This window comes from Paraburkholderia sp. CNPSo 3076 (assembly GCF_026343935.1).
Taxonomy (GTDB): Bacteria; Pseudomonadota; Gammaproteobacteria; order Burkholderiales; family Burkholderiaceae; genus Paraburkholderia; species Paraburkholderia nodosa.
In genome coordinates, this window is record NZ_JAPMAL010000008.1 from 57,672 (window position 1) to 115,342 (window position 57,671).

General features: G+C 60.6%; 48 protein-coding genes and 4 pseudogenes (1 of these 52 only partly in view). 17 read left to right on the plus strand and 35 right to left on the minus strand.

The window, feature by feature from the left end:
• From M3A49_RS11070 to M3A49_RS11120, 11 genes are all read right to left on the minus strand, one after another.
• A protein-coding gene (locus M3A49_RS11070) for a response regulator transcription factor (protein WP_266228718.1) crosses the window boundary here: on the minus strand, positions 1 to 103 show its 5' portion. 302 nt of this gene lie to the left of the window's left edge; the window shows 103 of its 405 coding nt (coding positions 1–103); it begins with the start codon at positions 101 to 103; its stop codon lies beyond the left edge, outside the window.
• Positions 104 to 210: 107 nt separating this feature from the next.
• Complete coding sequence (locus M3A49_RS11075; protein WP_266228719.1) at positions 211 to 1,383, minus strand: D-alanyl-D-alanine carboxypeptidase family protein; 1,173 nt, start codon at positions 1,381 to 1,383, stop codon at positions 211 to 213.
• 518 nt (positions 1,384 to 1,901) lie between these two features.
• The gene (locus tag M3A49_RS11080; RefSeq protein ID WP_323183136.1) at positions 1,902 to 2,336 is read right to left on the minus strand and encodes a protein kinase; all 435 of its coding nucleotides are present in this window, start codon (positions 2,334 to 2,336) and stop codon (positions 1,902 to 1,904) included.
• Complete coding sequence (locus M3A49_RS11085) at positions 2,269 to 3,393, minus strand: dihydrolipoamide acetyltransferase family protein (RefSeq protein WP_266228721.1); 1,125 nt, start codon at positions 3,391 to 3,393, stop codon at positions 2,269 to 2,271. The genes M3A49_RS11080 and M3A49_RS11085 overlap by 68 nt, the downstream gene beginning before the upstream one ends.
• 4 nt (positions 3,394 to 3,397) lie before the next feature.
• Entirely contained in the window at positions 3,398 to 4,378 is a 981-nt protein-coding gene (locus M3A49_RS11090) for an alpha-ketoacid dehydrogenase subunit beta (protein WP_266228722.1), read from the minus strand.
• Positions 4,371 to 5,468 carry a pyruvate dehydrogenase (acetyl-transferring) E1 component subunit alpha gene (gene pdhA / locus M3A49_RS11095; protein WP_266228723.1) on the minus strand — a complete coding sequence of 366 codons (1,098 nt, stop codon included), beginning with the start codon at positions 5,466 to 5,468 and terminating at the stop codon, positions 4,371 to 4,373. The genes M3A49_RS11090 and pdhA overlap by 8 nt, the downstream gene beginning before the upstream one ends.
• 379 nt (positions 5,469 to 5,847) lie before the next feature.
• Positions 5,848 to 6,096, minus strand: coding sequence for a hypothetical protein (locus tag M3A49_RS11100; RefSeq protein ID WP_266228724.1), 249 nt, complete (start codon positions 6,094 to 6,096; stop codon positions 5,848 to 5,850).
• 358 nt (positions 6,097 to 6,454) lie between these two features.
• On the minus strand, positions 6,455 to 6,901 hold the full coding sequence (locus tag M3A49_RS11105) for a universal stress protein (RefSeq protein ID WP_266228725.1): 447 nt from the start codon (positions 6,899 to 6,901) through the stop codon (positions 6,455 to 6,457).
• A gap of 58 nt (positions 6,902 to 6,959) precedes the next feature.
• Positions 6,960 to 7,538 carry an elongation factor P gene (locus tag M3A49_RS11110; protein WP_266228726.1) on the minus strand — a complete coding sequence of 193 codons (579 nt, stop codon included), beginning with the start codon at positions 7,536 to 7,538 and terminating at the stop codon, positions 6,960 to 6,962.
• 146 nt (positions 7,539 to 7,684) lie between these two features.
• Entirely contained in the window at positions 7,685 to 7,972 is a 288-nt protein-coding gene (locus tag M3A49_RS11115; protein WP_266228727.1) for a GYD domain-containing protein, read from the minus strand.
• A 151-nt stretch (positions 7,973 to 8,123) separates the two neighbouring features.
• On the minus strand, positions 8,124 to 8,450 hold the full coding sequence (locus tag M3A49_RS11120; protein WP_266228880.1) for a hypothetical protein: 327 nt from the start codon (positions 8,448 to 8,450) through the stop codon (positions 8,124 to 8,126).
• Between the two features lie 471 nt (positions 8,451 to 8,921).
• On the opposite strand from M3A49_RS11120, the gene M3A49_RS11125 reads away from it, so the two are divergent.
• The gene (locus tag M3A49_RS11125) at positions 8,922 to 9,050 is read left to right on the plus strand and encodes a TraR/DksA family transcriptional regulator (protein ID WP_323183142.1); all 129 of its coding nucleotides are present in this window, start codon (positions 8,922 to 8,924) and stop codon (positions 9,048 to 9,050) included.
• Here the strand turns inward: M3A49_RS11125 and M3A49_RS11130 are convergent.
• From M3A49_RS11130 to M3A49_RS11165, 7 genes and pseudogenes are all read right to left on the minus strand, one after another.
• The gene (locus M3A49_RS11130) at positions 9,047 to 9,394 is read right to left on the minus strand and encodes an MTH938/NDUFAF3 family protein (protein ID WP_266228728.1); all 348 of its coding nucleotides are present in this window, start codon (positions 9,392 to 9,394) and stop codon (positions 9,047 to 9,049) included. The two genes, M3A49_RS11125 and M3A49_RS11130, sit on opposite strands and share 4 nt — an antisense overlap.
• Positions 9,395 to 9,940: 546 nt before the next feature.
• Positions 9,941 to 10,186 (minus strand): hypothetical protein, encoded by a 246-nt coding sequence (locus M3A49_RS11135; protein ID WP_266228729.1) that lies wholly within the window; start codon positions 10,184 to 10,186, stop codon positions 9,941 to 9,943.
• Positions 10,146 to 10,496, minus strand: coding sequence for a hypothetical protein (locus tag M3A49_RS11140; protein WP_416338945.1), 351 nt, complete (start codon positions 10,494 to 10,496; stop codon positions 10,146 to 10,148). Before M3A49_RS11140 ends, M3A49_RS11135 begins: the two co-directional genes overlap by 41 nt.
• A gap of 408 nt (positions 10,497 to 10,904) precedes the next feature.
• Positions 10,905 to 11,231, minus strand: a complete 327-nt coding sequence (locus M3A49_RS11145; RefSeq protein ID WP_254353378.1) for a hypothetical protein — start codon at positions 11,229 to 11,231, stop codon at positions 10,905 to 10,907.
• Positions 11,232 to 11,384: 153 nt separating this feature from the next.
• The gene (locus tag M3A49_RS11150) at positions 11,385 to 11,789 is read right to left on the minus strand and encodes a hypothetical protein (protein WP_266228730.1); all 405 of its coding nucleotides are present in this window, start codon (positions 11,787 to 11,789) and stop codon (positions 11,385 to 11,387) included.
• A gap of 569 nt (positions 11,790 to 12,358) precedes the next feature.
• Positions 12,359 to 13,989: pseudogene (gene glgP / locus M3A49_RS42675) on the minus strand (glycogen/starch/alpha-glucan family phosphorylase).
• Positions 13,990 to 14,104: 115 nt separating this feature from the next.
• Positions 14,105 to 14,986 (minus strand): annotated as a pseudogene (locus M3A49_RS11165) (IS701 family transposase); the annotation flags it as partial.
• A 2,654-nt stretch (positions 14,987 to 17,640) separates the two neighbouring features.
• Here M3A49_RS11165 and M3A49_RS11170 point away from each other — a divergent pair.
• Positions 17,641 to 18,069, plus strand: a complete 429-nt coding sequence (locus M3A49_RS11170; RefSeq protein ID WP_266228732.1) for a hypothetical protein — start codon at positions 17,641 to 17,643, stop codon at positions 18,067 to 18,069.
• 1,090 nt (positions 18,070 to 19,159) lie between these two features.
• Here M3A49_RS11170 and M3A49_RS11175 read toward each other — a convergent pair.
• Together M3A49_RS11175 and M3A49_RS11180 are read right to left on the minus strand one after the other, a co-directional pair.
• A complete protein-coding gene (locus tag M3A49_RS11175) occupies positions 19,160 to 20,140 on the minus strand; it encodes a ParB/RepB/Spo0J family partition protein (RefSeq protein WP_254353375.1) in 981 nt (326 codons plus the stop codon).
• Complete coding sequence (locus tag M3A49_RS11180; RefSeq protein WP_266228733.1) at positions 20,137 to 21,351, minus strand: ParA family protein; 1,215 nt, start codon at positions 21,349 to 21,351, stop codon at positions 20,137 to 20,139. The genes M3A49_RS11175 and M3A49_RS11180 overlap by 4 nt, the downstream gene beginning before the upstream one ends.
• 677 nt (positions 21,352 to 22,028) lie before the next feature.
• Here M3A49_RS11180 and M3A49_RS11185 point away from each other — a divergent pair.
• Positions 22,029 to 23,435 carry a replication initiation protein gene (locus tag M3A49_RS11185; protein ID WP_266228734.1) on the plus strand — a complete coding sequence of 469 codons (1,407 nt, stop codon included), beginning with the start codon at positions 22,029 to 22,031 and terminating at the stop codon, positions 23,433 to 23,435.
• A gap of 1,336 nt (positions 23,436 to 24,771) precedes the next feature.
• Here the strand turns inward: M3A49_RS11185 and M3A49_RS11190 are convergent.
• The 8 genes from M3A49_RS11190 to M3A49_RS11225 all read right to left on the minus strand — a co-directional run bounded on the left by M3A49_RS11190 (position 24,772) and on the right by M3A49_RS11225 (position 30,633).
• The gene (locus tag M3A49_RS11190) at positions 24,772 to 25,323 is read right to left on the minus strand and encodes a hypothetical protein (protein WP_266228735.1); all 552 of its coding nucleotides are present in this window, start codon (positions 25,321 to 25,323) and stop codon (positions 24,772 to 24,774) included.
• A gap of 8 nt (positions 25,324 to 25,331) precedes the next feature.
• Positions 25,332 to 25,718: an HIT family protein gene (locus M3A49_RS11195; protein ID WP_266228736.1), complete on the minus strand. Its 387-nt coding sequence runs from the start codon at positions 25,716 to 25,718 to the stop codon at positions 25,332 to 25,334.
• 853 nt (positions 25,719 to 26,571) lie between these two features.
• Positions 26,572 to 27,477, minus strand: coding sequence for a CopD family protein (locus M3A49_RS11200; protein ID WP_266228737.1), 906 nt, complete (start codon positions 27,475 to 27,477; stop codon positions 26,572 to 26,574).
• 2 nt (positions 27,478 to 27,479) lie between these two features.
• The gene (locus tag M3A49_RS11205) at positions 27,480 to 27,845 is read right to left on the minus strand and encodes a copper resistance CopC family protein (RefSeq protein WP_266228738.1); all 366 of its coding nucleotides are present in this window, start codon (positions 27,843 to 27,845) and stop codon (positions 27,480 to 27,482) included.
• Between the two features lie 18 nt (positions 27,846 to 27,863).
• A complete protein-coding gene (locus M3A49_RS11210; RefSeq protein ID WP_266228739.1) occupies positions 27,864 to 28,763 on the minus strand; it encodes a hypothetical protein in 900 nt (299 codons plus the stop codon).
• A 151-nt stretch (positions 28,764 to 28,914) separates the two neighbouring features.
• Positions 28,915 to 29,316 (minus strand): DUF2946 domain-containing protein, encoded by a 402-nt coding sequence (locus M3A49_RS11215; RefSeq protein ID WP_266228740.1) that lies wholly within the window; start codon positions 29,314 to 29,316, stop codon positions 28,915 to 28,917.
• Positions 29,317 to 29,753: 437 nt separating this feature from the next.
• The gene (locus M3A49_RS11220; protein WP_266228741.1) at positions 29,754 to 30,005 is read right to left on the minus strand and encodes a pentapeptide MXKDX repeat protein; all 252 of its coding nucleotides are present in this window, start codon (positions 30,003 to 30,005) and stop codon (positions 29,754 to 29,756) included.
• A gap of 133 nt (positions 30,006 to 30,138) precedes the next feature.
• Positions 30,139 to 30,633 (minus strand): hypothetical protein, encoded by a 495-nt coding sequence (locus M3A49_RS11225; protein ID WP_266228742.1) that lies wholly within the window; start codon positions 30,631 to 30,633, stop codon positions 30,139 to 30,141.
• Between the two features lie 569 nt (positions 30,634 to 31,202).
• On the opposite strand from M3A49_RS11225, the gene M3A49_RS11230 reads away from it, so the two are divergent.
• From M3A49_RS11230 to M3A49_RS11250, 5 genes are all read left to right on the plus strand, one after another.
• The gene (locus M3A49_RS11230) at positions 31,203 to 32,225 is read left to right on the plus strand and encodes a UPF0149 family protein (RefSeq protein ID WP_266228743.1); all 1,023 of its coding nucleotides are present in this window, start codon (positions 31,203 to 31,205) and stop codon (positions 32,223 to 32,225) included.
• A gap of 206 nt (positions 32,226 to 32,431) precedes the next feature.
• Entirely contained in the window at positions 32,432 to 35,110 is a 2,679-nt protein-coding gene (locus tag M3A49_RS11235; protein WP_266228744.1) for a DEAD/DEAH box helicase, read from the plus strand.
• A gap of 18 nt (positions 35,111 to 35,128) precedes the next feature.
• Entirely contained in the window at positions 35,129 to 36,130 is a 1,002-nt protein-coding gene (locus M3A49_RS11240) for a hypothetical protein (protein ID WP_266228745.1), read from the plus strand.
• Positions 36,131 to 36,380: 250 nt separating this feature from the next.
• Entirely contained in the window at positions 36,381 to 36,578 is a 198-nt protein-coding gene (locus M3A49_RS11245) for a hypothetical protein (RefSeq protein WP_266228746.1), read from the plus strand.
• 854 nt (positions 36,579 to 37,432) lie between these two features.
• The gene (locus M3A49_RS11250) at positions 37,433 to 38,701 is read left to right on the plus strand and encodes an acyl-CoA dehydrogenase family protein (protein WP_266228747.1); all 1,269 of its coding nucleotides are present in this window, start codon (positions 37,433 to 37,435) and stop codon (positions 38,699 to 38,701) included.
• A gap of 36 nt (positions 38,702 to 38,737) precedes the next feature.
• Here the strand turns inward: M3A49_RS11250 and M3A49_RS11255 are convergent, their stop codons facing one another.
• Complete coding sequence (locus tag M3A49_RS11255) at positions 38,738 to 39,838, minus strand: sigma-54 interaction domain-containing protein (RefSeq protein ID WP_323183137.1); 1,101 nt, start codon at positions 39,836 to 39,838, stop codon at positions 38,738 to 38,740.
• Positions 39,835 to 41,061, minus strand: coding sequence for an acyl-CoA dehydrogenase family protein (locus tag M3A49_RS11260; protein ID WP_266228748.1), 1,227 nt, complete (start codon positions 41,059 to 41,061; stop codon positions 39,835 to 39,837). The genes M3A49_RS11255 and M3A49_RS11260 overlap by 4 nt, the downstream gene beginning before the upstream one ends.
• A 436-nt stretch (positions 41,062 to 41,497) precedes the next feature.
• Between M3A49_RS11260 and msuE the strand changes: the two genes are divergently transcribed.
• The 8 genes and pseudogenes from msuE to M3A49_RS11300 form a co-directional block, all read left to right on the plus strand.
• Positions 41,498 to 42,067, plus strand: a complete 570-nt coding sequence (gene msuE, locus M3A49_RS11265) for an FMN reductase (RefSeq protein WP_266228749.1) — start codon at positions 41,498 to 41,500, stop codon at positions 42,065 to 42,067.
• Positions 42,068 to 42,093: 26 nt separating this feature from the next.
• Positions 42,094 to 43,197, plus strand: coding sequence for a dimethylsulfone monooxygenase SfnG (sfnG, locus tag M3A49_RS11270; RefSeq protein WP_266228750.1), 1,104 nt, complete (start codon positions 42,094 to 42,096; stop codon positions 43,195 to 43,197).
• Positions 43,198 to 43,296: 99 nt separating this feature from the next.
• Positions 43,297 to 44,076 (plus strand): ABC transporter ATP-binding protein, encoded by a 780-nt coding sequence (locus M3A49_RS11275; protein ID WP_266228751.1) that lies wholly within the window; start codon positions 43,297 to 43,299, stop codon positions 44,074 to 44,076.
• A 12-nt stretch (positions 44,077 to 44,088) separates the two neighbouring features.
• Positions 44,089 to 44,970 (plus strand): branched-chain amino acid ABC transporter permease, encoded by an 882-nt coding sequence (locus M3A49_RS11280; RefSeq protein WP_266228752.1) that lies wholly within the window; start codon positions 44,089 to 44,091, stop codon positions 44,968 to 44,970.
• A 10-nt stretch (positions 44,971 to 44,980) separates the two neighbouring features.
• Positions 44,981 to 46,015: a branched-chain amino acid ABC transporter permease gene (locus tag M3A49_RS11285; protein WP_266228753.1), complete on the plus strand. Its 1,035-nt coding sequence runs from the start codon at positions 44,981 to 44,983 to the stop codon at positions 46,013 to 46,015.
• A 54-nt stretch (positions 46,016 to 46,069) separates the two neighbouring features.
• The gene (locus tag M3A49_RS11290; protein WP_266228754.1) at positions 46,070 to 47,434 is read left to right on the plus strand and encodes an ABC transporter substrate-binding protein; all 1,365 of its coding nucleotides are present in this window, start codon (positions 46,070 to 46,072) and stop codon (positions 47,432 to 47,434) included.
• A 1-nt stretch (position 47,435) separates the two neighbouring features.
• Complete coding sequence (locus M3A49_RS11295; RefSeq protein ID WP_266228755.1) at positions 47,436 to 48,236, plus strand: ABC transporter ATP-binding protein; 801 nt, start codon at positions 47,436 to 47,438, stop codon at positions 48,234 to 48,236.
• 252 nt (positions 48,237 to 48,488) lie between these two features.
• Positions 48,489 to 48,850, plus strand: a pseudogene (locus M3A49_RS11300) (IS6 family transposase); the annotation flags it as partial.
• A gap of 241 nt (positions 48,851 to 49,091) precedes the next feature.
• Here M3A49_RS11300 and M3A49_RS11305 read toward each other — a convergent pair.
• From M3A49_RS11305 to M3A49_RS11320, 4 genes are all read right to left on the minus strand, one after another.
• Entirely contained in the window at positions 49,092 to 50,156 is a 1,065-nt protein-coding gene (locus M3A49_RS11305; RefSeq protein WP_266228883.1) for a porin, read from the minus strand.
• A 234-nt stretch (positions 50,157 to 50,390) separates the two neighbouring features.
• Positions 50,391 to 52,058 (minus strand): GMC oxidoreductase, encoded by a 1,668-nt coding sequence (locus tag M3A49_RS11310; RefSeq protein WP_266228756.1) that lies wholly within the window; start codon positions 52,056 to 52,058, stop codon positions 50,391 to 50,393.
• Positions 52,059 to 52,731: 673 nt separating this feature from the next.
• Positions 52,732 to 54,630: a propionate--CoA ligase gene (locus M3A49_RS11315; RefSeq protein WP_266228757.1), complete on the minus strand. Its 1,899-nt coding sequence runs from the start codon at positions 54,628 to 54,630 to the stop codon at positions 52,732 to 52,734.
• Positions 54,631 to 54,994: 364 nt separating this feature from the next.
• Entirely contained in the window at positions 54,995 to 55,852 is an 858-nt protein-coding gene (locus tag M3A49_RS11320) for an alpha/beta fold hydrolase (protein WP_266228758.1), read from the minus strand.
• A gap of 101 nt (positions 55,853 to 55,953) precedes the next feature.
• Between M3A49_RS11320 and M3A49_RS11325 the strand changes: the two genes are divergently transcribed.
• Positions 55,954 to 56,565: a TetR/AcrR family transcriptional regulator gene (locus tag M3A49_RS11325; protein WP_266228759.1), complete on the plus strand. Its 612-nt coding sequence runs from the start codon at positions 55,954 to 55,956 to the stop codon at positions 56,563 to 56,565.
• 63 nt (positions 56,566 to 56,628) lie between these two features.
• Here the strand turns inward: M3A49_RS11325 and M3A49_RS11330 are convergent.
• Positions 56,629 to 56,778: pseudogene (locus M3A49_RS11330) on the minus strand (IS30 family transposase); the annotation flags it as partial.
• Positions 56,779 to 57,671 lie beyond the last annotated feature (893 nt).

Sequence of the window (57,671 nt, forward strand, 5' to 3'; positions counted from 1 at the left end):
ACGGCTTTCGTCCGGCCAGCAGCCTTGCGAGGATGTCGGGCGACAGCACGAACAGGCTCGCGGCGACGGTTTCGATGGACGCGACGCTGCAACCGCGCTCCACTCTCGCATCGCGGGCTCGAGCCCTGCAACACGATGTCAGGCATTGGCGCGTCGCCGCAAGTCTCGGTTTAACGGCTTACGTGACTGGTCGCGCGGACGTCATTTGGCTCAGGCGGCAACAGGCGCTTGGTGTTGCCGCTTACCGGCATGGTGCACGGCGGTCTGCCGGTGCGCACCGGACGCCGAACCTGTGCGGTACGAGACGAATCGCACCTTGACGCGGTGCGAATGCGCGAGCATCGAATGGCGATGATGCAGCCGCGCACTTGCGTAATAGCGCGGCTCGACGACCGGCGTTTCGTCGCCGTTCAGCCACCGACGTATCGTGACGAGATCGGCAGAGCGCCCCCACGATGTTTGCGAGCCGAGCAGCGCAATCATCACCTGGCCATTGGGCATGTTGGCATCGACCACGATGCAGCGTCCCGCCTCGCGAATATAGCCGGTCTTCGCGACCACAACGTCCCAATCGGCTGAGCGGACTATCGGGTCGGTGTTGTGATAGAACCTCGTCCTCGTACCGATTTCCTCTTCGTAACGGGGAAGCGTCGTGTATTCGATGATCAATGGATAGTGCGCCGCGGCGGCCGCCATCTTCACGACGTCGCGTGCGGTAGAGAGATTGTCGGGCGAGAGCCCGGTCGGGTCGTCGAAGTGCGTATTGGACATGTGCAGCGCGCGCGCCTTTTCGTTCATCTTCCGGATGAACGCCGGCTGGCCGCCCGGGTACGCACGCGATAGCGCAGACGCCGCGCGGTTCTCCGACGACATGAGCGCAAGGCGCAGCATCTCTCCCCGTTCGAGCGACGCACCGATCGGGATACGGGACCCCGAGTGCTTGCGCCGATCAATGTCGTCATTGTCGACACTCACCATGGCGCCCAGCGACTGGGCGCTGTCCAGCACGACCATCGCTGTCATCAGCTTGGTGATCGACGCGACCGGCTGGACGTCATCGGCGTTCTTTTCCAGCAGAACTTCGCCGCGCCCGACGTCGTACACGATTGCGCTACGTGAATGGAGGAATGGCGTTTCGGCCCACGCCACGAACGGCGCAGAAGCGAGCAGTAGCGCGCTCAGGAAATGCTTCATGGCGTTCACACCTTGAGACAGCAACAGGCGATGGGGGGCCAACGTGCAGGATGATCCCCAACAACTAAACTGTAGTTGCTCATCGCTGGAATGAGTGTGTGAAAGAGAACAGAATTTTGTCCCCGGAGGTAAGCCCTCTTGAACGCAGGCCTCCAGGCGACGCTTACGGCTCGCGGATTCTTCAAACAAACTGCCTATCCAACGGCACAACCGGCTAGCCAGCTCCTTACGAAAATTCCGCCAGCGCGTCACACTAATTCGAGCGACTCGAACGAGGTGTTCCGCTTTTCTTTGTGCGCCTCCCCCGCCCGTTAGTCTTCCAGCACATGAAGTTGGCCACTGCCGCCGCAATGAACGTGACGACAGTGGAGGCCGACGACGCGAGGAGTGTCTTTTCCCCTGCATCTGGCGAGGGCGTTGCGGGTTGCGATTGGGAGGCGGATGAGAATGGGGCCGCCGGGGCACTTCCCGGCAAGCTTCGTGACGCCGACGCGCCTTTCGCGTGCACGAAGGTGGCTTGCGGCAGCGGACTCGCCCATTTGTACCGTACAAAAAGGGCGGCCGTCACGCAAAAAAAGCCCACAAAGAGACCAAGAAACAACCGGCAAAATAGTTCGAGCCTGAGGGAATTTGCCACGTCTGCCTCCGTCGTCGTCAACGGTTCCCGCACGCTTATGATGCGCCGGCGTTGGCAACAGGGCATAGCTTCAGGCAGACAGCCGCCCGACTATCTCATCGAACGAAGGCCGCATCTCGACGTGCTCGCCAATACAGTCTTCGATCAACGCATGGATCCCGGCGGCACGATCGTCGGCCTCTCCGGCCAGACGTTGCGCGAGTTCTTCGCGCAGGCCGCCGATCGCGCGCACCTCGACGCGCTCGAACGCCTGCGCCAGTGCGTGATCATCGATATCGTGAACGGACGCCGCGCCGAAGTCGCCGAGCAATACGTGCCCTGAGCCGTCATGCAGGATGTTGTACGCATAGAGATCGCCATGCATGATCCCGCACCGATGCAGATGCCGCGCCGCCAATGCGATCCGGTGCGCAATGCGGCACCGGCGCGGAAACCGCCTACTGCGCCATCTCGAGATCCTTGATGACCGCGGCGAGAAAGCGCGCAGCCTCTCCTCCCGTGACAACCCTGTGGTCGAATGTCAGGCTCAGCGGCAAGATCCTGTGCACGGCGGGCGCACCCTCGTGCGCCACGACCTGGTCATGCATCCGCCCGGCTCCAAGAATCGCAACAGTGGGCGGCACGACCACGGGAGCCGCATATTTACCGGCAATCATGCCGAAGTTCGACAACGTGATCGTGTTGCCGCGCATCTCTTCAGGTGGAATCTTGCGTGCGCGAATATCGGCACGCATCCGGTCGAGTCCGGCACGCAGACCGGCCGCGTCACGATGCGCGACATCGCGCAGCACCGGGACGAACAAGCCATCCGGCAAATCGACGGCAATGCCGAGATCGATCTTCTCCAGCACGTGGCGCCGCGCCATTCTGCCGTCGAACCATGCGTTCAGTCCCGGCTCCGCGTGGCACCCGGCCACCAGCGCACGGATCAGGCGGATCGTCACATCGGTATGCGGTGGCCACGCGTGAATATCGGCGTCGTCGATAACGGTCGCGGCGGCCACTTCGCTCTGGGCGCGCGCCATGTTCTGCGCCATCGCGCGCCGAACGCCGCGCAGCACTTCAGGCGGACCGAGTTCAGCGAACCGCTTTGCCGCCCGTTGTACGTCGGTCGCCGTGATGACGCCTTCCGGCCCGGAAGGCGTCACCATTGCGAGATCGACGTCCAGCTTGCGGGCGAGCGCCCGCACCGCGGGAATCGCCTTGATAGCGCCAGGCCCCGCACCCGTGCCGCTGCCGGGCGCGGCTGGCGCCTCCTCCACCGGTTGCCTGCCCACTTCCATATGGCCGACCACGGTGCCGGCATCGGCATCCTCACCACCCTCTCCATCCCCTTCGAAAGCGGCAAGCGGGGCCCCCAGATGCACGATGTCGCCCGGCTTGCCGAACAGCTTCGCGATGCGGCCGGATTGCGGCGAGGGAATCTCGACGATGGCTTTTGCCGTTTCGACCGACACGAGCGGCTGGTCGACGCGAATGTCCTCGCCGCTCTTGACGTGCCATTCGACGATTTCCGCTTCCTGGAGGCCTTCGCCCAGGTCGGGCAGCTTGAAGATCTTCATGGTTTCACTGCGCCTCCAGCGCCTGCCTGACCGCGGCAACGATGCGCCCCGCGCCTGGCATGTACTGACTCTCGAGCCTGTAAAGCGGGACCACCACGTCATATCCCGTGACGCGCTGCACCGGCGCAAGCAACGAATAGAGTCCGCGCTCCGCAATGCCCGCGGCAATTTCCGCGCCCACGCCGCCCGTGCGCGATCCTTCATGCGCGATCACGCAGCGTCCCGTTTTCGCCACCGACGCAAGAATCGTCTCCATGTCGAGCGGCTTGAGCGTGGCCACGTCGATTACCTCCGCCATCACGCCCTCCTGCGCAAGCAGATCGGCGGCCATAAGGACTTCCTGCAGCGCTCCGCCCCAACTGACCAACGTCACATCCGCCCCGTCGCGCAGCACGTAGCAGCAATCGAGCGGCAGCGCTTCGCCGTTGTCTTCCACGGGCTGCCTGTAGATGCGGTAGAGGCGTGTCGGCTCGAAGAAGATGACCGGGTCCGGATCGCGGATTGCCGCCAGCAGCAGGCCATATGCGCGCGCGGGCGAAGAAGGGGTCACGACGCGCAACCCCGGTATGTGCGCAAACAGCGCCTCCGGGCTTTCGGAATGATGCTCCGGCGCGTGGATGCCCGCACCGGCAGGCGACCTGACCACGAGGGGGCACGTGAGCCGTCCGCGCGTCCTGTGCCGCAGGCGCGACGCGTGATTCAGCAAGTGATCGATGGCCGGATAGATGAAGCCGCTGAACTGGATCTCCGCGACTGGTTTGAGGCCCATTGCGGCCATGCCGACCGCCGTGCCGACGATCGCCGTTTCGGCGAGCGGCGTATCCATCACGCGCTGAGCGCCAAAGCGCGTCTGTAACCCAGTGGTTGTCCGAAAGACGCCGCCGTTCACGCCGATGTCCTCGCCGAGCAGCACGACAGCGGGGTCATGCGCAAGCTCCCAGGCGAGCGCGACATTGACCGCCTCGACCATGTTCAGGTCAGCCATGGCCGTTCTCCGCAAGCGGCACAACCGGAGCAAATCGCTGCGCCATCGCCAGTTGCTCGCGCATGGCGAGCGGTAGCGCCTCATAGAGATGGTCGAACATCGAGGAAACGTCAGGCGGAGCAATCGCGAGATACGCCTCGACCGCCTGCTCGACCTGCGTGTGACACGTCCTGGCGAGTTCCTCTTCGCGCGCCTTGTCCCAAACATTCATACGGATCAGGTAGGCGCGCAACCGGCGCAGCGGCTCGGATTCCCAATGCCTGCTGACCACTTCGGCATCGCGATAGCGCGTGGCATCATCGGCCGTCGTGTGATCGCCGAGGCGAAAGCTGAGCGCTTCGATCAAGGTCGGACCGTCACCGCGTCGGGCCTTCGCGAGTGCCGCCCCAACTACGTGGTGCACGGCAATCACGTCGTTGCCATCGACCTGCAGGCCGTCGATTCCCGCTGCAATCGCCTTTTGCGCGAGCGTTTGTGCGGCGCTTTGCTGGCTGCGCGGCACTGAAATTGCCCATTGGTTGTTGTTGATCACGAGCACGAGCGGCGCGCCCCACACGCCGGCGAAGTTCATCGCCTCGTAAAAGTCTCCCTTGGAGGTGGCGCCGTCGCCGAAAAGCGCCACTGCGACGCGCGGCTCATGGCGCAACTTGAACGCATAGGCGGCACCCGCCGCATGGCAGACCTGCGTACCGATCGGCACACAGTTCGGAAAGTCGAAGCGGGGCACACTGAAATCGCTTCCACGCTCGTCACCGCCCCAATAGAGCAGACTTTCCGTCATCGTGACGCCGCGCAGCAATTGGGCCGCGTGGTCGCGATAGGAGGGAAACAGCACGTCTTCGGGGCGCATTGCACTGGCCACGCCAACGCCGGTCGCCTCCTGGCCAACCGATGATGCGAATGTGCCAAGTTGGCCCGTACGCTGCAGCGCAACTGCTTTCGTGTCGAAGGCCCGTGTCAGCACCATCGCACGATACAGCGGCAGGAGCGCTGCGGGGTCGCTTGCGAAGGCCGGAAGCGGATGCACGGGTTCGCCCTCGGGCCCGAGGTACTGCGTGTAGCCGATGTGAAAACTGGCAGCCGTGGTCATGACGGCCTCCTGTGTGTTTCACACATCGTAAGCGTTCTGCCGCTGATCGCCACAAATATGGCATGACGCCACGGGAATAGCGGGCGTTCGCCGGCAACGCGGCGTGCGCGATGCCGTGCCCCGGCGCCGAATTCAGCGCATCGCATCCAGAGCAGCGCTTGAGCGAAAGGCGAGAAAATTCAGGAGTGGCCCGTTGAAGGGAGGCATGCAGCTCACCTCTCCTGTAGCAGCGGTAAAAGCGCGCCGGTCGCACCTGGACTGACGAGGATTTCCGTCGTGCATCATTCCACACTCTGGGGCATGAAGATGACCGTCTCGCCGTCGGCGGCGCGCACGAGGGTGGCCCGTTTCGACGGAATTACCACCTCTCGACTTCCAGTCACCCGAACGCACCCCGCGTCAGGTCCTTGTCGAACTCGGCGGTCCAGGCCGTGCCGTGTCCGGTCCGATACCCCCTTTCCCTAAGCGTTGCGCGGCGAATGACGGTGACGTAGCCGTGCAAGGGGTAGACCTCGTCCACCGCGTCTGGCGTATCTGTTTCCTGTATCGCAAAATCGGACTCGGCAAGGTGATGACGGTGCAACACGGCGACGAAATCGGACCTTTCATCTGGAGCAATGATTGACATCTCGCGCCCCTCCTTACTGAACTGAACGATTCTTTAAAACTAGCACGCCTGAGTCGACAGTGTGGTGCAATATCGCGCTTCAGCATGCCCCTGCACGCAGATGCCATCCCGATGAGCATCAGCGCGATCGGTCCCTGGTGAGCCAGCCGGGCAACGGCCTTAGGCATCGCCGTTACCTGTGCCGACGGCATGTTGCCGTAGGCCTGGAAAGCAGGCAGATCGGAGGGCAGGACGCAGATAGCCGCGCGCTGCTAGCCAGCGAAGCGCTAGTGATGAGCCAGATCCGTCAGCGATCCGCCCACCACTCGTAACTTCATCGTCAAGCGCTTCTGCGTCGTGATCCGCATAGCTTCCGGTATCATCGATGCGCCTCCGCGGCATCTGGCCGGTCGCGCACGATGGTGACCGAGCACGGCGCGTATGCGATCACTTGCCTCGCGATGGAACCAAGCAGCCAACGATCAAAGGTAGTACGTCCTCGATGTCCTACAACAACGTGGTCTATATTGTGTCGTTCGGCATACAGCACCAGCTCCTTGGCCGGATGCCCGACAATCACCTCATATTGGACCGTTACTCCAGGTAACCCGAGCTTTCCCTTGAGTTCGGTGATGAGGTCCTGACAGTGGCGTTTTTCGGTCTCAAGCAGCTCAGGCACCTCATAGGCCAACTTACCCCAGTCAGGCGGACGAGCAACCATAAGAATGTGGAGCCGCGCCCCTTCCTTTTCAGCAAGATTTTTTGCGAAGCGGATTGCCTCCTGTGCGGAAGCCGAGCCATCGTAACCCGCGAGAACGTCGTGCATGATTACCTCCAGAGACTCACCCGGACGTCTTCGAGGCACAGTTCAAGAAGCGCCGAAGTCATGGCTTTCGCATTTCTCGCCTTACACGCTCCACGTATTTTCCTGACGCGACCTCGATTCGCACAGTATCCCCTTCCTTGATGAACTGGGGAACGAGAACTTCCATGCCGTTCTCGAGTGTGGCCGTCTTGAAAGTGGAGGTTGCATGCTCGTGCACGCCCAGCGGCGCGGACACCACGCCTAACTCGACCGCATGCGGAAACGCGATGGTGACCGGCTCGCCGTCATTCAGCGCGACCGGGATTCGCATATTCGGCTGAAGGAACTTTTCGTATGCGCCAATAGTTTCCGAGGACAAACTGATCTGCTCGAATGTGTCGGGATCCATGAAGTAAAAGGCGACACCATCCGTATACAGATATTCCATCTCCTTGTGATCGAGCGCGACCTCTTCGAGCCTGTCGCTCGGGTGCAGCCGCAACTCCCTGATGTGCCCGGTCTTCAGGTTCTTGACCCTGGCAAACACTGCGCTACCCTGCTGGCCCCCGCCGGCATGGTACCCGGCGCTGGCGATGCTATGAAGTTCGCCTTCGAGCATGACGACCATGCCCGGCTTCAATCCGGAAGCTTCGACCATTTGCCTCTCTCCGCCTTGCCAGCATGGTGACGACATCTTCACCTGCAAGATAGCGACTTCTGCAAACACGTTCAGGACACCCGACGGTGAGACGCAGAATTCACCTGGCGCATTTCATCGCCTGGAGCCCGATCCGTCGATCTGCGCTACAGCGCCGCGATGAACTCGTTCCACGGCGTCGCCTGCAGGGTCTCGGTGGCAGCGTGTCCATAGCCGCGGATGATTAGAGCCGCCAGCTCAAGCTGTTTCAGATCGTTCGACTCGACAACGTCCAGGACGTCGAAGCGCCCGAGAGTCAGATAGCTGTCCTTCCAGGTGACGGCAGGGCATTCGGCCCTGATCTTTTCGGCCACTGTGGCGGCGATCTGCTTCAGTTCGCCGGGATCCGTGAATGCGTCAGGAGCGAGACGGCTCAGGATGACGTACGTAGCCATGGCATACCTCCGAGCAAAGAATTGCCCCGCTATCGATTACTGCAGTCGCACGCAAACAGGCGCCCGCGCGTCAAGCGGAAGCATTGCGGTGCGCATTGTTGTTCCGAAGCGTCATTAACCGCGGCGGGTTGGACCGGGGCCCTCAGGTAGGTCAGTGCAGTTGTCGCTTCAGGTTGGAATGTTCAGAATGCATTGAACTGACTGTATCCATGATTCCGGCGGCGAGACCGCTAACCTGTTGGCAAGCGCGCTCCGCACGATTACCGATCCATTCGAGATCGTTGACACACTGCCGGATACGGTCCTCGTCCCTGGACGACATGATCTTCTTTGCCGGTTTGCATTCCTTTTCGAGCTCATCCATCCACCTCATCAAGTGTTGTGGAATCGTCGCGTCGGCGTGCATGGTACGTGATGCCTCGCTAACGCTTTGCTGAAGATGAGTAAAGCGCTTTTGGATTTCACTGGCTTGCGACATGATGCCCCCTTCCTGAACATCAGTTCCAGATGAATTCAGGCAGCAAATGACGGTGTGTCGCCCGTGCCGTCGCCATTCGCCTGCTTCGGTCAGCGGGCAGCGACGTTGCATTGCGTCAAATCGGCACCGGGGCACGCGAAAGACGCCTCTGTAGTTTAGGTCACAATCGCTCGCCTGCACCGGTCCGCACGGTGTCCAACGAATTCAGCGTCGCAGCTGCGTGGTAGAGCGATTTCGTAAGCGCAGCCGTATCACACGTACTTCGGTGATTTGAGCACCCAGTCGAACCACGTCCGACACTCCAGTCGCGTCTGGCTGCGGAGGGTGCTTGAATGATCTATCGTGGTGAACCGTGGGGTCGCCATGACTTCCGGGAACTTGGGCATGGAATGCAGCCGTCACGCAATACCGATTCCGTCCCAGGGGAGTGGGACATCGACACAGCGTGCATCAATTGCGGCGCTGGCACGCATCGCCGCCGGCCGCTACGGCGAATGCGTCGATTGTGGTGGCCCTATCGGTTGTGAGCGGCTCGCCGCCACGCCCTACACGGCCCGCTGCGTGTCCTGCCAGACGCAGTTCGAACAACGCCGCGTCTAGCACGTGATGTGCAGAATCGCGTTGGTGCCTTTTTCCTGTTCCTTGAGTCTGGCGATGGCCTCCTCAGTTGGCACGATAAGCAGTTCGACCTCCCGGCGATCGGCCTCCTGCTTCACCTCGTCCATCACCGGCAAGGCTCCGGTGCCCGTGCCGATCACGAGGCGCCGGCAATTCCAGGGAATGGCCTCGGCCATCGATAGCGGCGTATGTCCGAACGCTTCGCGGAACGCCCTGGATGGCTTCTTCTTGCGTCTGCGAACCTGTCCGCGGTCGATCACCACATCATGCTGGTAAGTCACACCGTCTATGCGGATGGACCCGAAGGAAAACGCCTCAAAGTGCATATTCGCCTCCACTGCTCCTGCACCGGCCGCCATTCGTTGCCGCTGGGCTCAACGAGGTCTCGGCCACCAATAGCATTATAGGTTCGAGCCCTCATCGCACGGCACGCGCTGGTTGCCACCCGCGCCAGGGATGACATGGGTCCGCTGGATGCTCTCCAACATCGCGCCGACGGCTCGCGGTTTGCAGGAGGGCACACCGCGAGCGCGCTCCTGGCAAGCACGCTTGAATACACCAGCGATTCCCAGCAAACCAACCAGAGCAGCACCGCAGAAGGTGATGAGAGGCCATGTGGTGGCACACACTGAACTGCTCGGCACATTCCAGAACTAGCGCGAACGTCGATGCCCGGCGCGACACATCAAACGCCGAGTCGAATGGGGATCCGCCGTCGACCGAAGGACACACCGAACCGTTCGAACCGACAGGCCAACGGACTGTGGCAGTCGGGACAGGCGCCGTCGGCAGTCAGCCGCTAATCGTCGCTTCGATGCCAGTCGCGCACGATTAGCGCGGTGCCGCATTGTGAGCAGAAGGTGGTGCCGCCATCAGAAATCATGAACGTTGCCCGTACAGACGTATCTCAAACCCTCCGCACGCGCGATCTCGCGTGCGCGGGTAAGCGTTGTGGGCGGGGTGGGCGCGATGTCGGTCATCCTGTAATCGGGATGGAATGCCGTAAAGTGCAGCGGAACGCCGTCGCCAAGTTCCATCACGATCCACCGCGCTGCGGCGCGGATTTCCGCGTTGCTGTCATTCTTTTCGGGTATCAGCAGCGTAGGGACGATGCGCAAGCCCAATGGTCTCTTGCGCATCGACGATCAGACATGCTTCGTTTGGCGAGCCTTCGCGTGGCCCATAGCCCGGATATTCGGCGAGAATCACGCGCAGTCCCAGCCGGTTGAGCGCTGAGGCATAGAAGGACCGGTGCCCTTCGTGCCCCGCATTGCCATGAAAGACAATGGCCGTGCCGCGCACGGTTTCGGGCGGTTCGCCAACAAGGCCTCGGAACGCCTCCGTAGTCGGCCAGGTCACAAGTCGGTCGGAGACGACGTCCTCGATTGCAACCTTCTCAGGAAAGTAGAGAAAACGTTCCTGCAACATGGCAACGCCTTCCAAAAGGACCAACCCGCGAAGGCTAGACGTGGCGCCATTCCTCCTGGGCATCCCGGCGACGTTCATCGCCTCGAACGGCTTCTACATTCCGCAACTCACGGCTTTGGAATCTTCCGATGCGAGACGATACCGCCTCCATTCATTGTGCGTTTCCAGGCTTCATCGGCATGTTGCTGCGCGGATTTCAAGGTGCGCGCGGTCCGTTGCCCCGCTTTGGGCATTGGCGTGAACGCGGAAGTCAAGCCAGACAATGCACGGCGGACCGTTCTCGTGACCATGGTGTGCTCCGCGTAGACATCGGATTAATCAATCTAACCCTTCCCCCGGGGCTTGCGAGGCTGCACGTTTAACCAGCCATGGCGATGCCGCCAGTCTACGCAGAATGCATACCTGCGACTAGTCGAGTTTCATGATGCCCATGTGCATCGCGGTGTCGGCACACATGACTACCAGCTTGTCGTGCGAAACACCTTCGGTCAAACGATGATTTAGCACCTCGTCGAATGTCCCGGCGCACTCCGAGACCGCGCTCATCGCGTCCCCTTCCGTCCGGTTGTAGGCGCCCGCGAGAAGCCATCGGGCTCGGCATTTGGCGGCGTCTATGGTTTCCTGAACTGAAGCATAAGGGCCTGCAGCCTGACATTCGGGGATAGCTACAGGCTGGAATGCTTGCGACAAGGTGGGGATAAGGAAGGCAGCGGCAGCGATGTATCGACGGCACATGGCAGCTCCTTTCTTGAGGATCTTCTTACCGCCGTTACGCGGTGATCACGGGGGTCATGAACCCGGATCGCGAGCAGCGAAGCCCCGTTGATTCGCGACGACGAGTCAAATGACAATCTATCACCTCTCCCGCGCCGGTGGGTCTGCCAGCCGTCACATCAGCGCCGACTCCTTCCGTCCGACGCGCAATCGATCAATCAAGTCGCTGGTGACCCGGCGAGCCGTCAATGAATCACGGCGCAACCGTTCGAATGCAACCAGGGCCCATGGAACGATAAATACGAATACAACGCATCCCAATCCGGCAAGTAGTGCAGCCATGGTCCGGTTTACCTGCGTACCGTTATGCGGCAACGTGTGGCGGATCCACACATATTCCGGATTGATCCCCGCGTCGAAAGTCATCGCCAAAACCAGGATTAAAGCGACGTGCAATGCCAGCTGCATTTCGTGGAACACCGTCGTGTCGTCATTTTCCTCGTGAATGAGCACGATCATCCGGCCAGCGATCGCAAGCGTAACTAACGCGAGAGCGCAAAAACAACTCAATTCGAACATTGTGATTTTATCATCCCAGGTTTTTGTTCCATCGCATATGGTCAATCGGGCCAACGCGAGAATGCATTCCGCCGTCATAGACCGTCGCTAATGCCCTTCATCGGAAAGCCGGTCGCGACTGCACCAACGTTGCCACCTGCGCCCAGCACGGGGCGCACTTCGAGAGACTCAAGAGTTCGATGCGGGTGGCTTTGCCTGACATGGGGTGTCTTCCAAAACGAGAACGACGTCCTGCGTATCAGGTCTTTCAACCCGTTACGCAGGACGCCGTTGCCCAGTGAGCCCGTTGCCGGGCAAATCAGTATTCAGTGATACTCAGTGCTACGGAGCGAGTCGCCGTTGACTCGCCCTGGTGCAGTGCAACGCAAGTGCCGTGCCAGTCCGTTTCGCCCGTCGCCGGCGTGGATATCGCTGCACGGCGGCGCAGCGCGGCACGGTTCTGGTGCGCAACGGCACCCAGCAGAGTCGCTCTGCACTACAGCGCTGCTTCCGACTGTCCCATCCGGGCGGATGCACCGGCGTAACGCCGCAACATGGCTCGCACCGCCTGGCGCGGATCGTGTTCAATGTCAGGGTTGATCAAGGGAGATTTGCACGGGCGCGACCTTCCAGATCCGTTCACAGTATTCGCCGATCGCGCGATCTGACGAGAACTTCCCCGAGCGCGCCGTGTTGAGGATCGACATACGCGTCCAGCGTGCCTCGTCTTTCCAGACGTCACTCACACGCTCCTGGCACGCGACATAGTCGGCGTAATCGGCAAGCACGAGAAATGGATCGACCCGAATCAGGTTCTCAACGAGTGGACGAAACACCTGCTGGTCGCCACGCGAAAAGTATCCGCCGGCAATCAGGTCCAGCACGTCGCGCAACTCCGCATTGCCTTCGACATATTGCGCGGGTCGATAGCGTTCGCGTTTGACGTATTCCACCTGTTCGGCAGTCAGACCGAACAGAAAGAAGTTTTCGTCACCCGCTTCCTCGCGGATCTCGACGTTGGCACCGTCCAGTGTTCCGATCGTGAGCGCGCCGTTCATCACGAATCTCATGTTGCCGGTGCCGGATGCTTCCTTGCCGGCCGTTGAGATCTGCTCGGACAGATCGGCGGCGGGATAGATAAATTGCGCGTTCTTCACGTTGAAGTCGGGAAGGAACACAACCTTCAGCCTGCCCGCCATCATCGGGTCGTTGTTCACGACCTCGGCGATGCCCGTGATCAGCCGGATCATCAGTTTCGCCATCCTGTAGCCTGGCGCTGCTTTTCCGCCAAAGATAAAGCAGCGCGGCACACAACCCCGCTCCCGATTAAGGCGCAGACGCTGGTAAAGCGTGATGATGTAAAGCGCATTCAGATGCTGTCGCTTGTACTCGTGAATGCGCTTTACCTGAATGCCGAAGAGTGCGTCGGGATCCACAATGACGTTCGTCACGTCGCGGATGCGCTCCGCCAGCACCTTTTTGTTCGACCGCTTGACTGCACACCACTTTTCCCGAAACGCCGGATCGTCGGCGTACGCCTCCAGTTTCCGAAGGCGCTTGAGGTCAGCGACCCACCCTTGCCCACCGTTTCGTCAAGCAGCTGGGCAACGCGCGGATTGGCGAGCAGAATGAAGCGGCGCGGCGTGACACAGTCGCGCAGAACGGTCTGCGTGAGGAGCGAGGAATGCAGCGCTGCAACACCGTTCACGGCGTGGCAACCGATGGTCGACAGGTGGGCCATGCGCACTTTCTTCTCGCCCGCCTCGTCAATGATCGACATGCGCGCTACGCGCGGCTCGTCACCCGGGAATATCTGCCGCACCTCGTCGAGGAAACGACGGTTAATCTCGTAGATGATCTCGAGCGGACGCGGCAGCAACCGTCCAAAAAGCGGCAACCCCCAGGTCTCCAGCGCTTCGGGCAACAGGGTATGGTTGGTATAGGCGAGCGCGCGCCGCGGAATGTCCCATGCCTCTTCCCAGGAAAGCAGCCGCTCGTCCACCAGCAGGCGCATCAGTTCAGCGACGGCGATGGCAGGATGCGTATCGTCAGCTGCATGGTGAACATCTCGGCGAAACGCGAAACAGGTTCGCCCTTCAGATCGAGCAGACATAGCATGTCCTGCAGCGAGCACGAGACGGCGCAACCGCTTGCGGGCTTCAGGCTCGTCGTTCGGATACAGCACCTTGGACAGCGTTTCGGAGATCACCTTTTCCTGCACGGCCTGGTAGTCTTACTGTGTCGCATAATTAGTTGCGTGATCTATTGCCGTGCAGGAGGAGTTCCATCGTCGCATGAGCCGCAATCCAAGCAGGATGCGCAATGTGGTAATGGAATCAGGAACGTGGCGTTGAGCGAGCTGGACTGCCCCGGGGAATGTAATTCGGGGGAAGGACAGGCAGCGTGCGTTCAAGGAAGTTTTTTTTGCCACGCCCATCTGATTGAATTCTGAGTCGCTGAGCCATCAGAAACCCATAGGCAGCGATACTCAGTGTGGCGTGATGGTGAAAGCCACGTCAGCCTCTCCCTTCATAGTGACCGAGCCCGAACTCCTGTTTCCGATCCTGATAGTCGCGCTCGATGCGCCAGCGCATCCTGGTTACGAACACAAGCTGCTCAAGTGTTGCATCCTCGGGAGCGGTAGTGAGAAAGTATTTGAGCGGCTCCGTATCGCCATCAGGCCATTCAATGAGCAGCCATTCTTCGTCGCGAACGGTACTTCGCCAGGTGTCGCGATGTGCGGGACGAACCCGTACGGCGGCAAAGCGTGAGGAAAGTGCTGCGTTGCTGCCTTCGCGCCAGGTTACGGTCTGCCAGGCGTCCACGGGTAATTGCATGGCCAGCTCCTTCACCACGATGGGTTCATGGCCAGGCGCACGCCGCAACAACTTCGGTGGCTGACCGCGCCCGCTCCAGGGCTTGGGCGGAAGGAGCGCCGTACCGGGCGCCCACACAGAGGTGCCAGGTCGGATCCCTACCGCGTACAACAAACCCAGTTCAGTTACGCCCTCCCGGAAAGCGGTTTCGTCGCCGTACCCAGCATCGGCGAGCACAATGCCCGGTGCAATGCCGGAGGCTACAGCCTCTCGGAGTTGGGCCAGCGCAATCTGTGGCTTGGTCTCGAAGGCGAGATCGTCGGGAATGCCCGCACGACGCGCTCGTTCCCGGTCGTCAGTCCATTCCTTGGGAACATACAGCTGCCAGGCAATTGGCAGGCTGTTCCGGCGAGGTCTAGCGGTGCCACTCCCGCCGGGGCACGGTGATGCGTGGACTCGATCTTCGGCATGGACCGGGGTGCCAGGCTGGCCGTACGCTTGGGCGTGCATCTCCGTACGTGTTCGTGCGAAGTCGGGCGTATGCCGGGACGCCCCGGTGTACGGGTTAGAGGAGGAATCATCCTCTTCGGCGTCTTCCGGTTGGGGCGCCCGCACCTGCTCCGGCGTTTGACGTGCGGCATGACAGGGATCGCTATATAGGGCGCTTGAGACGCTGTGCGCGGGGTTAAGGCGCGCAGGCATCTGTAGGAGGCGCTGCGGGGGAAAGCTCACGATGACAATGTGAGGTCCCACAGCGCGGATGCGATGTCCTGGCAATGCCCGAGCGAGGCTGACGCACCGGGGCCTTTCGGGTGCTGTTCCGCGCCTAACGCCGTGCAACTGCGTAGAGTCCGTACGCCTCACCGTACGTCTGCCCGGACGTCTGCCCGGACGAGTCCGTTCCACTCGCCGTACGCCCCCTCGTACGTCCTTTCATACGTCGCACCGTACGTGTACCGTTATTGCGAACCAGCGACTTACCTACGAGGCTGTGCACGTCCGTGTGATCGAAACCACGGAGCGTACGAAGCTGCGTCGAGAGTTGTGCTGGTCACGGAGCTGAGCACTGCTAATGCGGCGGCTACGGCGTCGGTTTGCCAATGGCCGGCGGCCATCGCTCGACATAACGGGGTGCAGTGGTTTGGCGCTTTGCCAACTCCTCGTTGTAACTGAACTCGCATAACGAATACCGACGCTTCGAGCAGTACTTTTCTCATCCCGCCGATCTGAACGCCATGTACGGTGTTGACATGGCTATCCGTACGTTCAGGCGTACGTCCATCTGTACGTACATCAGCTCGAGTCCATACGATTCCGTACTGCGAGCCGTCCGAGTCCGAGCAACAGCGTACGCATTCTTGCCGCAGGCGAGAGGAGGTGCGGGACCTGAGCGGCCGCACCATACCGGCGGCGCCACCGAACCACTATGTCAGTGACATGCGTCACACTGCTGAGACAAGAGAATGCTTGAGCTTGAGAAGCCCCCCAGCCCGACCCTGATCGCTTTTTAAATGAGAGCAAGCGCCGGCTAAAGCTCAGTCCCCAGCGGGACCTGATCGCGTCTCTTTCTCGGAAGGGAATGGAGCGCGTACATGATTTGGCGCTTTCTCAAGGAGAAGTGTGGCGTTCGGGTGGGCCGAATGACCGAATGACCGTCTACGAGTTTTGCGTACGGATAAGAGAAGGTAGCGCGAGTACGCGCACCGAGCAGCCCACCCTCACAACGGCGAACATTGCCGCCCGTCGATCTTGTCCACAAAGTCTTTCGCGGCTTCTAATGGACCCTTCTCGCGGTAACGGCATTGCAGTCCGCTGACTCGACGCCTGACTGCCGAGCCACACTCACCGATGGCGACTTGCATTCGCTCGAACACAAGAACCTAGTTCCATCGGCTCCGAGCCGTATGGTAACGGCACGCTTAGCGGTTACGGTTTCGTCCGGGTTGTCCGTCGTGCGCTCTGCGCATTTTTCCCATTGAGGGTCCATTCGTGAGTGATCTCCGTTCCCTCGGCCCTGTCGCCCTCGTCGACGCACTGGCCTGCTAGTGCCTCTATTTCCTGCACTCCCCATCACCTTGCGCAGGCTGCGGCGTATCACATGTCGCTAAGGAGACCACGACCATGACTATCCGTTCCCACCGCAACCACTTCCATCTCACTCCGCGCGGGACCCGGCGACCGCGCAATCCAATACGAATCACGTCTACGTAGCTCACAACTACTGTTGTTGCCATCAGCATTTCGGACTGGCTTCTCCAGGTCTGCGGCGACCAGCCCAAGCATGTGTATGCCCGCCTTTACATTACAAAATACGTGCGATTTGATACGAACAGGATTTCCCATTTAGAACTTATTGTGTGCACGCCCGGAAGCTGGGAATCTGTTACCGATGTGCCAGTCTCGTCGTGAAACATTCGTTGCAGATTCGCCCGAACAGCCCGCTGTTACGTCAATTCAGAGCGCTGCGAATTTGGCCCTGAATGTTTCACGGCACGACTAGACCTGAACTGCTGCCATGTCAGGCTCGGACTAGAGCGAATGCCTTTCGGAGCGTCGTCGTCAGTTAATTCGGTTGGCGAGAGGTAAACTGTTAGTTGCAGTATTCATACAATCACGCCGATGTTGCCGTAAACCGTATACGTCCTAGCGGCGTGCGATTGCCCTACCGTCTAGATGGGGGCTTCATCCGTACGGTGAATTCCGCATCACAGTACGGCTAGTGGAACCGGTCAACTCTTGCTACCTAGCCTACGGAACTCACTCCGGTGGAGCGTATGTGTCGAGCAGCGAGGCTGCATCTAGTGTGAGCGCCGATGAACCCCAACGCTCCAAAGATTACCTCGCCACCCTATCACTGGACTGGGTGGCCAGGTCTAAAGCACAGCGCGTCTCCCGTCGCTAGCGCACGTTTGTGGGCCCACTCCCGGCTGGCTACCAACGATATCCTACGCTTGTGCAGCGTGGTCTTTTTCGAGTGATTGACATCCGCTTCCCATTTCGTCGGCAACCCGTGCCTGACGCTCGCGTCCCCCGTCGTCGTGCTGCAGGAAAATCACATGGCTTTCAAGAAGGACCTATCGGCCTCTCCGTGCAACACTGTCCTCGGACGCGCAATGTTTGCGCGGGTATGCGCGGTACACCGCGCCCCTGGATGGACCTCTTTTGTCCCTGAGCCTTCGGCTATCGGTGAAGAATATCGCCCGGCGCGCGGCCATGTTGGTGACAGGATGCACGAGGCGAAAGCGGCGAGCACCACACACGACAAGCACAGAACGGTTGAGAGCCGCGACTCAGAGGTGCTGTGGGAAATGACTGTCCTGGGCAAGGGCGGCAACTACGCGGGGCAATGGCTTCGCGCCAGCGCCTTGTACCCGCCGCTGTCGTACAGGCTGCTCCGTCTTGCCGAAAACGAGAGCCTGTCGCTCGAGCAGGCTGAGCACTCGCGCGCGCGGACGCTTTTTGCCACACGTGGGCCAGGGAGGTAATCGCGCGAAAGATGCCGCCCGACGTGGTCCAGCGTCTGCTGGACCACGCGTTCTTCTCCATCGCCATCCACGCGCGCGCCGAGCGCAAGCGTAGCGGCGAGCGAGTCGCAAAGCTCCTCGGCGACGCTACTTGGGCGCGCCCGAACCGTCGCTATACGGTCTTGCAATCACGCAAGTCGGTCTTCAAGGCCGGGGGGGCGCCTAGCAATGAATCGTGGCCAAAGCAAATATAAATGCGGCCGATGCTCGCTCAAAGGACGGAGCAGATCGATGCAGAGACATCACGGAAGAATTGATGGATCAGGTTGAAAGGTTACAGACTTAGGCTGCTCAACCGTTCTATTCATCGTCGCTGGTCACATTGCGTTAGGACTTTCGCACTGAAGTGTCCAGGGCCATTGGCACAGGATGGGAGCGTGGAAGACTGCAAGCTAGCGGCACTGATGTTTCTGGAAAACGTGCCATTCTTTAGTCATTGCGTCAGCTTCGTGCGTGTCGTGCCCGCATCTCGCGCATGAAATCAACCGCTATTAAGCGGGAAGCGGCAAGTCGAAGGGCTTGCCCGGCTGAGCAGTCAGCGCATATTCCTGGACCAACCCCCGCGATTACGCAAACTGCACCGTGTTAAATGCGGTCGGAATTCAGGGTGGCGAGATTACTGGAGTCCACGGGCCATCGGTTTCACCCAGCTTCAGCGGCGCTATCGATGTATCTTCCATTTAGATAAATGTCTCTCCCGACGAGTCAGACCCCGTATCTGCTGTTCTCTTTGCGGCAGAAGTGCTCGACTACGAATATCTTGCAGGCCAGAAGCCCATTGCCATTTGATAGGGAGCAGCTCGGCACTGAAGAGTGTTCGGAGCCGAACACTTTTCGCCCGCTGAGAGTCATCGATCTCGCGCTGAAGAGTGTTCGGATCCGAACACTCTTCAGCGCAGCCGATGCATCCGTCAGTTGATGGGGAGCAAAGCTCCGAGCAGCTCTCCGCGAGCGAAGGTGTTCGGATCCGAACACTCCCGAGATGAAGGGACCGGCACCCCAATAAAAAAGCCCCGCAAATTACGGGGCTCTTTATCCTATCTTGCAGAACCTACTCTGCTTGAACCGAGAACATCTTCGCGACTGTCTCTCTGAGCGCGCGCTCCTGCTCCTCTGAAATTACGCCGGCCTTGAACTTAAAGGTCAGCCCCGAGACATCTTTCGTGATGCTGCCTGCATGGAGATTTCCCGAGAAAATTTTGAGGATGCTTCGGCCCGCCGCGTCATGCGTAGACACCCCGCGAGTCGCTGCAGCGAGAATCGCAGGGGCGACCTTCGACTCAAGGAGGTCACCCGCTACTACCTGTGTCCACAACTCCGTCAGCGCCTTCAGGCCCGCATCGCCGGTCTTCTTCAACGCGCTCACAATCTCCTGTGCCTGATTTGATTGCAAAAGCGTCGGCCTCAGATCCAAGTCGCGCTTAACGAAGTCAGGAAGCTCATCGAAGGCAAGGTATCGGTAGAGTTCATTTCTGGAGATGCCCATCGTCTTGGCAAGCCGAGTCTTATTTGGAAACTCACTCTCGGCCCGGCGGACCGACAACGCAATCTCGTAATCTGAGAGATCATCTCGCGTCACGTTCTCTACGAGCGCGAGCGCGGCCATATCCTGGTCAGTGCAGTCTACAACCACACTCTTAATGGTCTCCCGATTCAGGAGCTTATGTGCACGCCAACGCCTCTCACCAGCTACCAGCTGGTAGGCGTCATCGCCCACTCGACGCACTAGCACCGATTGCAGTAGTCCAATCTCTTCAATCGAGCGAGCCAATTCATGCAGCTTCGTCTCATTGAATTCGCGGCGAGGTTGCCATGGGTTCGGCGAAATCCCGTTGACCGGCAAATCGGTCCCTACACCTTTTTCTTCAAGCTCCTGGATTCGGATTTGCGCCGCGGTCAAGGCACTGGTAAGTCCCGGCATGGTTTGCGGACTGCGAGTACCCTTTTCCGCCTCTTTCCTAACCGGCGTCATCTCAGCCGGCGACGCCAGGCCTGCAGTCTTGGCCAACAGCTGCTCGCGAATATTGCTCATGCCTCCTCCTTCCAATTCTTGACGAACATGTCGTCAAGCCAACGCGCGTACTGCATCAACGGTTGCTTCACTCGCTGAAGCGACTTAGCGGTCGAATGCGTATTCGTGATATCCAGAGCGGTGGAGAATGAGAGGGCCCCACCACTCATCACTGAGCTTGCCGGAATTTCGAATGGATCCAACCATTTCCCGTAAGCAGTCTGAGCCCATTGCCGAACCACCGGGGCCGATGACGTCTTGCCGTAATCCACCTTGGAAAGAAGGATGGAGATGAACTCGTAGACCTTGTCTTCCTCGTACGCGAGGAAGTCGCCCGCGACTTCTGAAAAGAGACGCCAGAACGCCATCGAGCTGATGAAGTCCAGGTTCTCCGGGACCATCGGCATCACGAGTGCGTCTGCGGCGAGCAACGCGTTGAGGTTCATGTACGACAGCGACGGCGAGGTATCCATCAGGATGTAGTCGTATTGCGAACGTAGCGGCTCGAGGCCTTCGCGAAGCACTGACCAGAACCGAAAACCCTTCATCGTTTTCTGCCGGGCCGGCAACAGAAACTCAGCGCCATACAGGAACGTGTGCCCCGGAATAATGTCAAGGCCGTCCCAATAGGTGCTCTGCACCTTCGAATTCAGCCCGCCTTCGATTGACTGGTCATAGATGTAGGGGAGGACGGTGTCCTCTCCGCTAATTTCCTTCTCTGCATACAGTCCGCACAACTCCGAAGCGGAAGCCTGCGGGTCCAGGTCGATGATGAGCACTCTGCGCCCGAGCAGCGACAAGGCTTGCCCGAGGCAGACAGTTGTGGTGGTTTTCGCAGACCCCCCCTTCAGCTGAGCCGTCGTCAGCACCCGTCCTCGAAATTTGCTGTCCGATTCGGCAAGTCGCGTTTGATAGATGTCCGAGGCCATCTTCACCCACGTGCGTACTTCGGCAAGCGTGAACGTCCGGCTACGACCGCTGCCGTTGAGCGTGCCCGACGGAAGCCCCTGATCGGCCTTCGTCACCAGATACTGGATCTGCTGGCGCGACAGATTGCACATGTCGGCCAGTTCGCTGATAGTAAATATGGGAGCGGTCTTTCGCGGCCGCGGCGCGAGAATCTGCTCGCGCAGGTTGTCCGCGAACGGTGCGAGTTTGTCGGCGAACTCTGCGACCTCGCGAAGCGTCGTGCGACGGCTTTCAATCGGGAGAGCGGTAGCCACTGCATCCATTCTGCACTTCCTTGGGTTTTTGACGATGAAGCGCAGAATACACTATTGCGTGTAAACAGGGTTGTATTGAGCCTGATTTTTTAGCGGAAACATCAAGATTTTTCGCCAGTTGATTGATTTCACGTCCAAATCGGGTATTCGCGATGAGATTTGGAACGCTCACTGGCAGTAGACCCTGGACGAATTCACTGCGCGCAGCGACCCATTCACGTTTCGCCGAGACCGCGCGGGAAAGGCGTCAGCACAAAAACCACCCCGGGAGTGGTTTTTGTGTATTTTCTCACCAGCCGAAATTATGCATTGAAATCAGACAGTTATCGTGTTTCGGGTCTCTACTTTAGCGTGATCTTTTGCGTTGACGGGGGCTATGTCCGTTTGCTTTTTGTAAACATAAACCAGCAAACCAACAAACAGAACCTGGAAAAACCTTTCTTATCAAAGCCAAAGCGTGTGGATAGAGACGGTTTTTGTGAAGACCGGGACGCTTTTTGTGATGCAGTGCGCAGAAATTGGGTTTGGATGGGTGGAAATTGTGAGAACACCGTGCGGTTTTTGGGCGCCAGCTCGAAGATAAGGGGTGGTTTTTGTGCGGGAGAAGGGCACGACATGGGGGATGGTTTTTGTGTTGACAGACGCTGCTTGGCTGCTAGAGTGCCCGCATCGAGCCGAAAGAACGAATGGAAAACCCGACGCTTCCCGCCACGCCGCATCAACTTGCCTTGGACATCTACGACGACATGTCCGGGAAAGACGCGCGGATAGACCAGGCAGACAGGGACATCGGGTATCTCCGAAACAACATCTTCACCCGTGTTGGCGGACTGGGCATCGCCGCACGCCGCGTGCTCGACGCTGCATACTTCATCGTCGCTTCGAAGGCGCCTGACGAACTAATCGACGACAAGGTCTACACGTTTTCCGAGGACATTAATTACTTCAAGTGGCTGATGCGCTACGACAGCCGCAACCACAGCCATCTCGTCACCCAGATGCGTGCCGCCGCGAAGGCCCGCGTTGAAATCATGACAGCCCCCTCAATCGAGGAACTGACCGAGAAGGACTCGTGGGGCACGATAAGTCTGCTTGGTGATTGCTACATCGAGAGAAACGTGGTGTGCATCCTGCTCTCAGGGCGAGTGATTCGATATCTCATCAGCCCGTACAAGGCACATTGGCTCAGTCTGCGCGATGCTGCGAAGTTTACGCTTTCGCTCGCGCGCGCAGTCTATGACCGCCTCATTCCATGCGAGGGCCATGGTGTAACTGAGTGGTTCGCGTACGAAGACGTTCTCGAATGGCCAGGGAAGGTCGGCGTGTCGCGCAGGGTTTTCAAGGAGTTCCGGAAGCATTTCCTTGAGCCTGCGGTGCAGCAGCTCAACGAAGAGTCGGATTTTGAAGTCAGCTGGGAAGCGAACGCCGCGCGCGTGTCCGCGGACAAGATGAAACTGCGCTTTCGGTTCACGAAGAAGCAGGGCGCGGATGCTGCGCGCGCAGGCATTCCGGATGAAATGTACCTCGTGCTTCACAACGAGTTCGCGTTCGATGAGCTGGACTTTCTGCGCCTCGCAAATAATCGGCACACCTGGACGGACGAACGCCTGGCGCAGGCCATCGAATACACGCAGACCAGGCTGACGCAGGGGAAGGTCACAATTAGCCCCAAGGGCTATCTCTTCAAGTCGCTCGAGGGGAACTACCGCATTGGTGGCGCCGAAAAGAAGATGCTGGCTGTTCAGTCGCAGCAGTCCCAGCATTCGCAGGACGACGCACGCGCCCGTCAAAACGCGGAGTCGCAGCGACGCGAGGCTGAGAAAGCCCAGGCTGAAATTGCGGCTGCCAAAGTCCGTTCCGAGGCTGAGGCCGGCAGGGAGTACTATGAGGCGGCGGACGCCTATATCCGAAAAGAGCTACTGCACACGTTTGTGACGGGTCTGCTGCACCAGCGGCAAATGGCTAGGGTTGGCGTCGCGCGTGAGTCGCTCACCACCGAAAACATCCTCACGACAAACAGGCAGCTCGCTGAGACTTTCTGCACGCACGTGTGTTCGCGCATGAAGAAGGTAATCGACGCGCGCTCGAAGTAAGCGAAGCGGTGGCTGCCCACCGGTTACGCCTTCACCTTGTAGAACTGTTCATGCATCTCTCCGTGGCCAGCATTCACGGTCGTCGCTTTAATCCAGACTGTTTCGCCACCACGCATCTCGTGGAGCCACCGCCTGCACCCACGTCGCAGGTGTACGTCCAGCGCTCGTGCGTGCCGCCACCATCGCGCGATAAGCGTTGCGCCCGGTGGGAACAGATTGAGTAATTTGTACGGGTAGAAGAGGGTACGGCCTTTCTTCTGGCGACGCCCTTTGAGCATGCGCGGCGCCGCAGTCTCCGAGGTGGGTCTAGGCAACCATTCGGTGGCGGCCCCTGGCGATGGACAGTCCCCAAGAACCTCTCCTGAGAGAGGCTTTGGGGCGAACGTACCAACAGGGGAAGCTGGGGTGGTTCGCGGTGGGCGCCGCATCTGCTTCTGGCGCGGTACCGGCTTCGTATGAAGCCGGTCGATTGACCCGCATGTCGTGGTGATATGAGTCGATGATTGGTTTGGTGCGCCGGTGAGCGGAATGGTGACGTGCGCAGTCATCCCATTGAATTAGGTATCCTAAGGAAAATCGATCTCTCGGCCTGCTGCACGCTTCCTGCTCCAGATCAGGCAGTTGCCTGCGTGCGCCATGACATGCGGCCGTTCCCGGGCACCCGTCACCGGACGAGTTTTCGACATTACCCGGCCAACTGTCAAATCGCCATTCGCTGCCACCTGCTGAGTCCATCCGTCAGGAAAACGCGACTAACGGTCTTGCGCCATGTCGCCCCCCACACAGGTCGACCGCGCCAAACCCGGTCTTCAGGCAGATGGGTAGCCGCGCCGATGGCGCACTGCTGTCGCAGCCGAAGTCCTATGGCTGCGACGTCTTGATTGCGCGTAGCGGGGATGAACCGGGCCGCTGACCCACGTCGCCAGTGTCTCCGATCCAGTGGAGGGCAATCACGAAGGAGCATATATCTCGTACTGCAAAATAATTATGCCGTGGGATCGGCCGCATTTTTTCGATATATATACGTGTGGCCCGCAAGACAGGATGGCAGTACCGATCAGGCTGTCCACCTTTTTCCCGCTGTCCGTGGAGACGGCGCTGACGGATGACTGACGCCAATTGGAGCCAAAGACGCTTGACGGCCAGCATGAGTCGGTTGCCGCGAATGTCGACCGGACATTCAAGCGTCGGCCGTGCCTCCAAAGCGGCCATCTAGTCGGTCTCTCAAGTTTCAACCGGTCCGAAGCCACGGGGCGATTAGCACAGGGTAGTGGCCAGCATCGAGCCCTGCACTGGTAGTCACGGAGCGGCGAGGGCCGGCTCGCTCGCAAACACCTCAAGACTGAGGTGTAGGCTCGGCGGACGGAATGACCGGGTACTTGTCGTTGTCGTAATAGCTTGCCTGTCTCATGGACGAAGAGGAGGCGAGGGTTCTCAGGCGCTTCACCGTGGCATCGAAGAAGAAGTAAGCAACATCCGAGGCATAAATCGGATTGTTGTCTGCTTCAGTATAAAAAGCGGCGTGCCCAATGTCGTCAAACAGATTGCGATGCGTGGGGTTATACGTAACCTCGTAAGTACACTGATTTTTGATGGCATCATCAACCGCATCAACTGCAACCAATTCCCCGATCACCCAGGCGTGGGGTGACTTGTCTTTGCCCTGTTCACGGATTTGTTGTGCCGTATATTGATGGACGTAAAACTGGCAATTTTTTAGAGCCAGAATCTGCGTCGCTTGGGCGTCTGCTTTTCCGGTAGTGCCGTTCAAGCGTTCTTTCTTCCCAAACGGTGAGCCGCAGAATTTTTCGACAATCCACCGAAAGCGCCCCTTTTCTCCCAAAGAGTGCAGATCAAGGTAAACCTCTACTGTTTCGCCAAGTTTCATATTTTTTCCTAGCTCTTGTCCCAATAGACTGCTTTCTCAGGAAATATCTTTCTCACTCCGCCCCGAGGGTCTTCCTGATCACCCAGATAGCGCGGAATCAGGTGGATGTGCAAGTGCGGCACGGTTTGCCCGGCGGCAGCGCCTATATTGACGCCGATGTTAAAGCCATCAGGGGCATTGCTTTCCTGAACTGCCTGGCGGGCCTGATCCAGCAACGCCAATAGTGCCACACGTTCTTCAGCCGTGGTTTCAAAAAACGATGCCACGTGCCGTTTTGGGATAAGCAGACTATGGCCCGGCGAAACGGGAAACCCATCCTGAAACCATATGGCCTTATCGTTCTCATCAAGAATGCGGACTGGCGGAAGGGAGCAAAACGGGCAGGGTTGATTCACGATTTACCTTTCGGACCAGTGCCAAAGTACAGCCAGGATCGTTCGGCATTGAAAAAACGGCATCGCCGTGTCGGCTTCTCAGGAAAAGCGATGGTACCAGCGTATGCATCCATACCGAACGCTTCCGGAACGTTCAGCGCGGTGGCTCTCGTGCCAGTGCAATCGCCAGATAAAGACCAAGACGACCTCGAACAACACACTCCAACTGCTTTCAACTGGTCCGGCAACGAAAGGGCCGCACCTCTTCCGGTAGCTGCCATTCGGCCTAAGACTAAGCGGATGGCCGAGAAGGGTCGGCACCGGCCGACCGCATCGGGCAATAGCCGGCCAAACTGAGTCATTCCGGTATGACTGGCGAGCGTCGGCTTTACGCCGGGCTTCAGACCGAAGAACGGCGTATGAACAGCGTGAAGAACCACACGTTTCCATCATTGAGCGGTCTAGCACTTGCATGGAAGTCGTTCGTGTCTTCCTCGGAGCAGCCAGGAGTATCCTTACAGGGAGGCTGACGCATTTCGGTTTCGTTTTCCGGACGCGCAACTGCCTCCACGGCAGGTTTCACGCGTCGAAGCCCCGTTCAATGGAGAGTAGGCAGGTGGCCGTCGAAGGGTCCCGCGCGGCCAGACGGACAAAGGAGACAGGCATGAGCACTTGCAACGAACCCCATCACGCTCACCATGACCATCAGCATGCCCAGGCTGTGGACACACCGCCGTCAGGCATGGCGACCACGTAGACTATCTGCACGATGGCCATCTTCATCACCCGCACGGCGACCACTGCGATGACCACGGTCCGGTGGAACTCGCCTGAGCGCTATTGAAGCGCGGCGGGGACTCCGTTCCCTGTCCTATCATCCGCCCGTTGGAGACGTATGTCCCAGCACGGCCGCGAACACGAGAATGGCCAGCATGACAAGCGCTTCAACGGTCAGCCAGGCGTAGAAGCGGCCTTGCGCGGCCATGAAACCGGAGCCGTCCTGCCGCGCCTGTGCGCACAGATCAGGCAGGACCATCCGCCGGTTCCAGCCGCCCAAGGCCACCGCGGCGGCGACGCATACGAGCTTCGCAGAGAGTATCCGGCCCCATGCCATGCCGAAGAACGGCACGCCTGCCTGCGCGGTGTCCCGCGTCACGTTGTAGAGGCCGGTGATCAGCACGACGAGGAGCGCGGCCGTGGCCAGATGCGACAGCCCGATGCAGAACGCCGCCCTTTGTCCGGCCGCTGCGTAAGCGCTCGGCGCGGCCCGGCGCAGCATCACCGACGCGACGATCACGCTGCCGGCCCATAGCGCTGTCGCACACAGATGCACGAGATGGATCGCTTCGCGCACCGAGAAGTCGCCCGCGTCCGCCGCGTGGCTGGCCGCAGCCTTGCCCGCCGCCCACACGAGGAGGCCCACGGCGAACAGCGGTAGGCCGCGACGATCAGCGATGCGACTCAGCGTTGCGAGCAGCGCGCCGATGAACCCGACTGACCATGCGACGCCGTAGTGTGACTCCGTGAGCACGGCGGCGACTGCGTCGCTGGCGCCGGCAAGCGGCAAGCCACTCATCACGGCAGCCTGCAGCCAGAGGTACGCGAGAGCCGTGAGCGCCAACGCGATTGCAAGACCCGCCTGCCACCCGCGCAGCGCGGCCGGCGCGCCCATGCCGCTCCTCTTGCCCAGCACAGCGCACGCCAGCGAGCCGGCGGCCGTCGCGAACAGCACGTCCTGCACTGCGGCGAGGGCAATCTGCCCGGCGACGAGCGGCTCCATGCTCACTTCACCGTGAACGTGTAGTGACCCTGCGTGCGATGCCCGTCCGTCGCGACAGCGACCCACGAGACCGTGTAGACACCCGGAGTCAGCGGGTTCAGCGCTACCGACATGTGCTTGCTGTTTGACGGGTCGATCACGGCCTTGCCACGGGTGACGGCGCCGCCCTGCGCATCCGTGACGGTGATCGAGCTGAAGGCCGGCTCGAGGCCATCGTCGAAATCGATTGCGACGTCCTTCTGCGAGGCGGGCACGGTCGAACCAGCCCCCGGCGCCTGATGGGTCGGGTAGGCGTGCGCCTGCGCGAGCTGACAGGTAGCGATCAAGAGCGCGGCAACGGCGCCGCGTGCGGCCGTATGCAGCTTCATGAAGGGATTCCTCACAGGTCAGAACAGCGGCTTGCCGATCGAGCTCGGGAAAATGTCGTCGAAGTAGATATGGGCTTGCACCAGGATACCCGTGTGAGCGCCGGTCGCGCGATTGACGGGAATCTGTGCTTCGACGCCGAACTGCCCGTAGCGATTGATCCAGATTACGCCGGGGTTGATCGTGCCAGTTGTCTGTCCGGCGCACGCGCCTGCCATGCAGGTGCTCATCGGGAATTCGACGACGGGAATCAGGTTGCTGAACGGCTGCGGCAGCCCGAGATCCTTCACCTGCTGCTGCAGGTACGGAATGCTGTACTGGAGCGTCAAGCCCCAGCCGAGCGAGTTCGGCCCCTGGTCCGACGACGCGGTCGTCAGGTTCGGGCCGATCGTGCCGGTGATGGCGAACGGCCGCAGGTAGCCGAGCGACGCGGGCAGGTCGCCGAAGCCCTTGCCGAAATAGACGGTCGGTGTGAAGGTCGAAAACGAGTTCGCGACCGATCTGGCGCCCGTGCCGCCGAGCGCGGCAAGGAGTCCGACCGACGCCATGAACTCGTGCTGCGGGTTCGCATAGACGAGATATTTGACGCCGAGCGTGAAATTGTCCCAGCCCTTTGCGCTGCCATCCGGCGAGTTCAGGCTCGAATAGTTGCTCGCGACGCTGAACGCGAGATTCTTTGTGATCAGCTTGTCCCACTCGTACGACACCGTGTTGACGTTCATGTCGTTGCCATTGCTATCGGGCGTCTTGATGTGGCCGTACTGCAGGTTGAATTCATCGCCGACGCCGGGATCGTCGACCGCCATCGTGGCAGGGAATACGCGATCGCCGACCACCGCGTGGGCCGACGCATCGATTGAAACGAGGCAGGACGCGATCGCGCATAGCGCGGCGGCGCCCCGTTTGAGAGTGGTTCGCATGTTCAGATCCTGATCAGATTATCGTGACGCGCCCTGCAGGCTGCCCCGAGGGGAACGGAGAGTCCTTGCAGGGAGCACGCCGCAGGTGCGCGCCAGCGCAGCGATGCCGTTCACCGGCATCGCCACATTGGCTGGAAAACGTCTGCGAAGATCAGGACCAGGCGGGGGGAGCGCGCGGCTGAGCCGGCGTCAGCACCGTGTACGGGCGGAACGCACCGGTGACGAGGGGCGCAGGAAAGAAGGGGCACTGCCGCGCGACGTTCGATGCGACGGCCACGCCAGGCAAGGCTGGCGAGTGAGCGAACAGTGCGCAATAGGGGCACGCGTCGCACAGCGACGACGAATCGGAGCCATGGTGGTGCATGGCGTGCGCGGCATGGGCATCAAATGCAACCTGGACGGCCGGGTGATGATGATGCGAATGATGTGCGTGATGTCCGACCTCGCCATACTCGCCGCGCAGCACCTGGGACACCGTCGGCGCGATCACGCTCAGCAGGATGGCAAGTGTCCCGAGCCAGGCACCAATCTTCTGACGGCGGCGGTTGTGCATGGCGAATCTGCGAGACGGCAAAAAAACGAGGGAAAGAATGCTAACGGCGGCCCTGGCGTTTCCGACAAGCGGAAACCCATAACGGGGATAGGCACGTCGCGTCAGCCCAACAGGCCGCCGCCACCCACAAGCGACTCTGCCGCCGAAGCAGGCGCAAGGCTTCAGGTAAACCTTAACGGCTACTGCCTGACGAGCCCGATCTATCGCCGACCACGCCCGCCGGTCAACCTCGGGCCGGGGTCGGCCAGTTGCCGACGCTGGCCACCGTTCTCACGCTGACATTCGTACGTCGGCTCTCCAGCAGGCAACGGACGTTCCGAAACCGTCAAGGCTTTGAAGGGCCTGACTACGGCGCGGGTGCCTGGTGAGGGTGATCCGTGGAGCGCCTCCGGGAAGCGTCTTCTGGTCTGGCATCAGCGGATCACTTCGGATCGACACTACTCCTTCACCTCGGCATTCTTTGTTTCATCTCCGGCCATGCCGTCATGGTTCATCGCATCTTCTTTCATCCCATCTTTGGCCGCGCTGTCGGCGCTCATCGCGTCTGATTCCGTTGCGCTCTTTGTGGTTATCTCCTGACTCGGCGCGTCGTTGGCAGTCGCGTCGGTTGGCACACTATCATCAGCGAAGGCGCCCGCGGTCGCGAACGAGAAGCAGCTGGCGAGAATGGTGGCAGTGAGCTTGTTCATGATGTGATCCCTCAGCGAACCGACAGTGAGTCGGAATATCGATAGGACAGTAGCCCGATGGTGGGGGCGTGGTCTTGCCGCGAATCAGTGACGGGCATGGCACTTCCCGGTACCCCCATCGGCGACGGTCATGTCATTCTTGCGCGGATGGATATGACAGGAAGTCGGCAGCCACTCCAAAGGGCATGGGTAAAGACCCGATATGCGTTAACCGAATCACTGGGGAATGACTGCAGGTACCTTCTGAAGAAGCGGCGACGATCGCACCGGACATGATTGCGTTTTCAACGATTCCTGCGAGGCACGCGGGCTCGTTCCAGTCGTATGGGTAGTGAACGAACTTTACGCGAAGCCCCTCTAGCGCACTACCGTGCGCACACAACGCGCGCAAGGCAGCGGCACCGAATTGGCGGCCATTGAGATCAATGTCCAGTACGCTGATCGTGATGTTGCGTGCTGCCAGCGCTTGTCGTCGCAGCTGATTGAGCAGAATCAGCGTATTGAGTGTGTCGATCGCCGTACCTCCAGCGAGGTTGATCAGGTGCAGCGGCGCAGTCCCATCTGCGTCGAGTTCGGATACCAGTGCCCGAGTTTGCAGATGGGCGACTTGCTGCAGCCTCAGCCGCATCGACACAACGTGCGGTGAGGCCGCGAATCTGCGATCGATCTCACTGTTGAAAGGGGCGGTAGATTGTCCGGGCCGAGTTTCAGCAGGTAAGTGCTCAGCCCGTCGAGGAAGCCACTCCTGGCGCTTACGACGGAACGGAGCAGCGGTGCGCGCCTGGATGCGAGCGCCAATATCATGCGCGTGATAAAAGTCGGAATCCTGGCTCTGCGCCGTTCGTCGGCTACGTACGATGCGAAGAGCGCCGTGATGGCGTCGGAATCGGCTGGCAGGGCGAAACGCGGGTCAGTGATGTCGATCACGGGCAGGCGCTGGCCCTGCACCTACTCGCGTAGGTCATTGGCCGTTGGGTGTTCCGCTTTGCTGTGGGGTTCATCGTCGACATTTTGCGCTTCCTCCTTTCATCGCGTGTCGCCCGGCGTCCGGTCTGTGCATCGCGCCTCGGATAAAATGCCAGGACTGTGACACTGGGCGGAGATGCTTCCCGGAGGCGCGGCGTCGCGCTGAACGTCGGCGGCAATGGCAAAGCGGGTGAACTGCATCGCGGTTGCCGCATACCGCACGGACATACCATGAAATTCGATCATCCTGATCCCGAACTCAACAATCCGTTGACTGACGAAGAGCTGGAATTCCTCGAACGCTTTCTTTCGGGCAATGCCGTCTGCAACGATGCGATGGGTGCGGTCATGTTGCATGGCTTTCTGACTGCCGTCATCTCCGGACCGAATGCGATATTGCCGGGCGCGATCCTTCCCTGGATCTGGGATGCCAGGCACGCAACCCGTCAACCCAGATTCCTGTCGGCGGGTCGGGCTCGCAAGGTCACAGGACTGATCTTTCAGTACTGGAACGACATTAACGACACCCTGAATCAATGCCCCGACCTGTTCGAACTCCCGCTGCACACGAGCGTATACGAGGGAGAAGAGGTTCCTGTCCTCGACGAATGGTGCGAGGGTTATTGCAAGGGCATCGACATCGACCGGGAGGCCTGGGAGCCGCTGATCGAACGGCACCCATGGTGGTTCAATATCATCCTGCTGTTCGGCACAGCCTCCGGATACCAGGAACTGGCGCGGCGGAACTACACGGTCGGGCAACGCCGGTCGTTTGTCCTCCAGCTCGCGGCATCGACACTCAATATCCATCACTACGGGTGTGAGGAACGTCGGAGATTGGTGGAGCAGGGCGAGCAGCCAGGCGCGATCCGGGCGGGTTCATGGCCGAAAGTCAGGACGGCGACGCAGACCACAGTGAGGAATCGGGCCGCCCGGGACGGGAGCGTGTCCAAAGATGTGTTCCTCGTAGATTCGCTCGGCCGGGTGACGGACGACGCGTTTCACCCGCTGGCATTGTCCCCGCTGGCTACGCGCATCACGCGTGGCGGCACGTTTGTCGATGCGCACATCTATCGCGCCGGCGATGAGGGTCGCGACGGCTGGATACTGGAAATCATCGACGCGTCCGGGACGTCCACGGTCTGGGACGAGCCGTTCCCGACCGATGGGGCTGCGCTGGCCGAAGCATTCAGCACGATCAACATGCAGGACATCGCCCCGGTAACCGGTGACGGACCGGCACCCGCGTCGTAACGCTGAGCGCGCCCGCACCCAGAGCGGTCTGGCTTTGCGCGCCGTGGACGGGCGCGTCGCCCGGCGATGTCATGCGACGGGATGCGAAAAAAATCCGTCCCACGAGCAGGCATGGTCATTTTAAACACGATGCACGCGATACGTGATCTCCTGGCGGACCCGTCTTCCGCCTGCATTTGAAACCGGGTCTTCCCCATCAACTGTTCATGTCCTTGACCGATACCGATCGCCTTTCGCCAAGAATCACACCGGCTGGCCACCTGCTTGTCGCGCCGGACGTCGAGGCGCCCGCGCTGCCCGATGACGTAGCGCTGGGCGCGGCTTTCGCGCGCGGCGCTGGTCACGGGCTGCTTTACCTGGGAAGCGCAACCATCGGGCGCGCATTGCCGCCCGCCTGGGCGTGGTGGCGCGAACTGGGGGCCCGCTATGTCACGGCCCTGTGCACTACGGCGGAAGGTGGGGACATCGCGGGCGCAGAGCCAGACCCGCTGGAGCTCGGCACACTGATCGAAGACGCGCCGCCCATGACGGGCGCTGAATATCTCACGCCGGATGTTCTGGCGGCACTATGGGGCGAAATCGATCGCGCCCTGCGCGATGAGCTTGCTGATTCGGGAGAGTCACTTCAGGCATTCCTCAGGTCGCGTCATCCTGCCTGGAATCTGGTGGGCCGGGTTCACTTCAACCTTGCCGAAAACCGCAAGGACCCCGAAGCACCTTTCGCGTTCCTGGCTACGTACGCTGCGCGCCTGTCGGCCCATGGCAAGACGCAGCATCAACCCCTATCACGGGCGCTCGAGGAATTTTCCGGTGCGCGCAACAGGGCGCAGCTTCTCTCTCTGCTCATGCCGGTTCAGCGTGCGGCTGAACGCTGCGACTGGCTGCGAGCGATGGTTGAGTCGCGCGAAATCTATCACCCGTTGCGCTGGATGCCCGCCGACGCCTGGCGCCTTCTCTCGGATCTGCCCGCCCTGGAATCCGCCGGCATCAAGGTTCGACTACCGGCGAGCTGGGCGGCGGGACGCCCCGCGCGGCCCGCGGTCAGGGCGAGCGTTGGGACGCAGCCTCCGTCACTCCTTGGCAGGGAAGCGCTGCTCGACTTCAGGATGGAGGTGTCGCTCGATGGCGAAACGTTGAGTCCGGCCGAGATCCGGAGTCTGCTCAAGGGGGCCGACGGCCTTCAGTGGATTCGCGGGCGCTGGATCGAGGTGGACACGAAGAAGCTCGGCCGCCTGCTTCAGCGCTTTGAAGGTCTGGAAAAGGCCGCGCAGGCGGGGCTGCCGCTGAACGATGCGCTGCGTCTGCTGGCGGGCGTCGCCGGTGATGAAGGTGACGGGTTCGGCGAGCGCGACTGGGCGCAGGTCGTGGCTGGCGACTGGCTTGCACAGACGCTGCAGCAGTTGCGCCAGCCGGAAGGGCTGGCGCAGGTCGATCCGGGCCCCGATCTGAAAGCGCAGCTTCGACCGTACCAGCAGGCCGGTGTGCGCTGGCTCTACCTGCTAAGCCGGCTCGGGCTGGGGGCATGTCTGGCCGACGACATGGGCCTCGGAAAGACGATGCAGGTCCTCTCCCTGCTGCTGATCCTCAAGCGCGACCCGGTCGGCCCGTGCCCGAGCCTGCTGGTCGCACCGGCGTCCCTCCTGGCAAACTGGGCCGCGGAAGCGGAGCGTTTCTCGCCGGGCCTGCGCGTGCTGGTGGTGCACCCGTCCGTGATGCCTGCCGACGAACTGCGCGCCCTGGACAGTGCGCGGCTCATGCAGACGGACCTCGTCATTACCAGCTTCGGCTCGCTGCTGCGCCAGCCCGTTCTGGAAGCGTTCCAGTGGAATATCGCGATTGTCGACGAGGCCCAGGCGATCAAGAACCCCGGCACCCGCCAGACGAAACAGGTCAAGAAGCTTCAGGCACGCTCACGCATCGCGCTGACGGGCACCCCGGTGGAAAATCGCCTGTCCGACCTGTGGTCCATTTTCGATTTCACGCATCCAGGCCTGCTGGGCTCGGCGAAGGAATTTGCTGGTCTGACCCGGCGTCTGGCAAAAGCCGAGCATTTCGGGCCGCTTCGCACCCTCGTGCGGCCCTACATTCTGCGTCGTCTGAAAACAGACCGGCGTGTGATTGCCGATCTCCCGGAAAAAACCGAACTCAAGGCGTGGTGCCACCTGAGCCCCATCCAGGCCGCCCTGTACGAACGCGCGGTCAAGGACCTGGCGGCGGCGCTGGACGGTACCGAAGGTATTGAACGCAAAGGGATCGTACTAAGCTACCTGATGCGGTTCAAGCAGATCTGCAACCATCCGTCCCAGTGGCTTGGCGACGCGGCGTGGCAGCCGGAAGCCAGCGGCAAATTTGCGCGGCTGCGCGAACTGGTCGACGTGATCGCAGCGAAGCAGGAAAAGGTTTTGGTGTTTACGCAATTCCGCGAGACCACCGAGCCCCTTGCTGCGCACCTCGGATCGCTTTTCGGCCGGGAAGGCCTGATTCTCCACGGCGGAACGCCCGTAGCCAAACGCCGCGAACTGGTCCGGCAATTCCAGGAAGATGAATCGGTGCCGTTCTTTGTGCTCTCGCTCAAGGCGGGCGGCGCGGGGTTGAATCTCACCGCCGCGTCCCACGTGATCCATTTCGATCGCTGGTGGAATCCCGCGGTCGAGAATCAGGCGACGGACCGGGCATTCCGCATTGGCCAGCGCAGGAATGTTCTGGTACACAAGTTCGTTTGCCGGGGAACGGTCGAGGACCGGATCGACCAGATGATTGAAACAAAGCAGCAACTGGTGAAGGATGTGCTTGAAGGCGGCGCGGAACTGCTGCTGACTGAGATGAGCGACCGCGAACTGCTCGATCTTGTCAGGCTCGATATTCATTCCGCGCAGGAAAACTGATCATGGAGAGGACCGCTAATGGCTGACTACGGCGGATGGAACCCCTACGTCCCGGTGGCCGAGCGCAGAAAGCAGGCGGAGCAACTGGTCGCGAAAGCTCTCAAGGCTGGCAAGACGCTGTCGCCCATCGCGCCCTATCGTGGAGCTATCGCGAAGACCTTCTGGGGCAAGGCATGGTGCGATAACCTGGAGCACTACAGCGACTACGCCAGTCGCCTGCCGCGCGGTCGCACCTATGTGCGCAATGGTTCGGTGATCGATCTGCAGATTTCGACGGGCAGGATCCGTGCACAGGTCATGGGGTCCAGCCTGTACGAGATCGAAATCGATATCACAGCCTGCCCGGAAAAACAGTGGCGGGCGTTGAGTGCCGAGTGCGCGTCGTCGGTTGACTCCATGGTCGAACTGCTGCAGGGCAAGCTGTCGGCTGCGGTGATGGGCCGCATCTGCAGGCCGGGCAGCGGGCTCTTCCCCGCGCCGAAGGACATCAAACTCGGCTGCAACTGCCTGGACTGGGCGGCGATGTGCAAGCACGTCGCCGCCGTACTCTATGGCGTCGGCGCGCGGCTCGACCAGCAGCCTGAGTTGCTCTTTACGCTACGCGGCGTTGACCCTGGCGATCTCGTCAGCAGCACCGGTGCGAACCTCTCCGGGGCAGGAGCCGGCCCGGCGTCTGGCAAGGTACTCGACAACGTGGACCTGGGCGACGTGTTCGGCATCGATATTGACGCCGAACCCTTTGCCGATGCGCCCCCGGCCCGCGGCAAACGCACGCGCAAGGAAGCCGCCCCGCAAACAGCACGCACGCCCAGGTCGACGGCGTCGAAGTCGTCTGCGACCGCGAAATTGACACCGAAAGGCAAGGTCGCGCTCCCGGACGTGAAAGTCAGTGCTGCCGCGGCGAAGAAGCCAAAGGGCAAAACCAACCCCGGCGTGTCGAAGGCGGCACGTTCGGCTGCGCCGCCAAAGCCCGCGGTGCGTGCGCCCGCTGCCTCGAAACCCGCGAAACGCCGCGAGTGATTTTCGGGCGGTGCGGCACCGGCTGGTCTGGCGACTGGGCCGGCTTGCGAGATGTGCAACGGGACCGGGATGCGGCGAATAGACAAAGTCCAGCTGTACCTCTGGCCGCAGCCCCACGCCAGCCCAGGAGGTTTGCCGTGATCTTCCTGCACGTCTGTCGAGAGGCTGCGATGAGAAACAAGAGCGGCCGATGGCCAGCGGCTGAGAGGGCTCCGATTAGAATGCGCCGAAGTGAAAAATCAGGGAGCAGATGTTGGGCAGGAAAAAGAGCGCAGAAAAGTTGAAGGTTGTGGCGGTCCGCATCGATCCGGTCATCGAGCGCGAGATCCTGTTATTACGGGAAACGACCTGCCGGAAGCCGTCCTTCTTCCCGCAGCAGTTGATCGAAGGGGGTATCAGCGCGCTGGAGGAGGTATGGTTGCCTCCCGCTCTGCTGGCGCAGGTCTGAGCGGACACGATGCCGGAACCGGTGGCGTCTAACGTGGCACCAGACCTGTTCGACGACACCGCCTTCATGGACTGAACAGGCAATCGCCGCACGGGACGGCGAACCGGGCGCCGGCGCAAACGGCAGCTTCCAGAATTCTCTGTTGGTCTGAAGCTCCTTGGGAGCGCCCAACGAGCGTGAGGGCGTAGGAGATTCGAGGCTGAGTACCTCAGGAGCCCGATGTCGCTAGCTTGTCGGAAGCAGGATCATCGAATTCCGAAAAATGCACGGGAGTGAGGTGACGCACGGTTACCGATATCAGCGTCCCGGACTCGTAGTAAAAGCATCTGGTTTTATGATAAATATGCATTCCTACTTAAAATGCTTTTGCGAAAATTTTTTGGTGGCTCTACGTGAAATCTTGTGAAAGACAAAAAATATTGCTCTTTCCAATGTGATTGGAAAGAGCAATCGTTGGCGGTGTTGCCGTGCAGTTTTCCTCTCCTTTTTCATGGCCACCTCCAGACAGAACGGACAGCACGCACGGACTCCGCATGATCAAGGCAAACGGGATACGATCAGTCCGCAACGGCTGGCCGATCTATTCGGTTGTGCTGAGTTGCAGTGTAGATCGTTTGCCTTATCAAGACCAGGTCGTCTCTACAGCGCGATTGCGCGGAGCATTCGGCGCCTTGAATCGCTGGAAATCCAGCAGTGAATCAGCAGCATGCTGTTGCTGAAGCAGCAACGTGCATGCGGTTTTGCCGCCGTACGCACACCTGCTCCCCGACCAATGAATGGCATGGCTTCTGCTTTATCGGTAAAGAACGAGGCCCGATCACGGGCCACCCATCAAGCCGATACCAGGAGCCCCTATGAGCGCATTGAATCTCGCCAGCACGGTGGCAGTTGCTCCCGTTCTTTCTCTCGGTACGGACTACGAGCCTCTCGCTTCACGTTTTCGACCCATCTTCGCCCGCATTGCCGAGGGCGTGCTCGAGCGTGAGCGCGATCGCAGGCTGCCTTATGAGCAGATCGAATGGCTCAAGGCTGCAGGCTTCGGCGCCGTTCGCGTGCCTCTCGAGCACGGCGGCGCAGGGGCTTCGCTGCCGCAGTTGATTCAGCTGCTGATCGAACTGGCCGAGGCGGATTCGAACTTGCCACAGGCGCTGCGCGGCCACTTCGCGTTCGTCGAGGATCGGCTCAATGCCGAGCCGGGCCCGGCTCGCGACGCCTGGTTCAAGCGCTTCGTAGCGGGCGAACTGGTCGGCAATGCCTGGACCGAAGTCGGCAGCGTGGCGATCGGCGACGTGATCACGCGCGTGTCGCGTGATGGCGCGCGCTGGGTCGTCAACGGCGCGAAGTACTACAGCACGGGCAGCATCTTCGCCGACTGGATTGACGTGTTTGCGCGCCGCGACGACACGGGAGAAGACGTGATCGCGGCCGTGCGGGCAAGGCAGCCCGGCGTGACGCATCACGACGACTGGGACGGTTTCGGCCAGCGCACGACGGGCAGCGGCACCACCACGTTTGTCGCCGCCGAGGTGGACGAGATCGACATCATCGACTTCTCGACTCGCTTCAAGTATCAGACCGCGTTCTACCAGTTGGTGCTGCTCGCCGTGCTCGCGGGCACGGGCCGCGCCGCGCTGCGCGACATCTCGCAGGAGGTGCGTTCGCGCCGGCGCATCTTCAGCCACGGCAATGCGCCTTCGTTCGCGCAGGACCCACAGGTGCAGCAGGTCGTGGGCCAGGTCTCGTCGCTCGTGTTCGCGGCCGAGGCCACAGCCGTGCGCGCGGCACAGGCTTCGCAACGCGCGTACGAGGCGCGTTTCGGCAGCGATGCGCAGGCCGAGCACGCAGCGAACGTCGACGCCGAACTGGATTCCGCACGCGGCCAGAGCGCGATCGCCGATCTGGTGCTGCGCGCGACCACGCTGCTGTTCAACGCGCTCGGCGCATCGGGCACGAGCGAGCAGAAGCGGCTCGATCGCCATTGGCGCAACGCACGCACGGCGGCCTCGCACAACCCGATCGTCTTCAAGGAGCGCATCGTGGGAGATCGCGAAATCAACGGCACCGAGCCGCCGTATGTCTGGGCGATCGGCGCCGGTCCCGCACCGGGGCAGAAGGCGGCCTGAGTGCGAACGCGCGGTGCCGTCCTGCAGACGGCGCCGCTATTTCAGGGCCGCGATCTCCTTCGTCCGGATCAGCCGCGCGCGCAACACGTTGCGGCTGATGCCGAGGAGCCTCGCTGCCTGGATCTGGTTGCGGTGGCTGTACTCGAACGCCGTGCGCATCACCATGTCCTCGATCTGTTCGAAGAGATTCTCGTGTTCGCCGTTGAACAGTTCGAGCAGCGCCGATTCGAGGGCGTGGTGCGGACCGCTCGGCGCACTCGCGCCAGCCGGGGTCGTGATGCCGGATGAGAACAGGTGCAGGTCGCCGTCCTGCAGGGTGTCGTGGCGACTCACGAGCAGCGCGTGATGGATCACGTTCTCCAGCTCGCGAATGTTGCCGGGCCAGCTGTACGCGAGCAGCTTCTGCTCGGCGCGCGGCGAGATCGTGCCCGGCCCGTACCCAAGCCGGCTGCGGTAGTCCTCGATGAAGTAGCGGGCGAGTGGAAGGATGTCGCCGGTGCGCTCGCGCAGCGTCGGAATGGCGAGCTGCACGACGTTGAGCCGGTAGAACAGGTCGCTGCGAAAGTGCCCGGCCGCCACCGCGTGCTGCAGATGGACGTTCGTCGCTGCCACCACGCGCACGTCGATCGGCACGCCGCGCCGGGAACCGAGCCGTACGACCTCGCGCTCCTGCAGCACGCGCAGCAGCTTGACCTGCATGGACAGCGGCAGGTCGCCGATCTCGTCGAGGAAGAGCGTGCCGCCGTTGGCCGCCTCGAACCAGCCCGGCTTGGCATGGAATGCACCCGTGAAGGCGCCTTTCTCGTGCCCGAACAGTTCGCTTTCGACCAGCGTCTCGGAAAAGGCGCCGCAGTTCACGGCGACGAACGGCTTGTCGCGCCGCTCGCTCAGGCTGTGTACGTGGCGCGCGATCAGCTCCTTGCCGGTGCCGGTCTCGCCGATGATCAGGATATTGGCGTCGCTCGGCGCGACCAGCTGGATGCGCTCAAGCAGTTCGAGCGAACGCGCATCGACGAACACCTGCGCGCGAGCGCGGATCGAGGTGGTCAACGAATGCTTGTGCGGCAGCGTCAGGACGGGCACCTCGCGGTTGGCTTCGGCATCGTCGGACCATGCGTGGGGGAGCGGGTGGTTCATGAGTAGAAGCTCGGCGTGGGATAGGTTCGATTGAGCGCCCATTCGCCGATCTCGCGGATCTTGTAGGCGAGCGGATCGTGCAGCGTATGGGTGCGCAGGTTGCGCCAGTGGCGGTCGAGCCGAAGCTCGCCGTGGGTCGCGCGGGCGCCGGCGACATCGAACATGCGAGTACAGATGTCGAGGCCCGTTTGCGCGGCGGCGATCTTCGCGCTCGCGATGGCAAGCGCCAGTGCTCCACGTTCGGTCGCGGTGAGGCGGGTGCCGCGCGACCATGCATGGTCGAGTCCGACGGCGGCTTTGTCCGCGAGCGCGCGTGCGGCTTCCAGCCCGAGCCAGAACTCGCCGTACTGGCTCAGGATGTACGGGTCCTCACCGGTACGCGCGACGTTCGAGGCCGGCCAGGGCCGCGCTTCGCTCAGGGTGTAGTGCCGCGCATCGTCGAATGCGGCCTCGCCAATGCCGAGATAGATGTTCGTCAGGATCAGTTGCGCGATGAGCGGCCGCAGCCCCGCGAACGGTGACGAGAACGGACCAGGGTCCGAGAGCAGCTCGTGATGCTCGACGCGGACCTGTTCGAACGTCAAGGAGCCACTATCGGTCTGGCGTTGGCCGAAATTGTTCCAGTCCTGGGCAATCGAAATGCCGCTTCGCTGGGTCGGGATGGCGGCCACGAGAAACGCTCGCGTTTCGGCGTGGCGCGCGGAGACGATCAGCATTTCCGAGTCGAGCGCGCCCGAGCAGAAGCTCTTCTGGCCGCTGAATTCGAGCCACCCACCGCGCGGGTGCGCAAGCGTGCGTTCGTCGAGTGGATTGAGCGCATTGCCCCAGAACCACCGGTGCCGTGAGGTCTGTTCGAACAGCGCGTGCCATTGCTCCGGCGAGCCGAACAGACGGACCGTGGCGAGCATCAGGTGATGAAATCCGAACACGTGGGCGAGTGAACTGTCGGCGCACGCAAGCACGCGTACGACGTCGAGTGTCGTGCGCCAGTTCGCACCGAGTCCGCCGTGAACGGTCGGGATGCTCAGTGCAAGCAGGCCGCTGGCGCGCAGTGCGTCGCGTTCCGCCTTGGGTGTGCCGCCGCGCGCATCGCGCTCCGCAGCGGTCTGCGCGAAGCGTTCGGCAAGACCGTGGGCGACGTGCAGCGGCGACTCGCCCTGCAGGACGGGCCGGACGTCATCGGGCGCTTCGGCCAGCGGCAACGGTAGGGGAAGGGAAGCCATCGTAGTGTGAGTGGTTGAAGCAGCCATGCACGCGCATGCGTGCTGCTGGATCAGCACAGTATTCAAGGTTTTGGCCGACGAGAGAAGCAACCATTTCTCATAACCTAATCAGGCTGCTGCGCCAGCAGCATCGAGACGCGAAGTCATGCGTCATGCGTGCCTCCATTCATGTGATGAACCGGTGCTGCTGCGTGGGAAGCAGCGAAGCAGCAGCGTTGTTGCCGGTGCGTCATCACATGTCGGCATATCGATCCGAGTGTCTCCGGGATGTGCTTATCAGGTGCATTTCCCCTTCTGGAAAGCCGCTCGACGACGAAAACGGCTGCTATGTCTGCGGCTCTGCTGTGAGTGGTCGGTTCGCGCGATTTGGCACGGTCCTTGCGTTTAGCTCATGACGGGACCGATCAGGCACGTCCCGATTCACGAAGGAATCCTCATGAGCAAGAAATACAAGATCGTCGCAGTGTCGGGCAGCTTGCAGCGGCCGTCGCGCACGCTGGCACTGGTGCACTCGCTACTGTCCGCGCTGGAGGCCGCACTGCCGGTCGAAATCCGCGTGATCGATCTCGGCGAGATCGCAGGGCGACTCTCCGGTGCGCTCACGCGTGCGCAGGTGCCGGCGGATTTCGAAGAACCTATCCGGGCGATCGAGACAGCCGACCTCGTGATCGCCGCCAGTCCGGTTTACCGCGCCTCATATACAGGCCTCTTCAAGCATCTGTTCGATCTCGTGCATCACGAGGCGCTGATCGACGTGCCCGTTTTGCTGGCCGCCACGGGCGGCAGCGACCGTCATGCGCTCGTGATCGATCATCAGCTGCGTCCGCTCTTCAGCTTCTTCCAGGCACGCACGCTGCCGGTCGGCGTCTACGCCTCCGAAAGCGATTTCGACCGCTATGAGATCGCGAGCGAGGCGTTGCAGGCTCGCATCGCACTGGCTGTCGAGCGGGCGGTCCCGCACCTCGGAGCACGCTCGGAAAACGTCACCGCGGCGCTAGCCGTCTGAATTCAAAGTCATTCAAGGAACCTTCAATGAGCCAGACTTCCCAAACCGGGGACGCCGTCAAGTTCGCCTACTGGGTGCCCAACGTGAGCGGCGGCCTCGTCGTCAGCACGATCGAGCAGCGCACCGACTGGAGCCTCGAGTACAACCAGCGTCTTGCGCAGACCGCCGAGCGCGCGGGCTTCGAATACGCGCTGAGCCAGATCCGCTTCACGGCTGGCTATGGCGCCGAGTATCAGCACGAGTCGGTTTCATTCAGCCAGGCGCTGCTGCAATCGACCACGAAGCTCAAGGTGCTCGCGGCGATCCTGCCCGGGCCGTGGCATCCGGCCGTGGTCGCCAAGCAGATCGCCACCATCGATCACATCTCGAACGGCCGCATAGCGATCAACGTCGTAAGCGGCTGGTTCAAGGGGGAGTTCACCGCGATCGGTGAACCGTGGCTCGAGCACGACGAGCGTTACCGCCGCTCGAACGAGTTCATCCGCGCGCTCAAGGGCATCTGGACCGAGGACAACTTCACGTTCAAGGGCGACTTCTACCGTTTCAACAACTACACGTTGAGTCCGAAGCCGGTGCAGAAGCCCCATCCCGAGATTTTCCAGGGCGGCAGCTCGCGCGCGGCGCGCGACAACGCAGCGAGCGTGTCGGACTGGTATTTCACGAATGGCAACACGCCCCAGAATCTCAAGGCCCAGATCGATGATATCCGTGCGAAAGCGGCGCAGAACAATCACCAGGTCCGTATCGGCGTGAACGCTTTCGTGATCGCGCGCGATACCGAAGAGGAAGCGAAGGCCGTGCTCGACGACATCATCAGACACGCGCACGTCGAGGCCGTCCATGCGTTCGGCGACGCAGTCAAGCAGGCCGGCAAGGCTTCGCCCGAAGGCGAGGGCAACTGGGCCAAATCGACCTTCGAGGATCTCGTCCAGTACAACGACGGCTTCCGCACGAACCTGATCGGCACGCCGCAGCAGATTGCCGAACGCATCGTCGAACTCAAGTCGATCGGGGTCGACCTGGTGCTGACCGGCTTCCTGCATTTCATCGAGGAAGTCGAGTATTTCGGTCAGAAGGTGCTGCCGCTCGTGCGCGAGCTCGAGGCGCAGCGCGAAAGGCAGGCCGCCTGACGCCAGTGGCGGCGGGGCGAGGCCGGGCGCGTGAGCAGACCCGGTCACATGGAACAGAAGGACACAACCGGGAAACGGCACCCCAAGGGGTGAATCAGCATGACGCAAGCCTCGACGGCCCTGCTCGCGCTCGACGGCATTTCCGTGTCGTTCGGGGGCGTCAAGGCCATTACCGATATCAGTTTCGAAGTCGCGGCAGGCGAGATCTGCGCGCTGATCGGCCCGAACGGCGCGGGCAAGAGTTCGCTACTGAACGTGATCAACGGCGTCTATCGTCCGCAGCACGGCACGCTGCGCTTCGACGGCCATGCTTACCGGCGCATGGACGCGCACGACGCCGCGCATCGCGGCATCGCGCGCACGTTCCAGAATCTGGCGCTGTTCAGGCGCATGAGCGTGTTCGACAACGTGCTGGCCGGGCGCAACCTGCATCGCCGCAGTACATGGTTCGAGCAGACACTGCACGTTGGCCGTGCCGCACGGGATGAAGCCGAACAGCGCGAGCGAGCGCAGTGCGTGATCGAAGCGCTGGATCTGCAGCCGTGGCGTGACAGCGTGGTGGGCACCTTGTCCTACGGGTTGCAGAAGCGGGTCGAGCTGGCGCGCGCGCTGGCAGCCGAACCGCGCCTGCTGCTGCTCGACGAGCCCATGGCCGGCATGAATACCGAGGAGAAGCACGCGATGGCCGGGTACGTACTCGATGCCAACGAGCATCTGGGCGTCACGGTCGTGCTGATCGAGCACGACATTGGCGTGGTGATGGGCTTGTCCGACCACGTCGTGGTGCTCGACTACGGAAAAAAGATTGCCGACGGCAGGCCCGATGAAGTCCGCACGAACCCGGACGTGCTGGCGGCCTATCTCGGCACGCGACATTGAGAGGGGCGCGCAATGCAATTTTTTATCGAGGTGCTGGTGGGCGGGCTGCTCGCCGGCGTGATGTACTCGCTGGTCGCGATCGGCTTCGTGCTGATCTACAAGGCGTCGGGCATCTTCAACTTCGCGCAGGGCTCACTCGTGCTGTTCGGTGCGCTGACCTACGTGAGTCTCGTCGAACGCGGCTGGACCTCGTGGCTGTCGTTCGGCGCGACGCTCGCCGCGCTCGTGCTGATCGCGATCGCAACCGGCCGGTTCGTGCTGCGGCCGCTCGTCAACCGCTCGCCGATCGTGCTGTTCATGGCCACCCTCGGCCTGAGCCTGATTCTCGAAGGCACGGCGCAGCTGTTCTGGGGCGCGCAGGTGCACGGGCTCGATCTCGGCATCGACGACAGGCCGCTGCACCTGGCCGGCGTGATGGTGAGCCGCTTCGACCTGTTCGCCGCCGGTACGGCCGGCTTGCTGGTCCTCGTGCTGTCGCAGTTCGCGAAGCGCTCGCGCTTCGGCCTGTCGCTGCGCGCCGTGGCGGACGATCCGCTCGCCGCGTTCGCGGTCGGCCTGCGGCTGCCGCGCATCTGGGCAATCGTCTGGGCACTGGCGGGCTTCGTCAGCCTCGTTGCGGGCCTGCTCTGGGGCGCGCGGCTCGGCGTGCAGTTCTCGCTCTCGCTCGTCGTGCTCAAGGCTCTGCCGGTGCTGATCATCGGCGGCTTCTCGTCGATCGGCGGCGCGATCGTCGGCGGCCTGCTGGTCGGCGCAACGGAGAAGCTGGCCGAAGTCTATGTCGGGAGCGTGATCGGCGACGGCATCGAGAACTGGTTCCCCTATCTGTTTGCGATGCTGTTCCTGCTCGTGCGCCCGTCCGGCCTGTTTGGCGAGGCGGCCGTCGAGCGCGTTTGAGGAAACGTTGATGGAACTGACCCGTCCCCTCGCCGAACCGCGCCGGCTGAACCTGCGCCAGCTGGCCTTGCCGCTTGCGGGAGCGCTCGTCGCGTTCGCCGGCGTGCCTCTTGTGGCGAACGACTACTGGCTGAACGCGATCCTCGTGCCATTTCTGATCCTGTCCGTGGCCGGACTCGGTCTGAACTTCCTGACCGGCTATGCGGGGCAACTGTCGCTCGGCTCGGCCGCGTTCATGTCGATCGGCGCCTATGCGACCTACAACCTGCTCGTTCGCGTGCCCGCGTTGCCGCTTCCGGTCGGCCTGCTGCTCGGCGGCCTGGTCAGTGCCGCGGCCGGCGTGCTGTTCGGACTGCCGAGCCTGCGCATCAAGGGCTTTTACCTGATCGTCTCGACGCTGGCCGCGCAGTTCTTCGTGGTCTGGCTGTTCACGCGCGTGGCGTGGTTCTCGAACTACGACACGTCCGGCGTGCTGAGCGCGCCGCAGCTCATGATCGGTCACTGGCGCATCGACACGCCGGTGTCGTGCTACCTGTTCGTGCTCGGTGTCGCGACCTTGCTGTTCGCATTCGGCGCGAGCCTCGTGCGCAGCGAGCTGGGCAGGCGCTGGATGGCCGTGCGCGACATGGAAGCCGCTGCGCGCGTGATCGGCATCCCGGTGGGGCGCAGCAAGCTGCTGGCCTTCGCGCTGAGTTCCTTCGTGCTCGGCATTGCAGGCGCGCTGTGGGCTTTTGCGTATCTCGGCACGATCGAGCCGGACGGCTTCAACCTGAATCTTTCATTCCAGGTGCTGTTCATCATCATCATCGGCGGCATGGGCAGCATCTCGGGCAACTTCCTGGGCGCAGCCTTCATCGTGTTGCTGCCGATTCTGCTTTCCAACGCGGCTGGCGCGCTGGCCTATGCAGGTATTGGCGCAGACCAGGTGCAGAACCTGCAGAGGATCGTCTTCGGCACGCTGATCATCGTCTTCCTGATCAAGGAACCGGATGGTCTTGCAAGACTCGTGCAGATCGTTCGTCAACGCCGGCCGAAGGCATTCTGAGCCGTCAATTTTTCTGCCCCATCGTTGCTCTCTTCATCCATGGAATATTTGGTTATGCAAATTAATGATGTTCGTCCCGTTCGCCCGAAATGGGGAAAGTGGTCCTCGGCTTTCGTGGCCGCGCTTGCGCTCACCATTGGCGCGTTGCCTCAGGTGCATGCTGCGGGTGAGGAATATTTTCCGCTGCAAAGCTACCGGGTCGGCCCGTACGCGGCTGGCGGCAGCGGCTTTTTCGGCGGCTTTATCGACTATCTCCAGCTGATCAACGCTCGCGACGGTGGCGTCAACGGCGTGAAGCTCGTATGGAAAGAGTGCGAGACCGAATATGTGGTGGAGAAGGGCGTCGAGTGCTATGAGCGTCTGAAGCACGGTGGCCCCGACGGCGCGCCGACCGCGGCCACGAACCCGTTATCGGTTGGCATTGCCTACGCGACGCTCGACCGCTCGACGGCCGACAAGATCCCGCTCATCACGATCAACCACGGCCGCACCGATTCGACCGATGGCGCAGTGTTTCCCTATGTGTTCCCGCTGCAGCTGAATCCGTACAGCGAGGTCTCCGCAATCGTCAACTATATCGGGCAGCGCTCGGGCGGCCTCGCCGCGCTCAAGGGCAAGAAGATCGTCGTGCTGTATCACGGCTCGCCGTACGGCCGCGAAACGATTCCTGTGGTCGATCTGCTGGCGAAGAAGTACGGCTTCGACGTGACCCAGATCGAAGTGCCGCATCCCGGCAACGAACAGGGTTCGCAGTGGCTGAAGATTCACCAGATCAATCCCGACTGGGTGATCCTGCGCGGCTGGGGTGTGATGAATCCGGTGGCGATCAAGACCGCGCAGAAGGTTGGATACCCGGTTGACCACATCATCGGTAACATCTGGAGCAACTCCGAGGAAGACGTGCGTCCGGCGGGCGATGCGGCCAGGGGCTTCATCTCGATCACGACGCACCCCTCGGGCACGGACTACCCGGTGCTGCAGGCGATCAACCAGTACGTGGTGAAGCCCGGCAACGGCAACCTCAAGGACCCGGCGCGCTTTGGCACCGTCTACTACAACCTGGGCGTGGTGAACGGCATTCTGAACGTCGAGGCGGTCCGCGTCGCGCAGCGCAAGTTCGGCAACAAGCCGCTCACGGGCGAGCAGGTGCGCTGGGGCTTCGAGCATCTGGATCTCGACGATGCGCGACTCAAGCAACTCGGCGCACTCGGCCTCGTCCAGCCGCTCAAGCTGACCTGCGCGGACCACGAAGGCGGCGGCGCCGTGCGCTTCCAGCAATGGGATGGCCGTAAGTGGAACGTGATCAGCAACTGGGTGCAGGCGGACCGCGCGCTGCTGCGTCCGATCATCGAGAAGTCGGCGCTGTCGTATGCGAAGGAAAGGGGCATTACGCCGCGCGATTGCAGCAAGGACCTCTGACATGGCGAGCCCCCCGATCCTGCAGGTCGATGAGATCGCCGTGACCTACAGCCAGATCATCCCCGCCCTGCGCGGGGTGTCGCTGGCGGTGCCCGAGGGCGCGATCGTTGCGCTGCTCGGCGGCAACGGTGCAGGCAAGACGACCACGCTCAAGGCGATCTCGAACCTCGTGCGCGCGGAGCGCGGCGAACTGACGGGTGGCCGCGTCGTCTATCGCGGCGCAGACATCGCGCGCGTCGAACCATGGACGCTGGTCGAGCGCGGGCTGGTCCAGGTGCTGGAAGGGCGGCGCTGCTTTGCGCATCTGTCGGTCGAGGAAAATCTGCGCATCGGCTCGTTCGCCCGGCGGCCTCGCCGGGCCGGGATCGAAGCAGATCTCGAACGGATCTACGCGATCTTTCCGCGTCTGAAGATTAAGCGCCACTCGCTGGCGGGATTGACGTCGGGTGGCGAGCAGCAGATGGTGGCGATCGGTCGCGCGCTGATGGCGCGTCCCTCGATGGTGCTGCTCGACGAGCCGTCAATGGGACTCGCGCCGCTGGTGGTCGAGGAAATCTTCGAGATCGTCGCGGCGCTCAACCGTGACGAGGGCGTGAGTTTTCTGCTTGCCGAGCAGAACGCGACGATGGCGCTACGTTACGCGCAGCACGGCTACGTACTCGAAGGTGGACGCGTGCTTGCCGAGGGCGCGGCGGCCGAACTGGCCCGGCTTGATGTGCTGCACGACGCATATCTTGGGGGCGCAGCCGTCGACTACACTGCGCGTCGCTCCGGGCGTGCGAGGCAGGCCTTACCTGCTTGATGTGTGGTGCGTTTGACAGAGCTGACCGGACAGCGCGCGACGAAAAACACTGTGGCTTATGCGTGTTATACGCTTCATCTTTGCGACAAAGTCGGACAGAACGTGCCCCTCTGCTGTACATGCAGTTTTTAAAGATGAGCAGCTTGTTCCTGTCATAGTTTTAGCACAGGTATATTGGATACGCTCGTTGGTCGAGGTTCACTAGTCCGGCCGGCGCTGTCACGTTGACGAAGTGCCGGGTAAGATGTGTTAATGAAGAAGACCAAATCGCTTTATCACGGCCACCGGTTTCCGGCGGCGGTCATCAGCCACGCGGTTCGCTGGTATTTCCGGTTCCACCTGAGCCTGCGCGACGTCGAGGAGTTGCTGTTCGAGCGCGGTGTGGTCGTGAGCTACGAGACCGTCCGTCGCTGGTGCGACAAATTTGGCGCGAGCTTTGCCCATCGTGTCAAAGCGGGGCCGGACTGGACATCCTGCTGCAGAAGCGGCGCGACAAGGCAGCGGCCAAACGCTTTTTCCAGCGCGTGCTGCGCTCCAATCCAGTGCCGCGTAAGATCGTCACGGACCAGCTACGCAGCTACCCGGCCGCGAAAGCAGGCATCCCGGAACTGGCGAACGCCCCAAAATCCGTTCGCGGTTTTCTGAGTCGTGGTCCCGCCTGCCGAAACTTTGTCTCGCTATGGGCAACGTGACAGCGCCCACCAGGGATCTCGAAACTTTAGGAGCGGGTCCCGCACCAGAACGCTGACTGGTCCTGAAAGCCCTGCAAGGGTTCGGGTTCGGCGATTGCACCAAACACAATTGCCTCCCGCCTGCGTGCCCGCGGACAACATCGCTCGACGGGGATGGTGCCGTTCAGAACAGGTGGCGAATGCCAACGTTGGCGCCGACTGTCGAACCCGTCACGCCATATAGTGCCCCGTTGATCGACAGGCCAGTGTCCATCGCGCCGTGGTTACGGACGAATCCGACCTGCCCATAGAGTGTCGTGCGCTTCGAGAGGTAGATTTCGGAGCCGACTGCAGCCAGGATCGAATGATTGGATGTGTCGTTACGATCCTGCGTGAACCATACGCCGCCGTTCACGTTCAGCGCTGGCGTCACACCATAGCTGAAGCCTCCGCCGTAGACGTGATTATCGAAGGAGCCCGCAACCTTGTACGAGACGAACGACGCATCGAGTGTTAGCTTTCCGAAATCGTAAGCCGCGCCGACGGTGTGGCCAGTGAACTGCACTGCGCTGGGAACGGGCGTCGTAGCGGCAGTGCCCCCGGCATTGCCGCTATACAGCGCGGCGTTGATCATTAGCCCCTTGAATGTGTATTTCAGGCTGACCGAATATTGCCGCCCCGCCTGGAAATTTCCCGCTTCGCCGCCGAGCGCCAGCATGGCGCTCCCTTGCAGGCCAGCAATGGTGGGACTCGTGTACGAAACGGAGTTCGCATTGAAGAGACCGGTGACGAGCACATTGTCGAGGTAGTTGATGAGACCGCTGCCAAACTGCGAGAATGCACGGGGATCCGATTCGAATAGCGACAGGAAGAACGGCGAATACTGCAAGCCTGCCTTCGCAGTACCAAATTTTCCATCGAGTCCGATCCACGCCTGTCGCCCGAACAAATTGCCGTTCGAGTTGGCGAATCCGCCGTTGCTCACGTTGATGCCGCTTTCGAGCACGAACAACACCTTCAGACCGCCGCCGAGGTCTTCCGTGCCCTTCATGCCCAACCGCGAGCCCCATATGCCGCCATCGGTCATCGAGAACTGCTTTCCCGCGTCGGCGCCGGTTTGGTAGCTCAAGGTCTTGCTCGTGTAGAGCAGCGCGCCGTCGAGTACGCCATAGAGCGTCACGCTGCTTTGCGCGTGAGCGGCCGTACCGATGCTGCCTGATAAAATGCCCGCTAGTACAACGACTAAAATGCGATGGGAAGGGAATGTCACGAAAAATCTCCATATATAGTTATACTTAATATCAATACAAATGTGCGACTTCTATCGTTGGCTCTAGCTGGACGATGTTATCCGCGCAGCGGCTGCGCGAACTGTCGCCGTGCGTCGTAGCGCGAGCCCATTAACCGTTAAATTTCCTATGCGTGATCGCGAGCCGCGCCTCGCCTTCCGGTTCCTGGCCGATTTGTGCTCGGCCGCGTAGCATCACCGGTCCTCGGTCTCTGGCGCCGGCGCGGGTGCGCTGGGGAGCCGATCCATTGCGTATTCGGCGAGGGCAGTGATAGTGAGCGCGGGGTTGACCCCAGGATTCGCGGGAAGGGCGGCGGCGTCGCAGACGATCATGTTCTCGTAACCAAACACTTTCAGCCCCGCATCGATAACGCCGGTGGTCGCGTTCGAGCCGATGACCGCGCCGCCGAGGATGTGCGCCGTCCATGGGGCGTTGCGGAAGGCTTCTGTCAGGGTGCTGCCCGCAACCCCGCCCGTTTCTTCGGCAAGCCACTTCACGACCTTGTGCCCGACGCCGAGGAATGTCGGGGCGGGACGGGACTTGTCGATCTCGCTGACCAGCGTGTAGCCGTTGCCGCCGCTGCGTTTCTGCGCGCGCAACCGGACCGCGTTGTCGCGAGGCTGCATGACGAGCATCGCCAGTGATCGGGCGCTCCAACCCTCGGATTGCTTGGTTGCCTTCCACCGTCTCGGGTGAAGGACGACGTTCGTTAGCCACTTGATGCGACGGACGAGGATGTTCCCCTTGCCTGTCAGGACAGTGAACTTGCCCTGCCATGCGTCGGCATGCTTCCCGACGGTAAGGAGCTCGACTTGGGTGTCCCCGTCGAAGAGCAATCGGCTGGGCGCGGTGACGTCGCGCCATGCCTCGAGATCCTGTGGGAACTGGACGCTCAGGAAGGTCTCGCTGTTCGTGCGGACCAGGTGGCCGAGTCTGTCACTGATCCTCGGTAGTGATCCTCGGTACTTGCAGTCGGCAAGGAGCTCGTTGGTTGCTACAGCTCCGCCGGCGAAGACGACGCCGCGTGCGGTGTACTCAGTGCGTGCGCGGGCCCCATCAGGGCTGCGCTGCTCTACGACCAGTTGGTACCCGTCTGCGCCGTCGGCTGCGCCGAGGGGACGTACGTCGATGACCTCCTGCTCCGGAATGATCCGGGCGCCGCTCTTCTCCGCGAACCAAAGATAGTTCTTCGTCAGCCTGTTCGCGGCGCCCGTGCGGCATCCGATCATGCAATCGCCGCAACGGATGCATCCGGTCCGTGCAGGTCCCTCGCCACCAAAGTAGGGATCGTCGACTGTCTTGCCGGGTTCGCCGAAGAACACGCCGGTCGGCGCGAGCTTGAAGCCGTCTGAGACCCCGAAGTGCTCGCCGATGCGTTTGGTCAGCTGGATCGAGACCGAGTCCCACGGGGACTCCCGCACGCCGAGCATGAACTCCGCCTTGGCGTAGTGCGCGTCGAGCACCGATTCCCAAGGCGCGAGGTCTCGCCACTGGGAGTCGTTGTAGAACCCCTGCTGCGCACGGAAAAGTACGCCCCCGTACATGAGGCTCCCACCCCCGACACCAGTCTGCGAGGCGGTCTCGACATGTTGGTACGCGACATCCCGGAGGATGCCGTAGAGCCCTTGCTCGGGGGCCCAGACGAACTTTTCAATCTCGGCTGTCGAAGTGGGTAGATCACTGTCCTCATAGCGACGACCGCGTTCGATCACGCCGACCCGGTACCCCTTCTCGGTCAGCCGGAGAGCGGCAACGCTTCCGCCGAAACCTGACCCGACGATCGCCCAGTCGAAGTCGAACTCCGGGTTCGGCGAGGCCTGCTGTACACTGTCACGAGTTGTCTCTGAGTTGGCACTCATCATTGAAGTCTCCATTGTTTATATAATATGCAAGCCCGTATATCGCTCGCTTAAGTCAAAACGCAAGTACCATCTTCGTCCAATCCGCCTCCCGGGCCGGACGATTCCGCACGAAAACTCCTTGACGACGCGTGCCGCGACGCTGCCCTTGCTGAACTGATAGTGTCAGCCGGGACTCATCGCAAAGACCTACCGACGAAATCTGTCTCCGGCCGAACGACCGTTTTGCACATCATCCGTGGCCTGCTTGATGAGAAAGCCATAAATTCCGACGCGCTACGCTGGCGACCAGAGAACTCTGCCTGAAGTCAAAGTGGCCGGCGCTCCCGCCTCAGTGACAAACGCAACCGAACTTGATTTCATGCTCGCGCATACACCGCAGCACCCAAGACAGGTATAATGTCTCGCACCATATTTATCTCAATAAAAGTTATATATAACTAATATGTTATTCCGTCATTCTTCTGGCTTACGTGAGCTGGTATTCCTATCAAACCGTCGTACACCTGATCTTTCGACGACCGGAAAAAGTATCAACTCGAGCGTATGCTGATCAGTTCAGGCGCATCCGTTGGTGTGTGCGGCTCACCAGCTGCACGTTTGAATCGGTATGTATGGAAGTAACATCCCCGATCCGGTCGGCACCACCGCCATCTATCGTGAAATTGCGGGCCACTTACGTTGCAGTGACCGCCTCTGCAATTGCTTCGAGTACAGTTGGGTCTTCAATAGTCGCAACGTTTCCCGGTTCCCGGCCCTCGCAAATTGCCTGAATCGTTCGGCGCAGTAACTTGCCTGATCGCGTCTTTGGCAGCGCTGGAACGAACAGAACTCGTGCGGGACGCGCTATACCACCGAGGTCGCGCTCGACAAGTTTTAAAATCTCACGTTTCTGAGCAGATGCGCCATCACCAGTAGCGACGGCACTTCGATCCTTCGCAGTTATAAATGCAACAGCGACCTGCCCTTTCAAGGAGTCGGAAACTCCGACAACGGCAACCTCGGCGACGTTAGGATGGCCGGAAATGCTCTCTTCTATCTCACGCGTGCCGAGTCGATGGCCAGCTACGTTGATGACATCATCGGCGCGCCCAAGGATAAAGTAATAGCCGTCTTCGTCGCGGACACCCCAATCGAACGTTGAATAGACATACCGTCCATGAATCTCGGACCAGTAGGTTCTGACAAAGCGCTCATCGTCGTCCGCGATCGTCTGAATGCACCCGGGCGGAAGCGGACCATCGATGATGAGAATGCCTTTTCGATTTGGAACAGTTATTTGTTCACCAGTTTCATTGTCGATCAGACGTACGGCAAACCCGTACATTGGTAGCCCAGGCGACCCAAATTTACTATTCATCCGCTCAACGCCATTCGCGACTGCAAGGATTGGCCATCCAGACTCAGTCTGCCAATAGTTGTCAATAATTGGCTTGCGTAAGGCGTCGTGTATCCATTTCCCTGTTGGTGCATCAAGAGGTTCACCGGCCAAATACAAACTTCGCAAGCTGGACAGATCCGCCTCGAAAAGCGACTCATTTTCGTGTTGCTTCATCACGCGGATGGCTGTCGGCGAGCTAAACATTGCGGTCACCTTATACTTCTCGACAAGCCTCCACCAGATACCAGGATCTGGCCGTGTGGGCAGTCCCTCGTAGAGCAGGGTTCCCATACCCGCCATAAGAGGACCATAGACGATATAGCTGTGCCCGACCACCCAGCCAATATCGCTTGTCGCGAAGAACGTTTCCCCAGGGGAACCGCAGAAAATGTGCTTCATACTGGCTGCTAGCGCAACTGCGTATCCGCCAGTTTCCCGTTGCACGGCTTTCGGGGTACCTGTTGTGCCGCTGGTATATAGCGTGTAGCTTGGAGAACTGGACTCCAACCATTCGCAAGGGACTGTGGCGCCAAGAAATTCCCTCCTCAAGGAGGTGTAAGACTCATCTCTATCTTCGCACATAGAGGGCGCCGCGAGCCCCCGGTCGACGATGAGGACTTTGGCAGGCCGTGTCGACACATGCTCAAGGGCCTCATCAAGCAATGGCTTATATGGAATGACCTTCCCGGCACGGCATCCGGCATCGGCGCTGATAATCAGTTTGGGCTTGGCGTCCTCGATGCGACTGGCCAGACTTGAACTGGCAAATCCGCCAAATACGACGGAATGGACGGCGCCGATACGGGAGCAGGCCAGCATCGCGAACACTGACTGCGGGATCATAGGCATGTAGATCAACACCCGGTCGCCCTTCTTCACGCCTAGCGACAAGATAATCGCAGCCATTGTCTGCACTTCCGCGTGCAGGTCAGAAAAGCTGTAAGTTTCCTCCTGCCCTGTCTCTGTAGAGACCCAGATCAATGCTGTTTGATCTGCACGATTGGCTATGTGCCGATCAATAGCGTTGTGGCAGAGATTAGTCACGCCTCCGACAAACCATCTGGCGAATGGAGGTGAATCATAGTCAAGAACTTTCTCGAACGGCTCCTTCCAATCGATCAACGAGGCCTGCTCGGCCCAGAAAGCATCTGGCTCTTCGATCGAACGCCGATAGAACTCAGTATAATTAGTCATCGCAGCCTCTCCTCCCATGTGAAGACAGCAAGCAACTGCTTTCTCTATCCCTGAATCGCTTTTCTAACACCTTCGTCTTCTGATGTTCGTAGCGCATCAAGAAAAATCATGACGTGCTTACACGCCCCGAGGGCTGCAATACGAAGAGATTTGGCTTCGAGACACAATCACCAACGCTGTTACATCAGCGGCCATCAGGTATTTGTAATTCAGTCCGACCACATCCTTCGAAATCTCTTCGCCGCATTTTTTCGCCAGAAGCACACTTAATGCCACTGGCGCCCTCATTTTCTCTGCTGTTTAAATCTCGGCTTGGTCATGCCGAGGGAAATCTAGCAGCCGAGCGATAATAAATTAGAGCCGATCAGGTCGTTGTCAAGAAGTATTCGATTTTCTCGGCCAATTCTTCGGGATGCTGCTGGTGTGGCCCATGACCAGAATTGGGATAGACGAGCAACTGTGCGTTGGGTAGTTCGCGATACAGCATCCAGATGTTTTTGAAGGGGAAGAACGGATCCCTATCGCCGGAGACGATGAGCGTGGGCTGACGAAGGTCCTTCAGCCTCTCATAATGACCTGTTCTACCGCTCATGAAGTCACCGATGAGTGACACCATCTTGTCAATGACTGCAGGCGTCACCGGAGGTTCCTGGCCAGAAGTCCGGGTCGCTCGACGATCGAGATAGGCCCGCGTCTCCTCATCTCGCCATTCAGCAAAGAACAGATACCGGACATCCTCATGTGAGTAGACAGGATGAAGGGCAATCTCGAACACGATGTCCGTCGGCGGCGCCGCTTCCGGATTGCCACCTCCGGCCGCACCGACGACGATCACCTTTCGCACGAGCGTCGGTTCATCGATCGCAATCGCCTGGGCAACGAAACCTCCCATGGAAAAGCCGAGCACATCGATGGTTGAAAAACCTAGCGCCTTCGCGAAGTCTGCGGCATTGCGTGCCTTTTCGTCCACGCTCGTCGCTGCAGATCCCGATGACGATCCGACTTCCTGATCACTGAACAGAATGACGTGACGGGTCTTCGCCAATGCGTCGACGAAACCCGGATCCCAATCATCGAGCGTACCGCGGAACCGATGGAGGAACAGGATAGGTGTCTTGTCCGCTGGATTGACGGGTCCAAGCTCCCGATAAGCGTAGCGTACGCCCCGGACATCAAGATACTTGGTTGGGGTGGTCGCCGCACGTTCTGTCGTGTTGTCCATATCTCTCTCCTTTGTGTACTGGAGAGTACGTTAATAAGTCCAGTTGCCGTCGTCAAGCGATTTGTGTATTGTTCAGTAAGAAAATTTGGATCCTGGGACGTATGGGTACGGTTGAGAAAAAGAGAGGACGTGGGCGGCCACGCTCATTTGACGTTGATGTTGCGCTAGATCGCGCCGTCGAGATTTTTTGGAAGAACGGTTATGAAGGCGCCGATCTAGACACGCTCACTGAAGCGATGGAGATCAACCGTCCAAGTCTGTATGCCGCCTATGGTGATAAGCGCGCCCTTTTTTTCAAGGCAGTGGAGCGCTATTATCAGACTTTTGCAATGCTTCAGCTTCCCGACGGGAAGGACGGGAAACGCTTCGGTCCATTATTCTTTAGCGAAGCAATTGTTCACCTCTTCTACGATCACGAACGGCCCCGCGGCTGTCTCATCGCCTGCGTCCTCGCTGATGAGGCCAATGCTCACGAGGACGCTAAAGCAATTCTCAAAGAGATAATCGAGCGAGAGGAGCGCCGCATTGAGAGATGGGCAAATGGGTTCCTATCGGGTGACTCTGCAGCGGCGAACGCGCGATGTTTCGCAAATCTGCTGGTTGCAACACTTCATTCGGCAGCTATTAAGGCGAGCGCCGGGATTTCACGTCGAAAAATTAGTTCCGATCTCGCTGCCACAATGTCCATACTGATGGGAATTCTGGATACCTAACGTTCCATGGAAAGGCTGACTTAACCGACGAGTCTGTCTAAGTTGAAGCAGGTTGATAGGCTTAGTGAAACAGACGTGATCGGACAGTTCCTTGCCACGGTCCCAAGTCAAGGATCGCCACGACTACGCAGGCAGATCCGCCACGGTCTTCTTCTTGAGGGCGTTAGCCATATTGACAGTTCCGTAGCCGGCCAGCGGTGGCCCGTTCGGAGTATGTTCGGCCGGCGCAGAAGCTGAATCGATGAGTCTTTCTCGAGCAAGGCCAATTTGCGCATGGTGCATACTCGGAAGCTGGATGGTGGGCGGGCACCTCCTTGGCAGTGTCGGATCCTCTGGATGCTCCCGTGCGTGCTGTGCATAGGTCTTAGTCTGATATCGATGGCGACCAATGATTGATATATGAATCGTATAGTATCGAAGCTAAATAAAATGTATAGTTGGTGAAAACCACAATCGAGCTGCCTCGAGGCGGGTCACTCCACGGAGTGAGGAAATCGATCCCGCCCTGTAGACTGCGGCTGAGTCTTCTGATCCCGTGGATAAAGATGGATGCCAAAATGCAAATCGAGCCAGCACCAGATTCCCTGAGTTGTTGACGTTCTGAGCGGGGGCTGACGCAGCTTCGCGAACGTGGATTTCCTGCGATTTCGTAGCTAGTTTTCTAGTCGGTGAAGTTGCGCGCCCAGGATTCCGGCGTTGCAGAAGTTTGGAGTCTGCGCGGATACATGCACTCAGGCCTTAATGACCGAGCAGTCGAGACTTCGAAGCACGCTTGAGGCGGCCGGAGACGGGACGGTCGACGGAAATTTGACGGGGCAGCGCTGCGTGAATTGGTCGAGATGTATTGGAAGCCGGCGTATTAATTGGTTGCATGGCGAGCGATCACGACCCCAATCCGGAATCCGAACCAGTTTCGCAAGTGGATCGCCGGCCATCAACAATGGCAGCTCGCTCAGTCATTAGCCGGTGCGGTAGCGCGGCGGACGGCGTACCCATTGACCTTTCAGGGCCACGTTCTGCTATTCCTCACCCGAGGCGCCGGCTGCATTTGTGCCGGTAGAGTCAGAGCCACTGCGGTCGCCCCCACCGCGAATACTCGAGTCATT

Excerpts from the sequence above, each read along its gene's own strand:
- M3A49_RS11285 (WP_266228753.1), top strand. The coding sequence starts at position 44,981 with ATGGAACTGACCCGTCCCCTCGCCGAACCGCGCCGGCTGAACCTGCGC.
- pdhA (WP_266228723.1), bottom strand. The coding sequence starts at position 5,468 with ATGACCACGGCTGCCAGTTTTCACATCGGCTACACGCAGTACCTCGGG.
- sfnG (WP_266228750.1), top strand. The coding sequence starts at position 42,094 with ATGAGCCAGACTTCCCAAACCGGGGACGCCGTCAAGTTCGCCTACTGG.
- M3A49_RS11225 (WP_266228742.1), bottom strand. The coding sequence starts at position 30,633 with ATGCGGCTGAGGCTGCAGCAAGTCGCCCATCTGCAAACTCGGGCACTG.
- M3A49_RS11115 (WP_266228727.1), bottom strand. The coding sequence starts at position 7,972 with ATGGCTACGTACGTCATCCTGAGCCGTCTCGCTCCTGACGCATTCACG.
- M3A49_RS11170 (WP_266228732.1), top strand. The coding sequence starts at position 17,641 with ATGGCTTTCAAGAAGGACCTATCGGCCTCTCCGTGCAACACTGTCCTC.
- M3A49_RS11235 (WP_266228744.1), top strand. The coding sequence starts at position 32,432 with ATGTCCTTGACCGATACCGATCGCCTTTCGCCAAGAATCACACCGGCT.
- msuE (WP_266228749.1), top strand. The coding sequence starts at position 41,498 with ATGAGCAAGAAATACAAGATCGTCGCAGTGTCGGGCAGCTTGCAGCGG.
- M3A49_RS11255 (WP_323183137.1), bottom strand. The coding sequence starts at position 39,838 with ATGAACCACCCGCTCCCCCACGCATGGTCCGACGATGCCGAAGCCAAC.
- M3A49_RS11150 (WP_266228730.1), bottom strand. The coding sequence starts at position 11,789 with ATGTTCGAATTGAGTTGTTTTTGCGCTCTCGCGTTAGTTACGCTTGCG.
- M3A49_RS11250 (WP_266228747.1), top strand. The coding sequence starts at position 37,433 with ATGAGCGCATTGAATCTCGCCAGCACGGTGGCAGTTGCTCCCGTTCTT.
- M3A49_RS11280 (WP_266228752.1), top strand. The coding sequence starts at position 44,089 with ATGCAATTTTTTATCGAGGTGCTGGTGGGCGGGCTGCTCGCCGGCGTG.
- M3A49_RS11290 (WP_266228754.1), top strand. The coding sequence starts at position 46,070 with ATGCAAATTAATGATGTTCGTCCCGTTCGCCCGAAATGGGGAAAGTGG.
- M3A49_RS11320 (WP_266228758.1), bottom strand. The coding sequence starts at position 55,852 with ATGGACAACACGACAGAACGTGCGGCGACCACCCCAACCAAGTATCTT.
- M3A49_RS11215 (WP_266228740.1), bottom strand. The coding sequence starts at position 29,316 with ATGCACAACCGCCGCCGTCAGAAGATTGGTGCCTGGCTCGGGACACTT.
- M3A49_RS11240 (WP_266228745.1), top strand. The coding sequence starts at position 35,129 with ATGGCTGACTACGGCGGATGGAACCCCTACGTCCCGGTGGCCGAGCGC.
- M3A49_RS11145 (WP_254353378.1), bottom strand. The coding sequence starts at position 11,231 with ATGTGCCGTCGATACATCGCTGCCGCTGCCTTCCTTATCCCCACCTTG.
- M3A49_RS11315 (WP_266228757.1), bottom strand. The coding sequence starts at position 54,630 with ATGACTAATTATACTGAGTTCTATCGGCGTTCGATCGAAGAGCCAGAT.
- M3A49_RS11140 (WP_416338945.1), bottom strand. The coding sequence starts at position 10,496 with ATGTTGCAGGAACGTTTTCTCTACTTTCCTGAGAAGGTTGCAATCGAG.
- M3A49_RS11275 (WP_266228751.1), top strand. The coding sequence starts at position 43,297 with ATGACGCAAGCCTCGACGGCCCTGCTCGCGCTCGACGGCATTTCCGTG.
- M3A49_RS11120 (WP_266228880.1), bottom strand. The coding sequence starts at position 8,450 with ATGTCGCAAGCCAGTGAAATCCAAAAGCGCTTTACTCATCTTCAGCAA.
- M3A49_RS11105 (WP_266228725.1), bottom strand. The coding sequence starts at position 6,901 with ATGCACGACGTTCTCGCGGGTTACGATGGCTCGGCTTCCGCACAGGAG.
- M3A49_RS11230 (WP_266228743.1), top strand. The coding sequence starts at position 31,203 with ATGAAATTCGATCATCCTGATCCCGAACTCAACAATCCGTTGACTGAC.
- M3A49_RS11200 (WP_266228737.1), bottom strand. The coding sequence starts at position 27,477 with ATGGAGCCGCTCGTCGCCGGGCAGATTGCCCTCGCCGCAGTGCAGGAC.
- M3A49_RS11210 (WP_266228739.1), bottom strand. The coding sequence starts at position 28,763 with ATGCGAACCACTCTCAAACGGGGCGCCGCCGCGCTATGCGCGATCGCG.
- M3A49_RS11325 (WP_266228759.1), top strand. The coding sequence starts at position 55,954 with ATGGGTACGGTTGAGAAAAAGAGAGGACGTGGGCGGCCACGCTCATTT.
- M3A49_RS11260 (WP_266228748.1), bottom strand. The coding sequence starts at position 41,061 with ATGGCTTCCCTTCCCCTACCGTTGCCGCTGGCCGAAGCGCCCGATGAC.
- M3A49_RS11090 (WP_266228722.1), bottom strand. The coding sequence starts at position 4,378 with ATGGCTGACCTGAACATGGTCGAGGCGGTCAATGTCGCGCTCGCCTGG.
- M3A49_RS11100 (WP_266228724.1), bottom strand. The coding sequence starts at position 6,096 with ATGTCAATCATTGCTCCAGATGAAAGGTCCGATTTCGTCGCCGTGTTG.
- M3A49_RS11175 (WP_254353375.1), bottom strand. The coding sequence starts at position 20,140 with ATGAGCAATATTCGCGAGCAGCTGTTGGCCAAGACTGCAGGCCTGGCG.
- M3A49_RS11205 (WP_266228738.1), bottom strand. The coding sequence starts at position 27,845 with ATGAAGCTGCATACGGCCGCACGCGGCGCCGTTGCCGCGCTCTTGATC.
- M3A49_RS11245 (WP_266228746.1), top strand. The coding sequence starts at position 36,381 with ATGTTGGGCAGGAAAAAGAGCGCAGAAAAGTTGAAGGTTGTGGCGGTC.
- M3A49_RS11110 (WP_266228726.1), bottom strand. The coding sequence starts at position 7,538 with ATGGTCGAAGCTTCCGGATTGAAGCCGGGCATGGTCGTCATGCTCGAA.
- M3A49_RS11180 (WP_266228733.1), bottom strand. The coding sequence starts at position 21,351 with ATGGATGCAGTGGCTACCGCTCTCCCGATTGAAAGCCGTCGCACGACG.
- M3A49_RS11130 (WP_266228728.1), bottom strand. The coding sequence starts at position 9,394 with ATGCACTTTGAGGCGTTTTCCTTCGGGTCCATCCGCATAGACGGTGTG.
- M3A49_RS11220 (WP_266228741.1), bottom strand. The coding sequence starts at position 30,005 with ATGAACAAGCTCACTGCCACCATTCTCGCCAGCTGCTTCTCGTTCGCG.
- M3A49_RS11185 (WP_266228734.1), top strand. The coding sequence starts at position 22,029 with ATGGAAAACCCGACGCTTCCCGCCACGCCGCATCAACTTGCCTTGGAC.
- M3A49_RS11295 (WP_266228755.1), top strand. The coding sequence starts at position 47,436 with ATGGCGAGCCCCCCGATCCTGCAGGTCGATGAGATCGCCGTGACCTAC.
- M3A49_RS11085 (WP_266228721.1), bottom strand. The coding sequence starts at position 3,393 with ATGAAGATCTTCAAGCTGCCCGACCTGGGCGAAGGCCTCCAGGAAGCG.
- M3A49_RS11310 (WP_266228756.1), bottom strand. The coding sequence starts at position 52,058 with ATGATGAGTGCCAACTCAGAGACAACTCGTGACAGTGTACAGCAGGCC.
- M3A49_RS11190 (WP_266228735.1), bottom strand. The coding sequence starts at position 25,323 with ATGAAACTTGGCGAAACAGTAGAGGTTTACCTTGATCTGCACTCTTTG.